The following is a 57,671-nucleotide window of genomic DNA, read 5'->3' as shown; positions in this document are numbered from 1 at the left end:
GGCCGGCGATCCCCGCGCTGCTCATCGTGGTGCTCGCGTACATCCTGATCCAGCAGGAGGCCGAGTACCTGCTGTGGACCGGCGGGATCACCGCGGTCGCCACGCTGTACTGGGTGCTGTACCTGCGCCCCCGGCCGCGTACCCGTTGGCTGGTCAGCATCCCGGAGGACGCGCAGCCCTGACGGAAGGCGGGACCCGTCGAACAGGGCGCGACCCCCACCGGACGGACAGGGCGATGGACGCCACCGGCGCGGCGCACCATGATGGGGGCCGGGCGCGGACCACGGCTCTGCGGACGAAGGAGAACCACCGGTCGGCCCGGGGGCGGCGCACGCGTTCCTGATCCGGTCCCGTCGCGCCCCGTCCGTCCGTTCCGCCGCCCAGAAAGGCGCTGCCGTGCCGGTCGTCCTCGTGCTGCTGCTCGCCGGGACGTGGCTGCTCTCCGGCTCCCTGGTCACCGGAACCGATCCGCTGATCGTCGCGGTGGGCCGCACCGCGGTCTGCTGCGCGGTGCTCACCGCCGTCGCCGCGACGCGTCCGGGCGGCCGGGCCGATCTGCGCCGGGCCGCCGCACGCCCCGGCACCGTATGGCTGCTGGGCCTCCTGGGCTTCGCCGGTTACGCGGCCGGGACCCTCCTCGCCATCGAGCGCATCGGAACCTCGCTCGCCAATCTGATCGTCGCGCTGATGCCCTGCGCCTCGGTGGCGGTGGGCGCGATGTTCTTCGGCGAGAGGTCCGGGGCGCGCAGGTCGGCCGGGGCGGTGCTGGCGTGCGCGGCGGCTGCCGGATACGCGGCACTCGGCGCCGACGTGGGAGACATCGACCGGGTGGGACTGCTGCTGGTGTCCGCCGCGACCGTGGCCTTCGCGGTGTACGGGTTCCTGTACCGGGAACGGCTGCCGGGGCTGCCGCCCCTCGCCGTGCTCCCCGTGCTGCTCGCAGCGGCCACCTGCCTGCTGCTGCCGATGTCCCTGCCCGCGCTGATCTCCCACCCGCCGTCACCTGCCGCCATCGGCGGCATCGTGCTGCTGGGCGCGGCTGTCTACGCCCCCGCCTATCTCGTGCAACACCGGCTCATCCTGGTGCGCGGCCCGGTCTTCACGGCCGCCGTCCAACTCGCCGTGCCGTTCACCGTGCGTCTCGGCGACTGGGCCCTGCACACCGCGCCCGCGCCGTCGGCCACCGAACTGCTCCTTCTCGCCGTGTGCTGTGCGGGCATCGCCCTCGTCACCGTCCGGCCGAACGGACGCCTGAGGACTGCCCAGTGAGAGGGGCGTCCGCCGACGGACGCCCCGAGGGGCGAACCGCCGACGGACAGGTGCGGCCCGGTGCCGGGTCCCGGGCCGCACACAGGTGCGTCTCGGCTCAGAAGTTCACGTCCGAGCAGGCGTAGAACGCGTTGCCGGTGTCGGCGATCGTCCAGACGCCGAGGATCAGGTGCTTGCCCGACTTCTGCGGCAGCACTCCGGAGTGACTCACCGTGGAACCCGGCAGACGTCCGCCGAACGGAACGGTCAGGAACGGCTGCGGGTCCAGGTCGGCCCGGGTGAGCGGCTTGGTCGGGTCGTATCCGTCCTTGGTGATGTAGTAGCGGAAGTCGGTCGTGGCGTGCCGCGCCTCGATCTGCCAGCGGAAGGTGTAGTTCTGTCCGGCGGTGACGTTGGTCGCGGGCCAGTTGCCGCCGCGCGGGTCGTCGAGTTCGGAGAAACGGCCGATGCCTCCGGCGCAGATCGTGCCGTCGACGGGGCCCCGGGCGGGGAAGCCCTTGGGTCCCTCGACGCTCGGCGGCTCCCACTGGACCTGGCCGCAGTTGCGCACGGTGCCGTTGCCGCAGAGCTGCTGACGGCTGATCGGGGCGTCGGTGTATCCGTGGCTCTGGGCGGTGCCGCCGGTGGTGAGGACGGAAGCTCCGACGATGCCGAGCCCGAGCAGTAACGAGGTGATCCTTCTGCGCATGCTTCGCTCCTGGGGAGGTGTGGGGGCGCTGCGGGACGAGTGGGGGAGCCGCACCTTCCTCCACTAGGTCTAGACCAAGTTCGAGACTAGCCAGGGCCGGTTGGTCATGTCCATACCATTGGCGGGAGTGCGGTGAGGGAACCGTCCGCCGTGTCCGTGCCCCGGAAGCCGTCGCGGAATGGACAGAAGGGACCGGAAGAGGGCGAGGTACCCGCGACGGACGCCGCGAGGAGGCCGAGGGGTTCCTCCCGGATCCTGAACGCGGAACTCGGACCGGACCTCGGACCGGACCCGGCACGGGAACGGCACCGGCACGCGCGGCGCGGAACCGCACCACTGTGCCCAACGGGCCCGGCCGAAGTCCGCCACGGCCCGGACGAGCCCCGCGTCGATCGACGACCGGCGATGTCATACCCCTGTGCGACGCTGATGGGATGCTTGAGACATTTGACACCGTCGACTGGGCGAACCTGCCTCACGCCTATGGACCCGCCACCGACGTGCCCGGCCAACTCCGTGCGCTCGGCTCGGCCGAACGGGGCGTCCGCGAAAAGGCCCTGGGCGAGCTGAACGCGAACATCGTCCACCAGGGCAGCCGATACCTGGCCACCGCTCCCGCGGTGCCCTTCCTCCTGGAACTCCTTGCCGATCCGTCGACGCCGATCGGGCCGGAGATTCTCGGTTTGCTCGCCCGACTGGCGATCGGTGACGACCATTCCCCGCTCGACGGATACGCGATCTCCGTCCTCCGGGAGGCGGCCGAGGGTGGGCCGGAGTTGCTGGCGGACGCCGCGGCGCAGGTGTCCATGGCGCAGGAGCCGCATCCGGCCCGACCGGAACCCAGTGCGGATACCGAGTGCGAGGACGAGGAGGAGGACGAGGAGGAGGACGAGGACGAGGAGGACGATCTGCTGCCGATCGAACGGTACGTGGAAGACCTTCCCCACGAGGAGCAGACACGGATCCACGCCTTCGTCGAACTCGCCGCGTACGACGCCGTGCGCGCCGGGCTGCCCCTTGTGCGGAGCCTGCTCGACGCCGAGGACGCCGCTGTCCGTACCGCGGCCGCCCACCTCCTTGCCTGGTTCCCGGAAGAAGCCGCCACGGCCCTTCCCGCACTGGAACGAATCGTCGGCGATCCCGACCCGGTCGTGGCCGCCACGGCCCTGGTCGCCGTCGGCCGGCTCGCCGAACCCGGCCCGGCGCGGGCGCCACGTCTGCTGGACGACGCGCTGGACGATCCCAGGGACCTGGTCCGCTGGGGGGCGGCCACGGCGCTGGCCCGGCTGAACGGACCGCGGGCGGACCGGGCGGTCGCCGACGCGCTCCGGGAGAGAGTGAGCCGGGACACGGAACGAGGCGAGGAGGTTCCGTTCTTCGACGGTGATGTCCGCGGATACGCGGCGCGGTCACTGTGTCTGTTGGGTGACGACCACATCGACGAGACCCTGACCACGCTGCTGGCCCGCCTGCCGGAGATCTCCGGTGGCGAGGCCCTGCACGTGGCCGGGGCGGCGCTGCGACTTGCCTTTCCCGAACGGCCGTTGTCCGCCGGGACACCTTTCGCGACGCTGCACGACCGTCAGCGGCGGCTGATCCGCGCACTTGCCGATTCGCCCGGCACCTGGCGGCTCGGCGGCAGGCCGTTCGGCAACTTCGCCGCGCTCATGCGGACTTACGGGCTGCCGACCGAGGTGGACGCCCTTGCCGCGTACGCGACCGGCGCCAGGACCGAGGGCTCGACGGGGTGAGGCGCGCGGCGGGCGGAGAGTCCGGCGCCCGCGCACCACGGACACGCCCGGGACCCGCCGCCCACGGTCCCGCGGGACCGTCCTGCCGCGTACCGCTCCCGAGGCGCGACCTGGCAGACTCCGGGACATGACACCGGACTTGACCCGACTGCGCGACCTGATCGAGGCGTCGCCGCAATTCCGTCGCGGGCCGGCCCCCGCGGCCTCGGACAAGGAGATCCGCGAGGCCGAGGCGCGGGTCGGACCGCTGCCGCCGTCGTACCGGTGGTGGCTGGCGGAGTTCGGTCGCGGCCGGGCGGGGGCCGCGGACCTGGCCGTCGTCGTGCCGAGCGGAAGCACGGACGGAGCCGGTGAGCCGGACGGCACGGACGGAGTGCTCGACACGTACGACATGTACGAGGCCATCACGGCCGAGTGGCGGCTGAGCGGGGACAGACTGTGCTTCGCGGTCGAACCCGACTGCGGTGACAGCTACTTCTTCGCCCTGGACCGGCGCGGGGAGGCGGGGGACGGCGAGTGTCCCGTGGTGCGCCGTGACGGATCGGACGGCGACGAGTACCCGGTGGCGGAGTCCTTCGCCGGTTTCCTGGCCGTGCGGGAGGCGTTGTCGCGCGGACTGGGAGACGGGCCGAATCCCACGATCGCGTGTCTGTGGCGGTCGACGCCGGGCGTGCTGTTCGACAACGGCGTGCTGGTGTACGGGCCGCACCGCATCGGGGAACGCAACGAGAGCTTCGAGGTCGCCCGGCACGCGCCCGACTGGGTGATGGTCGGGGAGGACGGCGCGGGGCAGGGACTCTTCATGCGGCATCACGGCCGGGACCGCACCGGCGTCCACCGCCTCGATCCGACGGTGATCGACGACGACATCGCCGCACAGGGCGATCTGCTGACGGACGACCTGCTCGGCTGGCTGCGCGCGGGTGCGCCGGGAGTCTGACCCGGAGGGCCGGTCGGCATGACGTCCGGCACGGGTTCGTCTTCGTCCCGCCGGACACGACCGTGGCCCCCGACGGGCAGATGCCCGAAGGGCGGGGCCGACCGGATTCGAACCGGCGTCTTCCCACATGCCGTGAAGGCGCGACGACCACTGCGCTACAGCCCCACCCGCGGGGATCCTATGCCGCATGGCCGGAGCCTGCCCAACCCGCACCGGGTGCGCGTGGACACCCGCGGGCGCGGAACAGCCGGAGGGCCGGGACGGGCCGCCCGCCCGGCCGCCGGGCGGAGGGCTCCCTCACGTCCGGCGACCCGGGGATCCCCAGTCCGTGGGCGTGGAGATAGCCTCTCCCGATGCGCATCGGGATCGTTGGCACCGAGAACAGCCACGTCGACCACATCGTCCGCCACCTCAACGTCCACCGGGCGGGCGGCGATGCCCGGGTCGTGGCGCTCAGCGGCGGTCGTGACGCACGCAACGACGCGCTCGCCGCCGTCGGCGGGATGACGGTCGTCGCCGCCCCCACGGACCTGCTCGGCCTGGTGGACGCCGTCGTCGTCGCGGACCGGTACGGCGCGCACCACCGGGACCACGCGCTCCCCTTCCTGGCCGCGGGGCTCCCGGTGTTCGTCGACAAGCCCTTGGCCTGCACCGTCGAGGACGCCCAGGTCATGATCGACACCGCGCTCGCCCATGACGCGCCGCTCACGTCGTTCTCCGCGCTCCGCTGGATACCCGACGCGGAAAGGCTGGTGGCCCGGTCCTCGACCAGCGGAAGGCCCCATGCGGTCGTCATGTCCGGGCCCGCCGACCCCGAGGGCGAGCACGGCGGAGTCTTCTTCTACGGTATTCATCCGGTCGACCTCGCGCTGCGGCTCGCCCCCGGTGAGATCGGCGACGTACGCACGGACACCACCGCTTCGACGGTCACCGCCTCCTTCACGGCGGGGGACACCCGTGTCGTCGTCAACCTCGTCCGTCCGACCGACACGCGACAGATCCCGTTCCACGGAATGGCACTCACCCGGGACACCATGGTCGAGCAGACCCTCACCCTCGACGCGAGGTACTGCGTGCCGGGTCTGGAAGTGTTCCTGGACATGGTCCGGACAGGAAGGCCGCCGATCGCGTACCCGGACCTGCTGCGTCCCATCGAGGTCCTGGAGTCCGTCGCCACCGACCTGCGTACCCGGCGGACGCCCGCCCCATGAGCGGACGGCTCCGGCCGCCCGGCCGGAGCCGCGTCCCCTCCTCCCCCTCCCTTCCGCGCTCATCCGGTCCGGCGGGCGGCCGTTCCTCCGGGGAACGCGAACCGCGCCGCGCCGGGGTACGTCCCCCGACCTCGCCTTCCGACAGGGCGTCGCCCCGAAGGCTGTCACCGGTCCGGTGCTTATGAGCCACGTCGGCCCCTGACCACCTCCGGTTCCCCGCCCCGGTCCCTCGGCAGCGGGGCCGCGGCCCGGCCCGGTCCCGTTCAGGTCCGTCACTCCGTCAAGTCCGTGACCGAAACGCGCGGTTACGTGGACTTGGCGTCGATTTCCCCGTCGGTACGACAGGGCTTTCGGGCTCGGCACGCCCTCCTCGGATTTCCCGTCGCTCCCCGGCGGGGCAGAACCGCGCACATCGAACTTTAAAAAATATGAAAGCCGAATAGGCAATCAATATTATTAATAACCCACTTGGGTGTGGCGCGAATTATTCACATTCCGCCCGACTGGTCCGTCTGGTTCATTGAAAAACGGACGAGCGATGGCCGCTCCGTGATCGGGCGGCGCCCTGATACGCGGCTTGATTCCGACGATTGGGAACGCCGCGGGAGGAAAAGAAGAGAGCGGGTTTGCTCGGCGTCCCTGCTCGGGGCGAGGCCCATGGAAAATCCCATATCTGTCTCCGTGCATGAATCGCCCGTGCGGGGCGAGCGGTGTTCTCCGCGTTCGCCCGCATGCCCGCGGGAAGGCGTCAGTTCCTCCTTCGGGCCCGCGCGTTCTCTGTACCGGATTCCTTCGTGAAGGTGCTACGGATGGAAAAGTTCGAACCGACGCCCGGTGGCGATCCGGAGCCGGGCCCACCCCCCGTGCAGGGGAAAGGTTCCCCCGCGGGTCCGGTGCGCGGTCTGCTCCGCGTGCTCGCGTACCCGGTCCTGCTGGTCGCCGCGGTCTCGGTGGCCGTGGTGGCGTTGTGTCTCGACTGGGCCCCGGACCATGTGAGCCCGCTCTTCCTGCTCGGCACCATCGCGTATCTCACCGTTCTCGAACGCCTGATTCCCTATCAGCGTTCATGGCATCCCGACCCCGGCGAATGGCGTTGGTACGGCGTCTACTTCCTGCTCACGATGGTGTCCAGCGCCCTGGCGCAATATCTGGTCACCGCGGCCGTGGCCGTGGTGAGCCCGGACGAACCCGCGCTGAATCTCTGGGTGGAGATCCCCGGTGCTCTGCTGACCGGTTCGCTGGCGAGCTACCTCGTGCACCGGCTGGGCCACACCAACCCGATATTGTGGCGCCTGCACGGCGTTCACCACGTGCCACAGAAAGTCAACGTCGCCAATAACGGCGTCAATCACGTCCTGGACATCGTCCTCTCCCAGGGGGTCGTCCAGCTTTCCCTGGCACTGATCGGCTTCTCGCGTGAATCCGTCCTCGTCGTGGGACTTTTCGTGGCCGCCCAGGGCTATTTCGTCCACGCGAACATCGATGTGCGGATCGGCCGGCTCAACCATGTGCTCGCCAGTCCCGAACAGCACCGCCTGCACCACAGCACCGATCTGTCCGAGGCGGGCCACTACGGCTCGGACCTGTCGATCTGGGACCACCTCTTTGACAGCTACACCTGGCGTCCCGGCCGGGAACCGGTCGCCGTCGGGCTCAGCGATCCCGCCTCGTTCCCGCCGACCGGTGCCGTCGCCACCACCCTTCTCCACCCCTGGCGCCGAGCCAAGAGGGCCGGGCCCGGTTCCGCCTGACCGGTTCCGCCCTTCCGGGAGGCCGTACGGCCCTCCCGCAACCATGCCGTGACACGGCGCCACGAATTGAGGAGTACGACCTTGCCCGACGTGAACAGTGCCTCCGTGAGCGACAAAGTAGCGATCATCGGCATGGGCTGCCGACTGCCCGGTGGCGCGTCGGACCACCGCGCGTACTGGCAGAACCTCATGGAGGGCAAGGACTGCATCACACCGACGCCGGCCGACCGGTACGACGTCACGACGCTCGGCAGCAAACACAAGGACACACCGGGACGGCTGATCGGCGGCCGGGGCGGGTACATCGACGGGTTCGACGAGTTCGACCCCGGCTTCTTCGGTATCAGCCCGCGCGAGGCCGACCACATGGACCCGCAGCAGCGCAAGCTGCTGGAGGTGGCGTGGGAGGCGCTGGAGGACGGCGGCCAACGGCCCTTCGAGCTCGCCGGAAGCAACACCGCCGTGTTCGTCGGCGCGTTCACGCTGGACTACAAGATCCTCCAGTTCTCCGATCTGGGATTCGAGTCGCTGGCCGCGCACACCGCCACCGGCACCATGATGACGATGGTCTCGAACCGCCTCTCGTACTGCTTCGACTTCCGGGGGCCGAGCCTGTCGATCGACACCGCGTGCAGTTCGTCCCTGGTGGCGGTGCACCTCGCCTGCCGGAGCCTGAACGACCGCGAGACCGACCTCGCGCTCGCCGGTGGCGTACTGCTGCACATGGCGCCCCAGTACACGATCGCCGAGACGAAGGGCGGCTTCCTGTCACCCGACGGACGCTCGCGCACGTTCGACGCCGGGGCCAACGGCTACGTGCGTGCGGAGGGCGTGGGCATGGTGGCCCTCAAGCGGCTCGACGACGCCCTGCGCGACGGTGATCCGATCCACGCGGTGATCTCGGCGACGGGGGTCAACCAGGACGGCCGTACCAACGGCATCACCGTGCCGAGCGCGGACGCCCAGGTGGCGCTCATCCAGCGCGTCTGCGCCGAGGCCGGCATCACCCCCGGCTCCCTCCAGTACGTCGAGGCGCACGGAACGTCGACACCGGTCGGTGACCCGATCGAGGCGAACGCGCTGAGCAGGGCGCTCTCCGTGGGCCGCAGACCGGATGCCCCGTGCTACGTCGGGTCGGTCAAGACCAACATCGGGCACACCGAGTCGGCGGCGGGCGTCGCCGGGCTGATCAAGACCGTGCTCTGCCTCAAGCACCGCCGCATCCCGCCCCACATCAATCTGGAGCGGATCAACACGGCCATCGACGCCGAGTCGGCCCCGTACCGCATCCCCACCGGGCCGACCGACTGGCCCCGGCACGAGGGCCCCGCCCGGGCCGGGGTGAACTCCTTCGGCTTCGGCGGCACCAACGCGCACGTCGTGCTGGAGGAGGCGCCCCGGCGGGAAGCACCGCGGACCGTCCCCGAACAGCGTGCCTGGAACGTCCTTCCGCTGAGCGCCAGGACCCCGGACACCCTGTTGGAAGTGGCGGAAGGCATCCGTCGCGAGCTCGTCGGGGCCAACGGACCGACGGCGCCGCTCCCCGACCTCGCCCACACGCTCGCCCGGCGCCGCCAGCATCTCGAATCGCGCCTCGGCATCGTGTACTCCTCACCGGCCGAACTGGACGAGGGACTCGCGGCCTTCCTCCGCGGCGACGCCCACCCCCGGGTCGTCCAGGGCAGACAGCTCGACACCGAACAGCGCGGCCTGGTCTGGGTGTTCACCGGAATGGGCCCGCAGTGGTGGGGCATGGGACGCCAACTGCTCCAGGAAGACGAAGTGTTCCGGGACGCCGTCACCCGCTGCGACCGGGCGATCCGCGAGTACGCCGACTGGTCGCTGATCGAGGAGATGACGGCCGACGAAAGCGCGTCGCGGATGGGCGAGACCTGGCTCGCCCAACCGGCCAACTTCGCCGTCCAGGTCGGACTCGCGGCCATGTGGCGCCACTACGGTGTACGACCCGACGCCGTGGTCGGGCACAGTACCGGCGAGATCGCCGCGTTCTACGAGGCCGGCGTCTACACCCTGGACGACGCCGCGAGGATCGCCGTGCACCGCAGCAGGCTCCAGCACCTGCTGACCGGGACCGGAACCATGCTCGCGGTGAGTCTGACGGAGGAGGAGGCGCAGAACCGGGTGGCCGCCCACGGGGACCGGGTGTCCGTGGCCGCGGTCAACAGCCCCTCGGCGGTCACGCTGGCCGGCGACCGGGACGCGCTCGCCGAACTGGCGGACGGACTGCGGTCCGAGCAGATCTTCGCCAAGTTCCTGCAGGTCGAGGTGCCGTACCACAGCGCGGGCATGGAGGCGATCAAGGATGAGCTGCTGGCCTCGCTGGACGGGCTCGCGCCGCGTCCGGCGACCATGCCGCTGTACCTGACCGGCCAGGACGGCATGGCGCACGGCGGCGAACTCGACGCGTCGTACTGGTGGCGCAACGTCCGCCACCGGGTCCGTTTCCGGTCGGCCGTCGAACGGCTCGCCGACGACGGATACGGCCTGTTCCTGGAGATCGGGCCGCACCCGGTGCTCGGCCACTCCATCCGCGAGTGCCTCGACGACCGCGGCACCACCGTGCGCACCCTCCCCTCGATCCGTCGCCGGGAGAACGAACCGGAACGCTTCGCCGCCTCGCTGGCGGAGCTGCACACCCTGGGCGTCCCCGTCGCGTGGAACACCTTGCACCCGGCGGGCACACCCGTGACCCTGCCCCGCTACCCGTGGAAGCGCGACCGGTACTGGACGGAGCCCGCCCCGGTGGCGCGGGTCCGCCTCGGCCGCGTCGACCATCCACTGCTGGGCCGGCGCACCACACACCCCGAACCGACCTGGCACGCCACGCTCGACACCGAGCGGCTGCCCTACCTCGACGACCACCGCATCCAGTCCACCGTCGTCTTCCCGGCGGCGGGGTACCTGGAGATGGCCATGCAGGCGGTCCGCTCCCTGACCGGCGGCACCCACGTCGTGCTCACGGACATCGAGCTCCGCAAGGCCCTCTTCCTGCCCGAGGGCGAGGCCCGGGCCGTACGCCTGACCCTCTCGTCGCAGAACGCGTCGTTCACCATCGCCTCGGCGGGGGAGGACGAGAACGACCGGCCGGTGCACGCGAGCGGAGTCGTTCGCTCCGGCCAGCCCCGCCCGGCCGGTTCCGCGGACGGCGTCGACGCCGTCCGGGCACGCGCCCGGCGCCGGCTGGACGGCGAGGAATGCTACGCGGAACTGGCGGCACGGGGATACCACTACGGTCCCGCGTTCCGCGCCATCGACGACGTCCGGATCGGCCCCGGAGAGGTCCTCGCCCGGCTCCGTCCCCCCGCGGTGATCGGCGACGACGCGGCCCGGCACCACATCCACCCCGTGCTGCTCGACGGCTGCTTCCAGGCCCTGCTGGCGACGCAGCTCCTCGACGGCGGCACGGGCGGGCAGACCTCCGGCATCCGGCTGCCCCTGTCGATCGAGGAGGTGCGCCTCGCCCCGGTCGGTGACCGGCCGATCTGGGCACACGCCACGGTGACCCGCGAGGACGCGGACGAACTCGTCGGGAACATCACCCTCTACACGGAGGGCGGCGAACCCCTCGGGACCGTCGTGGGCTTCCGCGCGGCCGACGTGGACAGGGCGTCCACGACGGTCGGACTCGGCACGATCGATTCCTGGCTCGCCGAGACCGCGTGGATCGACAGGCCCCTCGAACAGGACGTCGACGAGGGGGACCGTACCGGGACCCGCGTCGGCCACCCCACCGGGACCGGCTGGCTGGTGTTCGCCGACGACCGGGGCATCGGCGACGCCCTCGGCGTCCTGCTCGCCGCCCGCGGCGAGCGGTGCCACCTGGTACGTCCGGGCACCGGGTACCGAAGGAGCGACGACGGACGCGAGTTCACCGTCGCCCCGGGCTCAGCCGAGGACCTGGAACGACTCCTCGCCGACCTGGACGGGAGCGGGAACGACGACGGGGCGGACCGGACCGGAGGGCCGGGAGCGGACGGGCCGGGCGACGCGGCGGCAACCGCCGTCACCGTCGTGCACCTGTGGAACCTCGATCTGCCCCGTCTCGCCGAAACGACACGCGACGACCTCGCGCGGCACCGTGACACCGGAGCGTACGCGCTGATCGCGCTCGCACGGACCCTGCTGCGCCGCGGGGACGGCGGCCGACTGCACATCGTCACCCGCGGCGCGCAGCACGTCGAACCCGGTGAGACCGTCGAACCGCTGGGCGCTCCCGCCTGGGGCGTCGGCCGGGTACTCAGGCACCAGGAGCTGCTCGGCCACCCCGGAAAGCTGATCGACCTGGATTCCCGCCCGCGGGACGACGAGGGCGTCCTGACCGACGCCGCGGCACTGCTGCGCGAATTCCTCACCGACGACGAGGAAGAGATCGCGCTGCGCGGTTCCGGCCGCTTCACCAGCAGGGCACGGCGGGCCGAGGGGCTGACCCGCCCTCTCCCGCTCCGCCTGCGCGCGGACGCCAACTACCTGGTCACCGGGGCCTTCGGCGCACTCGGCAGGCTGCTGTGCCGGACCCTGGTGCGGCGCGGGGCGCGCAGCCTCGTCCTCATCGGACGCACCGCCCTCCCGGAACGCACCACGTGGCGCGAGCTCGACCCCGCCACCCCCGCCGGGCGCGCCGCCGCCTTCGTCAAGGAGCTGGAGGCACTCGGCGCCCGCGTCGTCCTGGCCCCGCTGGACATCACCGACGAGGCGGCGTTCACCCGGTGGCTCGACGCCCACCGGCGCACCGACCCGCTGCCGGTCCGCGGTGTGTTCCACCTGGCCGGGCAGGTCCGCGACACGCTCGTCCCCGACATGGACCACCCCACGTTCACCGCCGCCCACGACCCCAAGGCCGTCGGGGCCTACCTGCTGCACCGCCACCTGCGCGACGAACCGCTGGACCACTTCGTCCTCTTCGCCTCGATCGCCTCCCTGCTCACCACGGCCGGCCAGACCAACTACGCCGCCGGAAACGCGTTCCTGGACGCCCTGGCCCACCACCGCCGGGCACTCGGACTGCCTGGACTGAGCGTGGACTGGGGGCCATGGGCCACAGGCATGATCGAGGAACTGGGGCTCGTCGGCCACTACCTCCACAGCCGGGGGATGAGTTCTCTGGCGCCCGAGGTCGGCATGGCCGTCCTGGAGCGCGTCATCGGTCAGGACCGGGCGCAACTCCTCGTCGCGACCGTCGTCGACTGGCCGGTGTTCCTGGCCTGGTACGCCTCACCGCCCGCCCTGGTGACCGAACTGGCCGCGAGCGCCCGGGCGGACGCCGCCGAGCCGGGAGCGGGCGACGGTCTGCTCGACACCTTCCGCACCGCGGACGCCGCCGAACGCCTGGACCTGGTGGCCCGCAGGTTCACCGCGGTGGCCGCCTCGGTGCTCCGGACCGGCCCCGACGAGATCGATCCGCAGGCGGGCCTCAACGCGCTGGGCCTGGACTCCCTGCTGGCGATGGAACTCCGTGCCCGGCTCGGCTCCGAGCTGGGCGTGGCCCCGGCGGTGGTGGCACTGCTCAGCGGTACACCGGTCGCCGAACTCGTCGTCCAGCTCCACGACAGCCTCGCCGAATCGGTGGCGTCGGAAGCCCGGGGCGGGGACAAGACAGTGGTGGAGGTGTTCGAGGACGAGTTCCGCCATCCGCTGACACAGAACCAGAAGGCCCTGTGGTTCCTCAGGCAGCTCAACCCCGAGGGCTACGCGTACAACATCGGCGGCGCGGTCGAGGTCCGCGTCGCCCTCGACCCCGACCTCATGTTCGAGGCCGTCCGTCACCTCGTCGCCCGCCACCCCGCGCTGCGGACCAACTTCCTCACCGTGGACGGGGTGCCCGTGCAACAGGTCTCCCCGGACCGGAGCGCGGACCTCGCCCTGTTCGACGTGCGGGACCAGGCCTGGGAGGACATCCACCGCACGATCGTGGCCGAGTACCGCAAGCCCTACGACCTCGAACACGACCCGCTGTTCCGCTTCCGCCTCTTCAAACGCGGCGACGACCGCTGGGTGATCATGAAGGCGGTCCACCACATCATCTCCGACGCGATCTCGACGTTCACCTTCATCGAGGAACTCCTTGCCGTCTACGAGGGACTGCGCCAGGGCCGCGCGCCCTCGCTGCCGCCCGTCACCGCGCGCTACCTGGACTTCCTCAACGCGCAGAACCGCTTCCTGGCCGACCCCGCGGCGCAGCGCATGCTCGACTACTGGCGCTCGCACCTGCCCGACGAGGTACCGGTCCTGGAACTGCCCGTCGACAAACCCCGTCCCGCCGTCCAGACGCACAACGGGGCCTCGGAGTTCTTCGTCCTGGACGAGGATCTCACCGCCCGCGTGCACGCCCTGGCCCGTCGGCACGACGTGACCCCCTTCATGGTGCTGCTCGGCGCCTACTACGTACTGCTCCAGCGCTACTCCGGCCAGGACCACGTCATCGTGGGCAGCCCGGTGACCGGGCGGACCGAGCAGGACTTCGCGTCCGTGTACGGCTACTTCGTCAACCCGCTCCCGCTGCACGCGGACCTGTCCGGCGAGCCGACGGTCGCCGAACTGCTCCAACAGGTCCGCACGACCGTGCTGGGCGGCCTCGACAACCAGGAGTACCCCTTCGTCCTGCTGGTCGACCGGCTCGGCCTCCAGCACGACCCCAGCCGGTCCGCCGTGTTCCAGGCCATGTTCATCCTGCTCACGCACAAGGTCGCCACCGAGAAGTACGGGTACCGCCTGGAGTACATCGAACTGCCCGAGGAGGAAGGGCAGTTCGAGGTCACCCTGTCGGTCTACGAGGACGAGGCCGACCACCGGTTCCACTGCGTGCTCAAGTACAACACCGACCTGTTCGAGCCGGAGACCATGCGACGGATGGCGTCGCACTACACAACGCTGCTCGACAGCATGACCCGGACCGCGGCCGAGCACCCCGTCACCCGGCTGCGGATGCTGGACGCCCGGGAGCGCGAACTGCTGACCGCCGAGTGGAGCGGGGCCCGCCGCACGACTCCGTCCCCGGCGGCGACCGGGGACGGCCGCGTCCGCCCCGTGCACGAACTGATCGCCGAGGCCGCCGCCGCGCACCCCGACGCCGTCGCCGTCACCCTTCCGGCGGCACAGGGCAAGGCCGTTCGGCTGACGTACGCCGAACTGGAGCGCCGCTCCGACGAACTGGCACGACGCCTGCGAGAGCGCGGAGCGGGCGCCGGAGCCGTCGTGGCGCTCTGCCTCGACAAGACGCCCGACCTCGTCGTGGTGCTCCTCGCCGTGCTCAAGTCCGGGAGCGCCTACCTCCCGATCCCGCCCGACCACCCCACCGACCGCATCGCGCAGACCGTACGGACCGCGGCGGCCGTCCTGGTCATCGTCGAGGACGACGCCTCCCAGGACCGGCGGACGGGACTGCCTGCCCCGACGCTGACCCTGCGCGAGCTGTGCGAGACGGCGCCCGCACCGCAGGACCGGCGGCCGACCGCCGTCGGGCAGCCGGCCGACCTCGACGCCCCCGCCTACGTCATCCACACCTCCGGCTCGACCGGACTCCCCAAGGCCGTACAGGTCAGCCATCGCAACCTCGCCTCCGCGTACGCCGCATGGCTGCACGAGTACCGGCTCGACCACGACGTACGGGTACACCTCCAGATGGCCGCCCCCTCGTTCGACGTCTTCACCGGTGACCTGGTGCGCGCGCTGTGCTCCGGCGGCACCCTCGTACTCGTCGACCGGGACCTCCTCTTCGACACCGAGCGCCTCCACGCCACCATGCGGGAGGAACGCGTCGACTGCGCGGAATTCGTCCCCGCGGTGGTGCGCGGGCTCATGGACCACTGCGAACGCGAGGGCCGCCGACTGGACTTCATGCGTCTGCTGATCGTCGGATCCGACGCGTGGAAGGTGGCCGAGTACCGACGGCTGCGCGGCCTGTGCGGCCCGGACACCCGCGTGATCAACTCCTACGGCCTCACCGAGGCGACCATCGACAGCGCCTGCTTCGAAGGACCCGCCGACGACCTCGAACCCGGCCGTACCGTGCCCATCGGACGTCCTCTGGGCAACACCACGCTCCATGTCCTCGACCGGCACGGTGAACCGGTCCCGCCCGGTGTCCCCGGAGAACTGTGGATCGGCGGCGAAGGAGTCGCCCTCGGCTACGCGGGCGATCCGCGGCAGACGGCGGAACGCTTCGTGACCCGGCCCCTCGACCCGGGGCCGGACGCCCGCCCCGCACGTCTCTACCGCACCGGCGACGCCGCGCGCTGGGACGCGAACGGTGCCGTCCACCTGCTCGGGCGGGTGGACGGCCAGATCAAACTCCGCGGCCACCGGATCGAGATCGGCGAGATCGAGACGCACCTCGCCCAGTGGCCCCGACTGGCCCGGGCCGTGGTCACGGTGCGCCCCGACGCCGCGGGCGAGGACGCGCTCTGCGCGTACTGCGTACCGGTGCCGGGGGCGGAGATCGACCGGCGCGCACTGCGCCGGCACCTCGCGGAACTGCTGCCCGCCCACATGATCCCCGCGCACTTCGTCGTGCTGCCGGAACTGCCGCTCACCGGCAGCGGGAAGGTCGACATGACCGCGCTCCCCGAGCCCCGGTCCGACACCCTTGAAGAACCGGAGCAGGAGCTCGGCACGCCGTTCGAGGAGAGCATGGCCCGGCACTGGGGGGAACTGCTCGGGCTGGAACGGGTCGGCCCGGCGGACGAGTTCTTCGAGGCGGGCGGCAGCTCCATCAAGCTGATCGAACTGATCCACCGGCTGCGCCGGGAGTTCGGCGTCGGCATCCCGGTCAGCCTCCTGTACCGGGTCACGACCCTGCACGGCATGGCCACGACGGTGGAACGCCTCGTCACCGGCGGCGTCGCGGACGACCTGCCCTGCCTGACCTTCAACACCGATCAGCCGGATCCGCTGTTCTGCTTCCCGCCGGCCGGCGGGCACGGGCTGGTGTACCGGTCGTTCGCCCTCCGGCTCGACGGGTACCGTCTCATCGCCTTCAACTACATTCCCGGCGAGGACAAGGTCGCCCGCTACGCGGATCTCGTCGAGTCCACGCAGCCCGACGGCCCGTGCCGACTGCTCGGCTACTCCCTCGGCGGCAACCTCGCCTTCGAGGTCGCCAAGGAACTGGAGAGCCGCGGCCGGGACGTCGCCCATGTCATCGTCCTGGACTCGCACCGCATCCTGGAGCCGTACGTCCCCGGCCCGGAACACTTCGAGGTCTTCGAGGCGGAACTCGCCGAGCACGTCCTCAAGCACACCGGGTCGGAGATCGTCGCCCGCCAGACCCTCGACCACGCGGCGGAGTATCTGGCCTTCTGCGGTCGCACCGCGAACCCGGGCACGGTGGCCGCGACCGTCAGCGTCGTCACGGACGAGGAGAAGACCTCCCTCTACGCGGCCGACGCACGCGGCACCTGGCACGGCAGCTCGACCACGGCCACGGCCGTGCTCCGCGGCTCCGGAATCCACGCCGACATGCTCGACCCCAAGCACGTGGCCCGCAACGCCGAGCTGGTGTACGGCATCCTCCGGGAAGGCGACGCCGATGCCCGATGACGTGGACGACGACTGGGGCGCCGACCGGCGCGGGACCAACGACGGCCCCCGGGTCATCGTGATCGGCGCCGGGGTGGCCGGACTGTCCACCGGCTGCTACGCGCAGATGAACGGGATGCGCTCGCGCATCTTCGAGAAGCACGTCCTCCCCGGCGGCTGCTGCACAGCCTGGTCGCGCGACGGCTACATCTTCGACTACTGCATCGAGTGGCTGATCGGCACGGCCGCGGGCAACGAGGCACACCAGGTGTGGCGGGAACTGGGAGCACTCGACGGCAAGACCATCACCAACTTCGAGATGTTCAACCGCGTCGTCGACGAGACCGGCCGCTCGGTGGTCTTCTACAACGACCCGGACAGGCTGGAGCGGCACCTGCTCGGACTGTCGCCCGCCGACGCCCGGCTGATCCGCTCGTTCTGCCGCGACCTGCGGCGGTTCACCGCCATCGAGCTCTACCCGTTCCTCACCGCACCCGCCCTGCGGACCGTGCGCGAGAAGACGGCGACGCTGCGCACCGTGCTGCCGGCGTTCCGCCTGTTCTGGCGCACCGCGTCGACACCGATGCACGAGTTCGCCGACCGGTTCCAGGACCCGTTGCTGCGCCGCGCGTTCCGCAACATCTTCTTCCAGGACCCGGACGGCTTCCCCGTGCTGCCGTACCTGTTCAACATGGCCAGCGCCCACCACCACAACGCGGGCTTCCCCCAGGGGGGTTCGCTGGGCCTGGCCCGGTCGATCGAGGAGCGGTACACGTCGCTGGGCGGCGAGATCACCTACCGGGCACGCGTCGAACGCATCCTGGTCGAGGACGGACGGGCCGTCGGCATCGAACTGCGCAACGGCAAGCGGTACTACGCCGACCACATCGTCTCGGCCTGCGACGGACACACCACCATCCACGGCCTCCTCCAGGGCCGGTACACCGGACCCCGGATCGACAAGCTGTACAACGACCTGCTGCACCGCAGCGGCACCCTCTTCCCGGCCGTGGTCTCCGCCTTCGTCGGAATCCACGGAGACCTCGGCCACGACCGGGCCCACAGCACCACGTACCTGCTCACACCCGAGGATGCCGCGCGACTGCCCGGAGCGCTCCAGAGCAGCCTGGTGGTCCAGCTGCGTTCCGACTACGCGGACGGCTTCGCCCCGCCCGGCAGATCGGTGATCCACTGCACCTACTTCAGCGACTTCGCCCACTGGAAGGAACTGCGCGCCGCCGACCGCAAGGCGTACCGGGCACAGAAGCGTCAGATCGCCGACTTCGTCCGGGAGTTCCTGGAACGCCGTATGCCCGGCACGGCCGAACGCATCGAACTCGTCGACATCGCCACCCCCGCGACGACCCGGCGCTACACCGGCAACCACGACGGGTCCATCCTCGCCTGGAAGGCGTTCTCCGAGGCCGACGACGTCGCGACCGCGCTGGTCGGCAAGGACCGCATGCGCCTGCCCGGTCTGCGGGGCTTCTCCATGGCGGGGCAGTGGGTCGGGATGGGCGGCCTCATCCGCGCCGCGTCCACCGGCCGCTTCGCCGTCCAGTACCTCTGCGACGAACTGGGACGCGGGTTCACCGCGTCCGAGAGCCGGGGCACCGAGCCCTGGCACCCCGGGAAGCTGGGCCGACTGCCCCAGCTCGACCGGTGGTCCGCGCGGGGGGACACCCGCACATGAGAACCGAGGAGAGCACGTCCGTGTCGCGTTCCCGACGAGAGTCGATGATCATTATCGGCGCAGGGCTCGGCGGCCTGTCCACCGGCTGCTACGCCCGGATGAACGGCTACCGCACCCATGTCCTGGAGATGCACGAACTGCCGGGAGGCTGCTGCACGGCCTGGGACCGCGGCGACTTCACCCTGGACCCGTGCGTCAGCTGGCTGCTGGGCAGCGGCCCCGGCAACGAGATGCACCAGATCTGGTTGGAGCTGGGAGCTCTGCAGGGCAAGGAGGTCCGGCACTTCGACGTCTTCAACGTGGTGCGCGGCCGGTGCGGCCGATCCGTGTACTTCTACTCCGACCCCGACCGGCTCCAGGCACATCTGACGGACATCTCGCCCGCCGACTCGGCCCTGATCCGGAGCTTCTGCAAACAACTGCGGGCCTTCCGCAAGGCCCTGGCCGTCTACCCGTTCCTCAAACCGGTCGGACTGATGCCGGTACTGGAGCGCTGGCGCATGCTCGCCTCGTTCATTCCGTACTTCAACGCCGTGCGCACATCCATCGGCGTGCTGATGACCGACTACTCGGCGAAGTTCAGGGACCCCCTGCTGCGCGAGGCGTTCAACTTCATCCTGTACGAGAAGCATCCGGCCTTCCCGGTGCTGCCGTTCCACTTCCAGCTCGCCTCGCACGCCAATCTCTCCGCGGGCGTCCCCGAGGGCGGATCGCTCGGACTCGCCGAGTCCATCGAGCGCCGCTACCGCAAGCTCGGCGGCGACGTCACCTACAACGCCAAGGTCGACGAAGTACTTGTCGAGGACGACCGGGCGGTCGGGGTACGGCTGAGCAACGGGGAGGAAATGCGCGCCGACATCGTCGTCTCGGCCTGCGACGGCCGCACCACGATGATGGACCTGCTCGGCGGCCGCTACCTCAACGACGCCTACCGCAGGCTCTACACCCGCACGATCGGCGAACCCGGGATGGTGTTCCCCGGCTACTTCACGCTCTTCCTCGGCCTGCGCCGCGAATTCCCCGACGCCGACCCCTGCACGACCTATCTGCTCGACGAGGAACTGGCGGCCGAACTCACCGGAATCCGCCACCCCAGCGTCAACGTCCAGTTCCGCAACCGGCACTACCCGGAGCTCTCGCCCGATGGGACGAGCATCGCCTACGTCACCTACTTCTGTGACATCGCCCCCTGGCGGGCCCTGGACGAAGGACCGGAACAGGCGACCCGGCGCCGCGGCGGCCAGGAGCTCCACACCCTGCCGGTGCGCCACGGCCGCGGCTACTACGCCGCCAAGAAGCGGGCGCGCGAGGCACTCATCGCCTTCCTGGAGCGGCACCATCCGGGCATCACGGACGCGATCGCCGTGCGCGACGTGTCGAGCCCGCTCACCCAGGTCCGCTACACGGGCAACTACAACGGCACCGTCCTCGGCTGGCAGCCGTTCGTGGAGAGCGGGGAGACGCTGGAGACGCTCATCAAGAAGCACGGACCCGGCCTGCCGGGACTGCGCAACTTCTACCAGTCCGGCGTCTGGGCGACCACGGGCGGTCTGATCCGGGCCGCGGCGGCAGGCCGGCACGTCATGCAGTTCATCTGCCGGGACGACGGACTGGCGTTCACCGCCTCCGTCGACGAGAGCGGGCCGCCACCGACCCATCTCGTCGTCCCGGTGGGACCCCGGACGGAGATCCGGTCCGGCACGGCAGAACGTTCGTCCCTCGCGGACGGGAAGGGAATGTGATGAGGACCAGGAAGTGGGTCGTGCGCGAGCACATCGAGGGGGTGCCCGATGTCGAGAAGGTCTACGAGATGGTCGAGGAGGACCTCGACACGCGTCTCGCCCCCGACGAGATGCTGCTGAGGACGCGCTACGTCTCGGTGGACCCCTACCTGCAGGGAATCGCCCTGGACACCCCGCTCGGCGCGCACATGGGCGCCGACTCGATCATGGAGGTGCTGGACGCCGGGCCACTCGCCGCCCACCGGCCCGGTGACCTGGTGCAGGGCTTCGGGGGCTGGCGCACCCACCTCGTCAGCAACGGTGCGGCGACGCCCTGGCAGACCGGAACGTTCCCCATGGTCTTCCCCGCCTTCCGTCGCCTGGACCCCCACTGGTACGACGACGACCTGCCACTGCCCACCGCGCTGAGCGTCATGGGCGGTCCCGGCATGACGGCGTGGGGGACACTTACCAAGTTCATGTCGGTCCGCCCCGGTGACACCGTCGTCATCAGCGGTGCCTCCGGTGCGGTCGGCTCACTCGTCGGACAGCTCGCCAAGCTCGCCGGCGCCCGGGTGGTGGGTACGACCTCGACGGTCGAGAAGGCGGACTACCTGGACGAGCTGGGCTTCGACGCGGTCGTCGTCTACCGCCACGGGGACAGCTGGGAAGCGGTGCGCGAGGCGCTCGGCTGGGTCGCGCCCGACGGGGTCGACAAGTACTTCGACAACCTGGGAGGCACCGTCACGGACGCCGTCTTCTCCATGCTCAACGTGGGGAGTCAGGTGGCCGTGTGCTGGCAGTGGGCCACCCAGGTCGGCCGCGAGGCCACCGGGCCGCGGCTGCTGCCCTACATCATGTTCCCGCGCACCTGTGTGCGCGGCATCTTCTCGCTTGAGTGGTTCACGGAGGAGAACTGGCGCGCGCTCCACCACGAACTCGGCGGCAGGGTGCGGCGGGGCGAGATCCGTTTCGGGCACACCGTCCACCACGGTTTCGACTGCATCCCGGACGCCTACGGCAGCCTCTACCGCGGAACGGGGGCCAACCGAGGAAAGGTGCTGGTCGAGCTCTGAGCGTGAGGACGCGGCGCCGTGACGCCGCCGGCGGATCCGGCCGGCGGCCACCCGCGTCCCGAGCCCGCTCGTTTCCGCCATACCCGCGCATGTGGACATGTGGAGGACCTACGTGCCCCTTTCCGACGACAACGACGTGATCACCGCCGCGCAGCTTCCCCCACTGCACCGTTCGGACTTCGAGCCGTCCGGCCCGCCCAGGCCCGTCGAGCTGCCGGACGGCACCCGGGCCTGGCGGGTGAGCCGCTACCACGACGTGCGCAAGGTCCTGACCGACCCCCGGTTCGGACGTGCGCAGCTCCACGTACCGGACACCGTGCCCCTGACGGGCCAGTCCGGACTCGTGGCCAGTGCCGACCTCATGTTCAACCAGGACGGAGAGGACCATCTGCGCCTGCGCCGCACGCTGCGCCGCGCGTTCACCCCGAGGACCGTCGCCCGCTGGCGTCCCTGGATCGCCTCGATCGTGGAACAGCGCCTGGACGCACTCGCCGTCGGCACGGCCCCGGTGGATCTGGTGGCCGGGTACACCCTTCCGCTCCCGGTCGACGTGATCAGCCGGCTGATGGGGCTCGACGTCGCGGCGCGGGAGCGGCTGCGCCACTGGACCGAGTACGCCTTCTCCGACGGTTCCCATCCCGAGGAGGACATGGCACCGGCGCTGGCGGAGTTCGCCGCGTTCGGGGCGGCGCTCCTGGCCGAGCGGCGCAAGGACCCCGGTGACGACCTGACCAGCATGCTCGTGGGAGCCGCCGACGACGAGGGCGGCATTCCCGAGGGTCAGCTCGTCGATCTCGTGTGCGGGCTGGTGGTGGGCGGTCACGACAGCACCATGACGATGCTCGGCAACGCGCTGCTCTATCTGCTCGGTGAACGCCGGGAGTGCTGGCCCCGCATCGGGGCGGACGAGGAAGCCGCGGGGGCGGTCGCCGAGCGGTTGCTGCACCTCGTGCCGCTCGGTGACGACCGCGGGACCGCACGCCATGCCGCCGTGGACACCGAAGTGGGCGGCGTCACCATTCCGGCGGGTTCGATGGTGCTGGCGGACTGCGGCGCGGCCAATCGTGACCCCGAGGTGTTCGCGCCCCGGCCGTTCGACGACCTGTTCGCCCCGCTGGCGGCTCCCACCCTGTCGTTCGGCGCGGGCCCGCACTACTGCCTCGGCGCGTGGCTGGCGCGGCTCGAACTCCAGCTGTCGCTGCACCGGATCGCCGCACGTTTGCCCGGTCTTCGCCTCGCCCACCCCGTCGACGCGGTCGAGTGGCGCGAGGGGACCACGTCCCGCAGCCCTGAGCGGATTCCGGTCGCCTGGTAGGAGGACATCGTCCCACGACGCCGCGGCGCCCCGGGGGGCAGGCGCTCGGCGGCGTCCGGGCCGCTCAGCCCAGGTGTACCGGCAGCGACTCGACGCCGTAGACGATCGACAGCTTGCGGAAGGACAGATCCTGCGGTGGGATCGCCAGCTTCATTTGAGGGAACCGCCTGGTCAGAGCCGGATAGACGGCGCGCAGTTCCATGCGGGCGAGTTCGGCGCCGACGCAGCGGTGAATTCCGTGGCCGAAGGCGAGATGGCCGGTGGCGTTGCGGTGCGGGTCGAAGCGGCCGTCGTCCCCGACGTACGAGGCGTCCCGGTTGGCGCCGCTCAGCGAGCAGAGCACCATGTCCCCCTTGGGGATGACCGCTCCGGCTATCTCGATGTCCTCGCGTGCGAACCGGGGGAAGGCGAGCTGCACCGCGGTGGTGTAGCGCAGTATCTCCTCGACGAACGGCGCGGCCGCCGCGTCGTCCGTCCGGATCCGTTCGAAGACGTCCTCGTTCCGCAGCAGGACGAGAGAGCCCAGGGCGATGGTGCTGGCGGTCGTCTCGAACCCCCCGGTGAGCACACCGTCGGCGAGGCCGGCGAGTTCCTCGTCGTCGATGCTGTCGCCGTGCTCCTTCACGATCATGCCGAGCAGGCCGTCGCCCGGGGTGCGGCGCTGGGCCCTGACCACGTCCCTGAAGTACTCCAGCGATTCCGACATGGCACCGAACGGCGCGGTCGTTCCCGCGAAGAGGTCGAAGCGGTCCATGGCCAGCCGCTGGAAGTCGTCGCGGTCCCCGTAGGGCACCCCGAGCAACTCACAGATCGTGAGCGAGGGAATGGGCAGCGCGAATTCCTGGACCAGGTCGACCGGGCCCCGGCGGGCCCGCATCGCGTCGAGGCGCTCCTCGACGATGGCGTCGATGCGCGGAGTGAGCCGGCGCAGCCGGCGCATCGTGAACTCCGGTGTCAGGATGCGACGCAGCCGTGTGTGCACCGGGGGGTCGCTGAACCCGAGCCCGCCGGGGCTCTGTTCCGCCGCGACCCCGGCATTGCTGGCGAGGTGGGCGAAGTCGGTGCTGAACCCGTCGGCCGAACCGAGCACGGCCTTGGCTTCCTCGTGGCCGGTGACCACCCAGACATCCATTCCGAACGGCAGCGAGACCTTGGATATCGGCGCTGTCGCCCGGACGCCGGCCAGCTTGTCCACCGGGTCCAGACCGTCCCTGCGCAACAGCATCAGCAACTCGTCCGGCAGCAGCCTGATCGTGGAGGAGCCGATGCCGTACTTCTGGATTCTGGAAAGGTAAGTGCGCCCAAGCCGGGCAGTGATACGAGAACGGAACTTCGTCCTCAATGTTTTCTCCATGGGTCGTCGCGCGGTCCGCACCGGGGTGCGGAGCTGAGAAGGGTGTGCAGCGGGCTCGGATACGGACAAAGTCGGGCGCTGCGACGCCTCGCGCCGAGAGAATTATCGTATCCCTCGGGGCGCGAGCCGGAAGAGCGCTGGTAGCACACGGTAGCGTGAGCGGTCGAGGAGGTCGTTCGGCAGTCTTCGGCGCCGGACGGACTCCCCGGCGGTCCGCGTCCGATGCCCTCGACGAGAACGGTGCCACGCCGTTCGGCGGAGTTCACGGAGCCGGACAGTTCGGATGTGTTGGACGCGGAGAACTATCCTCGGCGACGTGATCGAGACAGAGCGACTCTCCCTGCGGCCCCTGCGAACCGCCGATGCCGATGCCTTCGTCGAACTCCACGCCGACCCCAGGGTCAGCCGGTTCGTCGGCACCTACTCCCGCCAACGGGCCCTGGAACGGCTGACCGTGGTGGAACGCCAGTGGGCGGAGCGGGGACACGGGCTGTGCGCGGTCCTGCTGAGATCGAGCGGTGAACTCATCGGCCGGAGCGGTCTGCAGTACTGGGAGCAGTTCGACGAGGTCGAGTTGGGGTGGACGTTCCGGGCGGAGCACTGGGGACACGGGTACGCCACCGAGGCGGCTCGGGCCTGCCTCGACTGGGGTTTCGCCACGCTTGCGCAGCACCGGTTCACGGCGTTCATCAGGCCCGGCAACGATCCGTCCGTGCGTGTGGCCGAGCGCCTCGGCTTCACACCGCGTCGGCAGGACACGGTCAACGGAAACGCCGTCACGGTGTACGCGATCGACCGGCCGGACTCGTTCCCGTCCCCGTGACACCGTCGCGGAGCCCCGGCGCCGCCCGGACCGGAGGCCATCGGCCATGAGGATCGACGGTGTCCGGCCGGGCGAGGGGGCATCCGGTCGCGCGACGGGCCCGGACCAGGGCGGGCCCGGGCGCGGCCCGTCTCAGCCGGGCAGCCGCCAGCGGCCCGCCCTCGCGGCGGAGACCAGTTCGTCCACCGTGGCGAACTTGACCCGCGGACGCCCGGCTTCCCGGCCGCGTGCCAGTTCCGCCCTGTCGATCGCGGCCGACCCGCGGGCATCGACCACACGGCGGACACGGCCGCGGGCGAGGCGGAGGAACGCTCCGGGGGTGCCCGTGGGCGCGGGCAGCGCACCGGCGACCGCGTCGGCGAGCAGCGAGCCGACGGTCTCCGCGGCGCAGGCCCGATTGGCCCCTATGCCGCCCGAGGGCCCCCGCTTGATCCAGCCCACGACGTACGTCCCGGGGCGCCCCGGGACACGCCCCCGTTCGTGCGGCACGGTGCCGGTCGCCTCGTCGAACGGAAGCCCGGCCACCGGCTTGCCGCGGTAGCCGATCGCCCGCAGCAACACCCCTGCCCGTACGTCCAGTTCACCGGAGTGATCCGTCACCCGCACGGCTCGTACGCAGTCGCCGCCGAGCACCTCCACGGGCGTCGAGTGGAACCGGAGGACGATGCGCCGTCCCGCATCCGGCATGCGCGACAGGTCGGCCGACCCGCGGGCCGCGGCGCGTAGCAGCGCGGCCTTCCCGCCGGTCTCCGCCCCGTCGATCGCCGCCCCCGTACGGGGATCGTGGTCGTCGACGACCAGATCCACACCCGGCAGGTGCGTGAGAGCGAGCAGTTCGGACGCGCTGTACGCCGCGTGCTCGGGACCGCGCCGGGCGAGCAGCACCACCTCGCGCACCTTCGACGCACGCAGCGCGGCGAGGGCGTGATCGGCGATGTCCGAACCCGCGAGGACCTCGGGGTCCGTCACGAGGAGGCGGGCGACGTCGAGGGCGACATTGCCGTTCCCGGCCACCACCACCCGCTCGGTGGACAGGTCGACGGTGTCCGGCGCGGCCTCCGGGTGCGCGTTGTACCAGGACACGAACGCGGTGGCCGAGATGCTGCCCGGCACGTCCTCGCCGGGGATGCCGAGTCGACGGTCGGCGCCCGCGCCGACGGCGTAGACGACGGCGTCGTGATGTGCGGCCAGTTCCTCCGCGGTGATGTCCCCGCCGATCTCGACACCCAGGCGCATCCGCACCCGGGGATGGGTGTGGAAGCGCGCGAAGGTGTCACCCACCTTCTTGGTCGCGGGGTGGTCGGGAGCCACGCCGTGGCGCACCAGCCCCCCGGCCACCGGCAGTCGGTCGACCAGTGTCACCTCGGCGTTGGTGTGCAGCAGCAGGTCCTCGGCGGTGTACATGCCCGCCGGGCCGGTTCCGACCACGGCCACCCGGATCGGTCCGAAGTCGGACGGCAGGGAGCGCGCGAACGACGGCGCGCCCCAGACGTGGAAGTTCGGCGCGGTGCCGCCGGAATCGGGATCGGACTCGGGTTCCGTGTCGGCGAAGTAGGCCGCGTTGATCGCGGCGTAGTCCTGTTGCGCCGCGGGCAGGCCGTCCACCGGGAAGATCGCGTCGACCGGGCAGGCGTCGGCGCAGGCGCCGCAGTCGATGCACGTTCTCGGGTCGACGTACAGCATCTCGGTGCTGCCGAACGCCCGCTCCTGCGGTGTCGGATGAATGCAGTTGACGGGGCACACGGCGACGCAGGCGGCATCGCTGCAGCAGGTCTGGGTGATCGCGTAGGTCATCTCGTCAGCTCGGGTCGGTCGGCGGGACTCGGGTCAGATCAGGTGGGCGCGCTTGTACAGGGCCAGGGCCGGCCTGGTCAGCAGCCGGGCGGAGGCGAGGAACTCCATGAGTCCCGAACAGCTCGACCGCATCAGGGACTTGTGGTGTTCGTTCGCCCTCGCCGCGGCCACCGCGCGCTCGGTGTCGAGCCCGGCGTTCGCGTAGACGTCCCGGTTCACCATGCTGGTGACGATGAAGTAGGAGGCGGTCGCGATCACGAACGCGTTGAGCTGCCGGCGCAGCGGCCCGGCGTTCCTCAGGCGCCTGCGCGTCTCGTCGCGGGCGAACTTCATGTGCCGCGACTCCTCCACCACGTGGATGTTGTTGATGGTGCGCACGAACGGCACCACCCGCTCGTCCCGCATCCAGTCGCGCTGCATGACGTCGAGTACCTCCTCCGCCACCAGGATCGCGGCATAGGCGGCCTCGCCGAACGCGAGCGTCTTGAACGCCCGTCCGAGCTCGACCACGGCGCGGCGCGGCCGGTACGGCGGAGCCCCCAGCTTCGCGGCCCCCCGGGCGAACATGATCGAGTGCCGGCACTCGTCGGCTATCTCCGTGAGGGCCCATTGGAACCGCGGGTCGGTGGCGTCGGTCGTGTAGATGTCGCGCAGCACCATCTGCTGGAGGATCATCTCGAACCAGATGCCGGTGCTGGCCACCGAAGCTGCTTCCTGCCGGGTCAGCTCCTTGCGCTGCGACTCGGTCAGCTCGTCCCAGTACGCCGTGCCGTAGAGCGTGCTCCACTCCGGGCTCGCACCGTGGAAGTCCTTGTCCAGGGGAGTGTCCCAGTCCACCTCCGTGACCGGGTCGTACGACAGTTTCGCCGCCGAGTCGAGCAGGCGGCGGCTGACATCGTGGTCCGCGGTCCGGTTGTGGTCCTCCGGCCGAACGGTGCTGCTTGCCATGGTGCGGCTCCTTGAATCGACAGATCGACCCGACGCCCGTCGGCCGGGGTTCCTTTCCGTGTCCGCTCGATGAGAACCCGCCCCGCCGCGCGCCGCCCCCGCTTGTTAGACGTGACGTCTAGCAAGCTGTTAGACGGAACGTATAGCAAGACTGCCGCACCGGCCTACCCCTTGCGGGGAATCGGCTTGACCGATCGTGGACGGCGCCCCGGATCGCCGCCGTCCGGGCCGTCGCGCAGAAGCACCCGTGGCGAAGGAGACGAGACGCGTGGCCGCCGCGGCGGCGGGACGGAGCGGTGCGGGCATCACGCCTTGCGGCCGATGACGGCGTACGCTCCCGCCCCCGCGGCCAGCAGCATGACGCAGGCCGAGAAGATCAGTCCCGCGTCGCGCAGTCCGAGCCAGGTGGCCAGGGCGCCGACCCCCACCACCGGCAGCGAGATTCCGGCGTAGGCGACGACGAAGAACGCGGAAATGGTGCCGCCGCGATGCCGTGCCGGGGCCGCCCCACCGACCAGGCCGAGTGCCGCGCGGAAGGCCAGCCCCTGGCCCGTGCCACCGCACAGTGCGCCCAGCACCAGAAGGGTCACGGACTCGGCGATCAGCGAAGCGGCCACCAGCGCGAGGCCGACGACGAGGATCGCGCAACCTGCGGGAAGCGCGTGGCGCGCCCCGATCCGCGGCGTCAGCGACTGACCGGCGATCGAGGCGAGGAAGACGGAGAACACCACGGCCCCGGAGACCGCCGGACTGCGCAGGTCGAGCGTCTGCGCGACGAAACTCGGCGCGACCGCCGTGAACAGCCCGAGCAGCGCGAATCCGGCGAAGGCGGCCACCGCCGCCGGGGCGAACACACCCCTGACCTCGGGAGGCACCGACAGTCCCCGCGGGGCCGACGGCGGCCGCTTCCTCGGTGCCGCCACGGTCTCCGGCAGGGCCCGGACGACCGCGCAGGCGGCGGCCACCAGCCCCAGATGCACCACGAAGGGCAGCGTCAACGGCCGGGACGTGTACTGCGCGAGGAACCCGGAGAGCAGCGGCCCGCAGCCCAGACCACCCATGTTCGCCGCGGTGGCGGCGAAACCGGCCCGCGCGCGCTGCCCCGGACCGGCCAGTTCCATGACGGCGGCCGTCGCCGCGCCGCTCAGCAGACCGGCCGCGCAGCCGGACAGCAGCCGTCCCGCGAAGAGCAGCGGCAGGCCGTTCTCCAGCAGGAAGCATCCCGCGCTCCCGGCCGACAGCACCAGCGCGCACATCAGGACCGGTCTGCGGCCGACCGTGTCCGAGTAGTTCCCCGCCGCCAGGAGCACGACGATGACCGCGACCGCGTAGACGGCGAAGACCGTCGTCGCCGTCAGCTCGGAGAACCCGATCTGTTGCTGGTAGAGGCCGTACAGCGGCGTGGGGAGAGTGGTTCCGGCCATGCCGACGGCGAACACGAACGCCGCCCACGGGTAACCCGGTCCCCGGGCCGCGCGTGCGGTGGCGCGGCTTCCGCGGGGCCCCGGAATTCTCAGCTCCAGAGCGCGTAGTACGTGACCTGGTGCGCGTGCGCCGGTGTGCCGTCGGTGTAGACGAGCCGCAGCCGGGTGAACTGCCGGAGCTCCGGATGCTTCTGCCAGTCCTTCGGCCGGTCGAGCCGTACCTCGACCGGATAGGTGTGGAACGTGCCCGCGGCGCAGTACGGCACGCAGTCGTTCACCGCGTCGAGTCCGCTGCCCACGGCGGATCGGGAACCCCAGTGGGTCCAACGCAGCGAGACGAGGCGGTTGTTGCCGTCCCCGCAGGCGATCAGGAAGTCGCCCGGGCGCACGCGTGCGTGCGCGAGGCAGTCGACGGCCACCGCGCGGGCCGACGAGGGCGACGTGGCTGTCGCCGTCCCGGCCGACGGAGCCGGTGAGGGCGTACGCGCGGAGGCGGACGTCGTCGCCGCGGCGACGAGGCCGGTGGCGGCGCACAGCATGACCGCGTTCCTCAGTCTTCTTCTCTGCATGCCGGCTCCCCAGCTGGTTCTCTCCGGACCCGCGTGGCCCCGGCCGTTCCTCTCCCGGTCCGCAGCCACGTGCGGGCCGGGAGCCGTCCGCAGCCGCAGCGGCCGTTTCCTCCGTCGACAGTACGACCGGGCCCGGGCGCGCACCACCCGAACAGTTTCACTGCGGGGAGCGGGGAGCGGGGAGCGGGTAGTGGGGGAGGGCGGAGGGCGGGGGCGGGGAGCGTGGCACGCCGGTTCCGCGGCGACGCCGGACCGGCCCGCCGCCCCCGAACGGGACCGTTTGAATGATCAAATCGGCGTCGGGTTAGCATATGAGCGCCGCCTAGCTCGAAAGATAAATCTGTGACTGTCAACGAGGACTCGTTCACCAACTGGAAGAACCGCGAGGAGATCGCGGAGTCGATGATCCCGATCATCGGGAAGCTGCACCGGGAGCGGGACGTCACCGTCCTGGTCCACAGCCGCTCCCTGGTGAACAAGTCGGTGGTCAGCATCCTCAAGACCCATCGATTCGCCCGTCAGATCGCCGGTGAGGAACTCTCGGTCACCGAGACACTCCCGTTCCTGACAGCACTCACCACCCTCGATCTCGGCCCTTCCCAGATCGACATCGGCATGCTCGCCGCGACGTACCGGACCGACGACCGAGGTCTGTCCGTGGCGGAGTTCACCGCCGAGGCCGTCGCCGGTGCCACGGGCGAGAACAAGATCGAGTGCCGTGAGCCGCGCGACGTCGTCCTCTACGGCTTCGGCCGCATCGGGCGCCTCGTCGCCCGACTGCTCATCGAGAAGACCGGTTCCGGGAACGGCCTGCGACTGCGGGCCATCGTCGTTCGCCGCGGTGGCGAGCAGGACATCGTCAAGCGTGCCTCGCTGCTTCGCCGCGACTCCATCCACGGCCAGTTCCACGGCACGATCACCGTCGACGAGGCGAAGAGCACGATCGTCGCCAACGGCAACGAGATCAAGGTGATCTACGCCAACGACCCGTCGGAGATCAACTACACGGCGTACGGCATCGACGGTGCCATCCTCATCGACAACACCGGCAAGTGGCGCGACCGCGAGGGGCTGTCGAAGCATCTGCGGCCCGGTATCGACAAGGTCGTCCTCACCGCTCCCGGCAAGGGCGACGTCCCCAACATCGTGCACGGCGTCAACCACGACGTGATCGAGCAGGACGAGCAGATCCTCTCCTGCGCGTCCTGCACCACCAACGCGATCGTCCCGCCGCTGAAGGCGATGGCGGACGAGTACGGCGTGCTGCGCGGACACGTGGAGACCGTCCACTCGTTCACCAACGACCAGAACCTGCTGGACAATTACCACAAGGCCGACCGCCGCGGGCGTTCGGCGCCGCTCAACATGGTCATCACCGAGACCGGTGCCGCCTCGGCCGTCGCCAAGGCGCTCCCCGACCTCGACGCGCCGATCACCGGCAGCTCGATCCGGGTTCCGGTGCCGGACGTCTCGATCGCGATCCTCAGCCTGCGCCTCGGCCGCGAGACCACCCGCGAAGAGGTTCTCGACTACCTCCGCAACGTGTCGCTGACCTCCCCGCTCAAGCGCCAGATCGACTTCATCACGGCGCCCGACGCGGTCTCCAGCGACTTCATCGGTTCGCGCCACGCCTCGATCGTCGACGCCGGAGCCACCAAGGTCGACGGCGACAACGCGATCCTCTACCTCTGGTACGACAACGAGTTCGGCTACTCCTGCCAGGTCATCCGGGTCGTCCAGCACGTCTCCGGGGTGGAGTACCCGACCTACCCGGCCCCGGCCGCCTGACGGGCGATTCCGGCTTCTGCCGTGCCCCCGCCCCGTCCGCCGTCCGGCGGGCGGGGCGTCCGTCGTGGACCGGCGGCGGGACCGGCGTCCGGCCCGGGGACGGCCCCCGGCGGGGCGCGTTCACGTTTCGACCGGCACCGGTCAAGGAACAACTCGGTGTCGGGGCACTCGCCCGCCGTCGTCACGAAGGAGCGCGCTCATGCCGGTCTCGCTCGGTCTCGGTCTTCCGCAGATGAAGCAGTACGACATAGGCCGTGACGTGGCCACCGTGGCGCGCGCCGCGGAGGAGGCCGGATACGCGAGCCTGTGGGTGTTCGAACGTGTGCTCTTTCCCGAGCCCGCGACCCAGGGACTGTACGGCGTCCCCGGGCTGCCGTGGCCGGACCGGTACCGCTGCGTCGCCGACCCGCTGATCACGCTCGCCCTGGCCGCCGCGGCCACCGACCGGGCGCGGCTCGGCACCAGCGTCCTGGTCGCACCGCTGCACGTGCCGTTCCAACTCGCCCGGTCGCTCGCCTCGCTGGACGTGGCGAGCGGCGGGCGGGTGGTCGCCGGCCTCGGCACCGGCTGGTCGCTGGACGAGTACGCGGCAGCCGCGGTCGCCCCCTTCGAACGGCGCGGCGCGGTCCTGGACGAACTGCTGGACGTGTGCGCGGCGGTCTGGGGCCCGGACCCCGTGGAGTACCGGGGGGAACTGACCACCGTCGTCCCGTCCGAGGTGGGCCCCAAGCCGGTCGGCCGCATCCCGGTTCTTCTGCCCGCGAACAGCCCGCGGGCCACCCGCCGGCTCGTCGACCGGGCGGACGGCTGGATGCCCGTGGCCGCCGGTGCCGCCGAGCTGGCCGAGCAGTGGCAGCGGGTGCGGGACCTGGCCGCCGAACGCGGCAGGGAACGCCCGGTCGACGTCTGTGCCCGTGCCAACGCCCGGTACACCGCCGAGCCGTTCCGGGGCGAGGGGCGACAACCGTTCCACGGCAATGCGGAGCAGATCGTCGAGGACCTGGTGGCACACGCCGAGACAGGTGTGTCCGAGTTCATTCTCGACCTCCAGAGCACGACGCGCGATGCCGCGGAACTCGTCGACGTGGCGATCGAGGTGTACGAGGCGGCGCGGGCGGCGGGCCTCTGACGGGCCACGCCGACCGCGTCCGGCCGGGCCGTCCGGCGGGGACGGTTCGTGGAACCCGGGCATTCCGGTGAGGAGGACGGCGAGGGCGACAGGGTGTCGGACACGGTGCCCGGCATCCTTGGAACCGGATCGACGAGACACCACGAAGCAGGAGAGGACCGATGGGCGAATCGATTGCGGATGTGCAGATTCCGGACAGTCGGCTGGCGCGTGAGGCGACCGAGCTCGTACGCGAAGCGGCGTCCCCGCTGCTGTTCGATCACTCCCGGAGAGTGTTCCTCTGGGGGGCGCTGCGTGGCCGCGAACAAGGGCTCCGGTACGACCCGGAGCTGCTGTACGTGGGCGCGATGTTCCACGATCTGGGGCTGACCGAGCGCTTCCGCCGGACCGACCAGCGGTTCGAGATCGACGGCGCCGACGAGGCACGGCGGTTCCTGCACGCGCACGGCGTCACCGGCGAGGCGGCCGACCGGGTCTGGACGGGAATCGCCCTGCACACCACGCCGGAGATCCCACTGCACATGGCTCCCGAAATCGCCCTGGTCACCCGGGGGGTTGAGCTGGATGTCCTGGGCATCGGCTACCACACGGTCTCCGACGAGCAGCGGGCGGCCGTCGTCGCGGCCCACCCCCGCCCGGATTTCAAGAACCGGATCCTCGCCGCGTTCACGGAGGGCATCGAGGACCGTCCCGCGACGACGTTCGGGAACGTCAAGGCAGATGTCCTGGCCCACTTCCTGCCCGGGTTCGTGCGCGGCGACTTCGTCGACGTCATCCGGGAGTCCGACTGGCCGGAATGACCTGACCGGGCGGGGGAGCGGCATCGCCGCACCCCCGCCCGGTCCCGTTCCCGCTCGTCGTCACCGCCCCGGCGGGACGGGAGCCGGAGCCGGTGTCACCCGGCGCTCAGGGCGCGGGCCTCGGCGACGATCAGCGCGGCGCGGGCGGCGGGCAGGCCGTTGCCGGACTGGCGCGCGGCCCAGTCGGCGAGCTGGGCGTAGTGGCCGTGGCCCAGCATCGTGGTCAGGGTGGCGACGCGGTTGATGTCGGCGCCGGAGGTCAGGATGAGGTGGGCCAGACCGGTCGGGGTGGCCCGGAGGGTGAAGGCCGAGGTGGTGGTGGCGGTGCCGCCCGGTCCGGTGACCTCGGCGCGGAGCGTGTGCGGGCCGGCGGCCAGCGAGGTGAGGTCGAGCGGCTTGCCGGGAGCGACGGAGGCGCCGTCCAGCGTGAGGGAGACCTTGTCGGCGCCGGTGGCCTGGACCGCGGCGACGGGGGTCTGCGAGCGGTCCAGCGACGCCGAGGCGGCGGGCGAGGTGATGGTCACGGTCGGCTCGGCCGGAGGCGTGGGACGCTCCTGCCGCTGGGCCGCGTTCCAGCCGGACAGCTCCGCCGGGCGGTTGGTGATGATGCCGTCGACCCCACCGGCCTCCAGGGCCTGCCAGCGGGTCGCGCTGTCCACCGTCCAGACCATGACCGCGACGCCCGCCCGGTGCAGGTCGGAAACAACGCCGGGCCGCTTGGACAGTGCGTCGTCCGACGGGTTGTAGGACGCCAGGTGGAGTTCCTCGGAGAGGGCCACCGGATCGGCGTCCAGAGATCCGCGCAGCAGGCCGAGCGGCAGTTCCGGCGCCAGCTCGTAGGTGTACTTCAGCGCGTCGACCTCGAAGCTCTGCACGAACACCCGGTCCGTCATGCCGTGCTCACGGATGGTTCTGACGATCGTGGCCACCTCGTCGCGGGTGTGGGCGCCCTTGATCTCCAGCAGCAGATCGCCGCCACGGGTCCGGAGATCGTCCAACTGCGCCGCCAGGGTGGGTATCCGGGTCCCGGCGTAGGCGGGCCCGAACCACGAGCCGGCGTCCAGGGCGTCCAGCTGCGCGGAGGTGAGGTCGCGGACGGCGCCCTTGCCGTCGGTGGTCCGGTCGACCTTGTCGTCGTGCAGGACGTACGGCACACCGTCCTTGCTCGGCTGGACGTCGTTCTCGATGTACTCGGCCCCGCCGCGCCGGGCGATCTCGTCGGAGACCAGGGTGTTCTCCGGCGCGGCCGAGGAGGCGCCGCGGTGCGCGATCACGGTCATCGGCGAGCCGGTGGGCCGGATCCAGCTCTCGGCGGGGAGCTCGGTGACCAACAGGTCGTCGAACGAGACGGTGGAGCCGTTGACGACGAGGGCCTCGACGCCGTCGGCGGAGCGGGCGACCCGGGTGGTGCGCATGGCCTCGCGGCCGTCGAAGAACCAGCGGGCCTTCGTGCCGTGCACCTCCACGGCGATGCGTACGTCGCGGCCGGTTCCGGCGGCCGAGGGGGCGGCCGCGGTGTCGGTGACGTTCCACGCGTCGGCCGAGGTGCGCTGGGCGAACTCCAGACCGTTGGAGGCCGTGGTGCCGCTGCGCATCGTGGCTATCGACCAGGGCACGGAGCCGTTGGCGGGTACGTCCAGGCCCATGGCCGTCCAGCGGGCCGCGTCCTTCACGGACTCGAAGCGCGCGGTCACCTCGAAACGGAAGTCGTCGAGGTGTTCTCCGAAGGTGATCCGGCTCTGCTGGTTGCCGTCGGCCGACGTGCCGTACAGCCTGCCGTTCTTGACCTCCCAGGTGCCCTCGGCGGGGCGGAAGCCGGCGGGCAGCGAGTTTCCGGAGAAGTCCTCGGAGACGACGACCCGGCTGTCGGCCGGACCGGAGCCGGACGACTTCGTTCCGGCGTCGGCGGTGCCGGCGGTGAGGCAGGGGATGATCACGGCGGACGCCATGAGCGCGGACGCGACGCGAATTGATCGATGAGACATGGCCAAAAACGTATGAGCCGAAGATCAACAGGCGTTGTCCGGTGGAGGAACACGAGCGGGCCGCCACGCGGACGTATGCCGAAGCGGGGCGTACCGTCGACGTCTCCTCATTCGTCGTTCGCGTCGTCGGGCACCCAGCGCAGCACGTCGCCGGGCTGACAGCCGAGCGTGCGGCAGATCGCGTCGAGTGTCGTGAACCGCACCGCCTTCGCGCGACCGTTCTTCAGCACGGCGATGTTGGCGGGCGTGATGCCGACGGCGGCGGCGAACTCGCCGACCGACAGGCCGCATCTGGCGAGCTGGACGTCGAGGTCGACGACGATCGCCATCAGATCACCTCGGCGATCTCGGCCTGCAGATCCGTCGCCTTGCGCAGGAGACCGCGCATGATGCCGACGAGCATCGCGAACGCCGTCCCCACGCAGACGCTCGCGATCGCGGCGCCCAGGGCGCCGAGGACCGCCATGCCGTCGTCGTCGGGGGAGGGGACGGAGGCCAGGGCCAGGTGGCCGGCGACGCCGAGCGCCAGCAGGGTCGCGACGATCGAGGATCCGATGACGGTGTCGACCCAGCGGAAGGCCAGAGGGGTGAAGACGGCGCCGCGTCGCGCCATGGAGAGCAGCATCCACACCGCGCCGAGCGCGACCTGGACGCAGGCGATGCCGACGACGGCGACGGCCACGTAGGGCACGGCGAACGGCGCGTACGGAGGGAAGCGGTCGACCTCGTCGGCCGCCGTCGTGGGAATGACCACCAGCTGGCCGAAGAGGCCGACGAGGACGGCGGCGACGATCCCGGCCCTGAGCATGGAGATGAAGAAGCGATTCATACATCGATTGTCGATCGAAATCTATCGAAAATCAATCGATCGTTTCTCGCGCGCGGGACCGGCGCCGATCAGGTTCTCGACGAGACGCGCAAGGCGTAGGGCGCGCGTGCGCAAGACGTCCGGACCACAACGCCGGTGTCCGGCCGTCCGGTACCGGGGGCGTCGCGTCGCGGTCTTCTCAGGCGGCGCGGGTGATGGTGACCTTGACGTGTTTCATGAGCGGCTGGTCGCTCTGGAGGCTGTAGTCGCCGATGGCGCACAGCACGTTCATCTCGGGCATGTAGCCGGCCGCGCAGCCGCGGGGAATTTCGTAGGGGACGGCGAGATAGCCGTTGAGGTGCCGGTGGCTGCCGTCCTTCGCGGTGCTGGTGATGTCGACAGGGTCGAACTCGCGGATGCCGCGCTCCCGCATGTCGTCGCGGTTCATGAGGACGAGGGTGCGCAGGTTCTCGATGCCCCGGTAGCGGTCGTTGTCGGAATAGACGGTCGTGTTCCACTGGTCGTGGGACCGCATGGTGCCCAGGGCCAGGGTGCCGGGGGCGGGGACGACGTCGGGGAGCGGGGCGGCGGAGAACTCGGCACGTCCCGACGGGGTGAGGAAGACCAGTTCGCGGGCGGGCTGCTTGATGCGGAATCCGAGTGGCAGGCGCACGCGGCGGTTGCAGTCCTCGAAGCCGTCGAGGACCCGGGCCATGGTGTCGCGGACGCGGTCGTAGTCCTCGACGTACCACTCCCACGGGGTGTCGCTGTCCGGCAGCGCCGCACGGGCGATGCCCGCGATGACGGCGGGCTCGGAGAGAAGGTGCGGCGAGGCGGGACGTTTCATGCCGACGGAGAGGTGGACCATGCTCATCGAGTCCTCGACCGAGGTGCTCTGGAGGCCGCTTCGCTGATGGTCCTTCTCCGTCCGGCCCAGGCACGGCAGGATGAGCGCCCGGCGGCCGTGGACGAGGTGACTGCGGTTCAGCTTGGTGCTCACCTGGACGGTGAGTTCGCAGTTGCGCAACGCCTCACAGGTGTACGGGGTGTCGGGCGCGGCGAGGGCGAAGTTGCCGCCCATGCCGACGAACACCTTCACCTCGCCGCGGTGCATGGCCTCGACGGTGCCCACCGTGTCCAGGCCGTGCTCGCGCGGCGGCTCGATCCCGCAGACCCCGGCCAGGCGGTCCAGGAACTCGGCGGAGGGCCGGTGGTCGATGCCGCACGTCCGGTTGCCCTGGACGTTGCTGTGTCCGCGCACCGGCGACGGCCCGGCTCCCTCGCGTCCCAGATTCCCCCGCAGCAGAAGGAGGTTGACGATCTCCCGGACCGTGTCGACGCCGTGTTCGTGCTGGCTGACGCCCAGGCACCAGCTGATGATGCTGCGATCGGCCTCGCGGTACGCGCGGGCCGCCTTCAGGATGTCCGCCCGGCCGACACCGGACTGCCGCTCGATCTGTTCCCACGAGGTCGCCCCGCACACCTCCCGGTAGGCGTCGAAGTACGCGGTGTGCCGGTCGATGAACTCCCGGTCCAGGGCCTTGGGATCGGTCTCGGCCCGGTCCAGGATCGCCTTCGCGATGCCGCGCACGAGCGCCATGTCGCCGCCGATGCGTACTTGCAGGTTCAGGGTGCTGGTCGGGGTCGCCCTGAACAGGGCCATGTCCGTGAAGTCGTGCGGCACGATGGTGCGGGTGGCGGCTGCCTCCACCAGCGGATTGATGTGCACGATCCGGGCGCCCCGACGGTGCGCCCCGGCCAGCGCGGTGAGCATCCTGGGCGCGTTGGAGGCCGCGTTGACCCCGATGACGAACAGCGCGTCGGCGGCCTCCCAGTCCTTGAGGTCGACCGTCCCCTTGCCCGTGCCCAAAGACGCGTACAGAGCCCTGCCACTCGCCTCGTGGCACATGTTGGAGCAGTCGGGCAGGTTGTTCGTGCCGAGCTCGCGGGCCATCAACTGGTAGAGGAAGGTCGCCTCGTTGCCGAGGCGCCCGGAGGTGTAGAACGACGCCTGGTCCGGACTGTCCAGCTCGCGCAGGGTACGGCCGACGAGCTCGAACGCCTCGTGCCAGCCGATCGGGACGTAGTGGTCCGACTCCGCGTCGTAGACCATCGGCTCGGTCAGCCGTCCCCGGTCCTCCAGGGCGAAGTCGCTCCAGCCGGACAGTTCCGTGACCGAGTGGGCGGCGAAGAACTCGCGGCCGACCCGTTTGCGGGTCATCTCCCAGGTGACGTGCTTGATGCCGTTCTCGCAGATGTCCAGGTGCAGGCCCTTGGTGTCGTCGGGCCAGGCGCACCCGGGGCAGTCGAAACCACCGTTCTCGTGGTTCATCCGCTTGATCGCACGCGGCCCGTCCACCGGGGCGCCCTCGCGCAGCAGTACCCGGCCGACGCTCCTTGCCGCGCCCCAGCCGGCGGCCGGGTGGCGGTACGGACGGAACGCCGGCTCCTTCTCGGGGGACGGTCCCACACGGGACTCCGCTCGTCCGCTGTCGTCGTCGGAGGCGTTCAAGGTCTTCACCCCTTCGTGACCCGGGCACGGGGCGGGCCGGTACCGGCCGGGTGCCGCTCGGGTCGTGCCGGTGGATCACACGACGTGGTGCGACGGTCCGGACACGCCTCAGTGCTCCTCGCCCGGGGAGCCTTCCTCGTCCGGGGCCGGACCGTCGTTCGGACCGGCCGCGACGACCGTGCAGTGGAGCGAGTCGTCCCGCACGTCGGCCACGATCGTGTCGCCGGGCTCGACGTCACCGCCGAGCAGGAGCGACGCGATGCGGTTGTCGAGTTCCGACTGGATCGTGCGGCGCAACGGGCGCGCGCCGAACTCCGGTTGGTGACCGTGGGCGATCAGCAGCTTCTTCGCGGCCTCCGTGACCTCCAGCTTCATGCCCTGGGCGTGCACCCGGTGCTTGCTCCGGTCCAGGAGGTGGTCCACGATCTGCGCCAGGTCGTCCTCGGTGAGGCCGTGGAAGATGATGATGTCGTCGATGCGGTTGAGGAACTCGGGAAGGAAACGAGCCCGCAGATCGTCCATCAACTCGTCCCTCAGATCGGAGACGTCGCCCTTGTGATCGAGAATGCGATGGGCGCCGATGTTGGACGTCATGATCACCACACAGTGCCGGAAGTCGACGGTGCGGCCCTGGGCGTCCGTCAGACGTCCGTCGTCGAGAATCTGCAGCAGTGTGTTGAAGACGTCCGGGTGCGCCTTCTCCACCTCGTCGAACAGCACCACGCTGTAGGGATGGCGCCGGACCTTCTCGGTGAGCTGACCGGCCTCCTCGTAACCGACGTATCCCGGAGGGGCGCCGACGAGCCGGGCGACCGTGTGCTTCTCCTGGAACTCGCTCATGTCGAAGCGGACCATGCGGTCCTCCGCACCGAACAGCAGCTCCGCGAGGGTCTTGGCGAGCTCGGTCTTGCCCACACCGGTGGGGCCGAGGAAGAGGAAGGAACCCACGGGGCGATTCGGGTCGCCCATACCGGCCCGGTTGCGGCGCACCGCCTGCGAGACGGCGGTGACCGCCTCGTCCTGGCCGACGATGCGCGCGTGCATCTCCTCCTCCAGCCGGAGCAGCTTCTCCTTCTCTCCGGCGGTGAGCTGGGAGACCGGGATACCGGTCCGGCGGGACACGACGTCGGCGATGTCGCGGGCGGTGACGGAGACGACTCCCTCACGCCGTTCCTCGATGCCCGCGAGTTCGCCCTCGATCCCGGCGATCTCCTTCTTCAGATCCGCCGCCCTGGCGAAGTCCTCGGCGGCGACCGCCTGATCCTGCTCCCGCCGCAGCTTCGCGATGCTGTCCTCGCGGCTGACGACCTCGGTGGAACGGGCGGCGCCGCGCAGGCGCACCCGGGCACCCGCCTGGTCCATCACGTCGATCGCCTTGTCGGGCAGGAACCGGTCGCTGATGTAGCGGTCGGAGAGTTCCGCCGCGGCGGAAAGCGCACCGTCGGCGAAGCGGACCTGGTGGTGCGCCTCGTACGCGTCGCGCAGCCCCTCCAGGATCTGGACCGTCTCCTCCACCGTCGGTTCCGGAACCAGCACCGGCTGGAAGCGGCGTTCGAGGGCGGCGTCCTTCTCCACGTGCTTGCGGTACTCGTCGATGGTCGTCGCGCCCACCACATGGAGCTCCCCGCGCGCGAGGGCGGGTTTGAGCATGTTGCCCGCGTCCATCGAGCCCTCACCCGTGGCACCCGCGCCGACGACCGTGTGCAGTTCGTCGATGAACAGGATGATCTCGCCCTCGGACTCCTGGACGTCCTCGATCACCTTCTTCAACCGCTCCTCGAACTGCCCCCGGTACTGCGCGCCCGCCACGAGTCCGGACAGGTCGAGGGAGATCACCCGCTTGCCCTTCAGCGTGTCGGGCACCTCGTCGGCCACGACGCGCTGGGCGAGTCCCTCCACGATCGCGGTCTTGCCGACCCCCGGCTCCCCGATGAGCACCGGGTTGTTCTTGGAGCGCCGGGACAGGATCTCGACGGTCTGCTCGATCTCCTCGGCACGTCCGACGACCGGATCGAGCTTTCCGGCCCTCGCCTCCTCCGTCAGGTCCCGCCCGAACTCGTCCAGGGTCGTGGCGGGCTGCTTCCCCTCGGCGGGCACCCCGTCCGCCCGGGCCGCCCGCGCCGTGAGTCCGGCCAGTCTGCTCACGTCCTGGCCCTCCGCGCGCAGCAGCCGGGAGGCACCCGAATCGGGGTCGTCCAGCAGGGCGCCGAGGATGTGCTCGGGACCGATGTAGGACACACCGGCCGCCTGGGAGCGGGCGTACGCGGCGGTGAGCGTGCGCTTGGCCGCCGGAGTGAGGCCCGGTTCCGAGGACGGCTCGCCCGACTCGCGGGGAAGGATCTTCGCGATGTCCGACGCGAGCGCGTCCGGGTCCACCGACGCCTGGGCGAGGAGCGTACGCGCCGGATCGACCTGCGTGGCAGCCCACAGCAGGTGTTCCGTGTCGAGATCGGACGTCCCGTCCTCCACCGCCCTTCGCCCGGCCAGATTGAGCAGTTCCAACGAGGACTCGGTCAGCAGCCGCCCGATCGGCACTCGTTGCACGGCCGGTGGCGAACTCGCCGGTGACATGCCGAAGAACCGGTTCAGCATCTCGCTGAACGGGTCGGACGAGCCGAAACCGAATGACGACATCGACATGGCAGCTCCTGGTGCGGCGGCGGTTTCCACAACCCAAACCCGATCCCCACCGCTCCGCAACCGGGAGGTGTGGCGCACGCCGCCGTGCCCGCGCGGTGCGCTGACCCCGCACGACGCGGACGGATCACCGGCTGCTCGCGCCCGGTGTTCTCGCCGCGCGCCCGGGGGCCCGTGGCGCCCGCCCCGGTGGTCGTGGTCCCGGAGTCCCCGCTGGAGCACGTCGTGGGGAACGGCCCGGCCCCGTGCCCCGGACCTGAGGACCGGGCACGGGGCCTTCGGGGAGGCGCGGAACCTCCCGGGGACTTCTGGGGACCCCCGGCGGATCAGACGCCGGCGACCGACTGGATCCAGGAGCGGTACGCCGTGACGTTCGTGTACGCCGTCGTGGTCTGGCGGTCGCTGGTGGAGGCGACGCCGACCTGGACGCCGTTCAGCGTCATCGGCCCGCCGGAGTCACCACCCGCGGTGATTCCGTTGCCGCGGCGGGCACAGATCGCCGAGCCGCCGTACGCGTCGGTGCAGCCGCTGGTCACGGTGACGTCGGCGACCTTCAGGTAGCGGGACTGGCAGTTGATCTCCGAGCCGCACTGCGAGGTGGCGCCCCAGCCCCACACCTGGACGTTCTGCCCGATCTGCACCGTGCCGGGCTGCCCGAGCCGGGAGTAGGTCCCCTGGACGGAGCGGTCGAGGCGCACCAGCGCCAGGTCGGCGCTGTGCGTGTAGGTCTGGATGCCGTTGGCGACGGTGCCGCCGCTGTACTGGTCCAGACTGCCGATGCGGAAGGAGAGTGCGCCGCCGGCGACGCAGTGCTTGGCCGTGAGGATCCACGTCGGCGCGATGATCGTGGCCGAACAGGTCTCCTGGCCGTTGGAGTACAGACGGGCGGCCCAGGGGGCGTTCTGGGCGTAGCCGCCGCCGATGATGGGCTGCACGGCCTTGGTCACCGGTGCCACCCGGGCAGGAGCCTTCTCGGCTGCCGAGGCGGTGGGGGAGAGCAGGGCGAGGACGGAGACCGCCACGGCCGAGACGGCGGGGACCAGCCTGGACATGCGCATGCTTCCTCGTTTCACGGGACACGCGGGGCGTGTACGGGGGGTTGACGGGCCTTACGGCCCGGGGAGCGGGAGAGGGGCGGGCCCGCGACGCGTCGCGACTCCGCCTTGGACCCGAAGCCGCATGACGCCGCTCACTGCTCCACCCCTGTCGCTCCCCGGGCCCCGTCAGATTCCCGGAGAACCGCGGTGGCCGGTACCTCACTCCTGGCCATGCCGCGACGTTATGTCCCCGCGCGTGGCGGGCGACCCGCTCCGCCGTGCCGCGGCGGGCCGCCGGGGCGGAACGGAGCACACCGCCCTTCGTCCCCACGCGGCCCGCCCGCCCGCAATCGCACGCACCATGCCGCGCCCGCTCGCCGGTCCAGGGCCACCCGACAGGCTCAGAGCACGCGACGCAGCCAGCCGTGCTTGTCCTCGGCACGCCCGTACTGGATGTCCAGCACGTGCTCGCGCAGCGCCACGGTCTGCTTGCCCGGGGTGCCGTTCCCGACGGTGAACTCGTAGCCGTTGCCCTTGAACCCCACGATCGGGGTGATGACGGCCGCCGTGCCCGCGGCGAACACCTCGGTGACGGAGCCGTCGGCGGCGCCCGCCCGCAACTCGTCCAGGGTGACCGACCGCTCCTGCGGGGCAAGGCCGAAGTCGTCGGCCAGGGCGAGGACGGTGTCGCGGGTGACGCCCTCCAGGATCGTGCCGAGCGCCGGGGTCACGAGGTGTCCGTCCGAGGTGACCAGGCACAGGTTCATCGTCCCGGACTCCTCCAGCTTGCCGCCGCCCGTGCTGTCCAGGTACATCACCTGGTCGCAGCCGTGCTCCTCGGCCTCGACCTGGGCGGCCAGGCTCGCGGCGTAGTTGCCGCCGCACTTGGCGGCGCCCGTGCCGCCGTCCGCCGCCCGGGTGAACTGCTCGCTCACCCACAGGGTGACCCCCTCGACCCCGGACGCGAAGTAGGGACCGGCGGGGCTCGCGATCACCGAGTAGACGACCTGGGCCGCGGGCCGCACGCCGAGGAACGCCTCCGAGGCGAACATGAACGGCCGCAGGTACAGGCTCTCCTCGCCGGCCGAGGCGGGAACCCACGCCTCGTCCGCGCGGACCAGTTCCTCCACACTCGTGAGGAAGTCCTCCTCCGGGAGGACCGGCAGGACCAGGCGCCTCGCGGAACGGGCGAAACGCCGCGCGTTGGCCTCGGGACGGAACAGCCAGACGCTGCCGTCGGCGTGACGGTACGCCTTCAGCCCCTCGAAGATCTCCTGCGCGTAGTGCAGCACGGCGGCGCTGGGGTGGAGGGAGAACGACCGCAGCGGGCCCACCTCGTGATCGTGCCAGCCGGCTTCCCGCGTCCACACGGCCGACGCCATGTGGTCGGTGAAGTAACGGCCGAAGCCCGGGGCGGCGAGAATCCTCTCGCGCTCGGCCGCGGGCGTGGGACTCGTCGTCCGGGACAGGGGGAAGCCAGTGCTCATAGCCAATTCCTTACGCCGAAGCGGTTCTTCAGCGGGTGCAGATGTCGCCCACCGGGTCGTGTTCCTATGTTAATGGTCGTTATTCCGGGGAGAGCCGGTGAGGCGGCTCGCCGATCCCGCCGACGACGGCGTGCAAGCCGCCGTCGGCGTGGACCACTTGGCCGGTCGTGCGTCGGGCCAGGTCGGACAGCAGGAACAGCACCGTGCCCACCACCTGACCCGGATCGGTGCGGTCCCAGCCCAGGGGCGCCCAGCGCTCGTAGTGGTCGGCCAGCGCGTCGAAGGTGCCGATCCCGCGCGCGGACAGCGTCTCCGTCGGACCCGCGGCGACCAGGTTCACCCGCACGCCCGCGGGCCCCAGATGCATCGCCAGGTAGCGGGCGACGGATTCCAGGGACGCCTTGTAGACGCCCATCCAGTCGTACCCGGGAAGCGCGCGGGCGCTGTCGACGGTGATGCCCACGACACTGCCGCCCCGCCCGCCCGCGGTCAGCAGGGGCGCGAGCGACGCCGCGAGACGCTGGAGCGAGTACGCCGAGACCTCGAAGCCGCGCAGCGCACTGGCGGCGGGCGTGTCGAGGAACGCGCCGCCGACGGCGTCGGGGGGCGCCTGCGCGATGCTGTGCAGCACACCGTCGAGCGCGCCCCACCGGCGCCGCAACTCCTCGGCGACCCCGGCGAAGCACGCGTCGTCCGTCACGTCGAGTTCCAGCACGTCGGGCGGGGACGGGAGCAGCGCCGCCGCCCTGCGGGTGATCCGCGCCGCCCGGCCGAACGAACTGAGGACGACCTCGGCGCCCTCCTCCTGGAGCGCGGCCGCGACGTGCCAGGCGATCGACTCCTGGTTCATCACGCCGGTGACGAGGTAGCGGCGGCCCTGGAAATCGAATCCGGTCATGGTGCTCCCAGCACGAGGACGGCGTTGTGTCCGCCGAAGCCGAGCGAGTCCGACAGCCCGATCGCCCCGTGGCGGCCCGGGGCGAGTGCGCGGGCGGTGCGCACGTGGTCGAGCGTGCCGAGCCGCTCGTCCGGCCGGACCAGTCCGTACGTCGGCGGGGCGAGCGCCTCGCGCAGCGCGGCGAGGGTGGCGATGGCCTCCACGGCGCCGCCCGCGCCGAACAGATGCCCGGTCGCCGCCTTGGTGGAGGACAGCGGAACGGATTCCAGGGCGTCGCCCAGGGCCAGCCGCAGCGAGCGGATCTCCGCCTCGTCGTTCAGCGGTGTCCCGGTTCCGTGGGCGTTGACGTAGCGGAGGTCCTCGGCCCCGACGCCCGCGTCGGCCAGCGCGCGCCGGATCGCCCGGGCCGCCGGGACACCGTCCGGCGACGGCGCGGTGACGTGGTGGGCGTCGGAGCTCGCGCCGTAGCCCCGCACGAGGCCGAGCACCTCGGCCCCACGGGCGCGGGCGCCCGCCAGACTCTCCAGGACCAGGATGCCCGCGCCCTCGCCCATCACGAAGCCGTCGCGGTCCGCGCCGAACGGGACGCACCGGCCCGTGGGGGAGAGGGCACCGGCCTGCGCGAAGGACTCGCGCACGAGCGGCACCGACGCGGCCTCGGCCCCGCCCACGACCGCCGCCGTGACCTCGCCGCGCCGGATGGCACCCAGCGCGAGCCCGATGGCCTGCGCCCCGGCGGCGCAGGCGCCCGCCGTCGCGAAGGACTCCCCGCGCAGCCCGTAGCGTGTACTCACGCTCGCCGCCGCGCTGTTGGCCATCATCAGCGGCACCGTCAACGGCGTCGCGTCCCCGGCCCGCGGCGCCTCCGGGACCCCGCCGAGGCCGGTGCCGACGACGCACATGATCTCGTCCGCCGGGCAGGGCAGCCCCTCGGTCCACCCCGCCCGGCCGAGCGCCTCGGCGGCCGCGACGAGGGCCAACTGCGCGAACCGGGCGTTGCGTCGCGTCTCCCGGCGGGTGAGGAAGTCCCCCGCGTCGAACGCCGCGCAGCGCCCGTCCCCGTCCGTCAGCCCGGTCTCGCCGGCGAGGAGCCGGGAGACCAGCACGTCCGCGCCGACACCGAGCGGGGTGACGGCGCCGACGCCGGTGACCGCGACCGGATCGGTCAAAGGCCGGCCTTCTCCGCGACGTCGGAGGCGAGTTGGCCCACGGTGACGTCGGCGAGCTCGGCGCGCGGGATGGTGACCCCGAAGGTGCGTTTGATGGTCGCCATCAGCTCGGCCGCGTCGAGGGAGTCGATGTCGAGGTCGTCGAACTTGGCGTCGGGCTCGATGGTCTCCTCCTCGACGCCGGAGTCGATGAGCTCGGTGCGGATGAGGTCCAGCACGGCCTCGGCGGTGACGGTGGTGGGCATGATCGCTCCTTGTGTGCTCGGTGGTTCAGCGGCTGAAGTTCGGGGACTGGCGTTGTGACCAGTACCACTGGCGCCAGTAGCTCTCGGCCATGTCCATCCAGGTCTCCAGGCGCTGCTCGCTGTCGAGGAACCAGTTGAGACTGACCATCAGCCAGCTGTAGACGGCCTGGCTGTCGCGGCAGCCGCCGCAGTCGCCGGAGGTGCAGCAGAACTGCAGCGTCTCGTAGTCCGCGCCGTAGACGGCGAATCCGTCGAGAACGGGGTTGCCGTTGTTCACCCGTTGCTCGTGCTCGGGCATGTCGACACTGATGCTCGGGCAGACGTCGTAGCCGAACCGTCCGCCCCAGTGGCCGCGTCCGGTGACCAGGGCCTCGATGAAGTACGGGTGGCTGACCACGGTGTCCGGATAGAGTTCCTTGACCCGCAGGGCCTCGGCGAGGGTGCGCTTCTCGTTCTCGATCCGCAGCGGGTGGTCGGAGCCGTGCTCGCTGTAGAAGTTGAACGTCACCTGGTTGCCGTTGTCGCGGATCGCCCGCACGGTCGGCTCGATGTACGGGAGCCCCTCCTCCGACAGGGCGAAGACGAAGGTGACGCGCGGATCCTCGCGGTAGTGCCCGAGACCCTTCTCGAACAGTCCCGTGAACGAGGAGCCGTTCGGACGGTGGGCGCGCAGGTCGTCGTCGAGCGGGCCGCCCCCGAACAGGCTGATGCCGATGGCGACGTTCTCGTAGCCGTCGCGCGGCAGCGGGCGCAGGCCGTTGGTGGAGATCGTGACGTACGGCAGCGTCTCCACGAACGGACGGACCCGGTCCAGGACGAGGGTGGGCTCGCCGCCGATGAGGGTGGCCTGGGTGACGCCGTCCGCCGCCAGCTTCTCGGCGAAGGCACGGATCCGTCCGGGGTCCGAGGTCTCCTTCACCGCGGTGTCGAAGCCTCCCTCGAAGTACCAGCAGCCCTTGCAGCGGATGTTGCAGGCGGTGGTGAGATGGACCTCGCAGCCCCGCACGCGGCGGCCCATGCCGCGCAGCGTCTTCAGACGGGAGGCCAGATCGGGCCGGTCGGCCAGCAGCCCGCGCAGCCGGGCCTTGGCCTCGGCGCGGGAGGGCGGACGCGGAGTGATGAGCACGGGTACGGCCATGATTGCCTCCGCGGCTTATTCGGGGACGCTCAGGCCCAGGTTGGTGATGCGAGGGGCGACCTTCTCGTGCCACAGCGCGATGGCCTCGCCATTGTTGGTCTTGCGCAGGCCGTAGCGCACGGCCTTCTGGGAGCGCTTGGTGTTGGCGCTGCCGAAGATGCCGACGAACATCGGCCACAGCCGGTCGAGCGCGGTCTGGAGCTGCTCGCGGCCCTCCTCGGTGACGGCGAGGTTGCGGCAGACCCGGGCACCGTGGGCGATGTGGATCTTCTCGTCCTGGATGATCGTGCGCACCGCCTCGGCCCACGGCTTGTAGCTGCTGTCGGCGAACTCGCGGAGCATCACCATCGCGGTCTCCTCGCCGATGTACGAGTAGACGCCGCGCTCGGCCCAGCTGGTACAGGTGTGCATGCGGTCGTCCGCGAACAGCATGCGCTCGGACAGCGGCTGCGTCTCCATGTAGGTGGTGTCGACGCCGATGTCGGCAAGGATGCGTTTGCCGATCTTGTAGTGGTCGTACTCCTCGGCGGCCCGCTCCGCGCACACCTGGCGCTCCTCCGAGGACGGCGCGAGCGGAAGGAACATCAGCGCGTAGTCGTCACCGCCGGACAGCTCGCCCTCGGTGTTGATGGTGATCTGACTGATCAGCATCTTCTGGTAGTCACGGGGCATCCGGTGGAACTCCTCCGGCGTGCGCACCACGACTTCTTCATCGTCCAGTACCGCGACCGTCATCGGTGATCTCAACCTTTCTGTCTCATGGGCGAACAGAGCAGGACGAGAGGCGGCGGAAGTGCCGCGCCCACCGACGGCACGGTTCACCCCCGGATGTGTGGCGCAGACCCCCCCAGGCCCACGGATCGACACATTGTCATACCGGAGACCGGCAACACCAGACTTCACCGGGCACCCGTTGTTTTTCGCCAACGATCTTGCCCCGCAACGGAGTTGGCATGAGCTGCCCCGCCCCGTCGATGTGCCCGGTCGGGCGCGAAGTCCCTCCTCGTCCCGCCGCGACCGGACGTCTCCCTGACGCAGCCGATCCCAAACTCTCCCGGAACAAGGCCTGTTCGGGCCATTGAGCTGTTAATCTCACCGGCGATGCCATCGACTTCGGACACCGCCACGACCACCGGCCCGTTGCGCCGGGCCATGGAGACGATCAAGTCGCTGCGCGCGGAGCTGGACGCCGCCCGCGGCGCACGGCGCATCGCCGTCGTGGGCACCGGACTGCGCGCGCCCGGCGGCATCGACGACCGCGAGACGTACTGGCGGGCACTGGCCGAGGGCCGCGACCTCACCGGAGAACTGCCCGCGCGGCGTCGCGGCGTGTTCGGCGCCGACTGGGACGGACTGCTCTCCCGCGGCGGATACCTGGACGACGTGTTCGGCTTCGACGCGAAGTTCTTCGGGATCTCCCCCCGCGAGGCGCGGAGCCTCGACCCGCAGCACCGCCTGCTGCTCCAGGTGGTCTGGGAAGCCTTCGAGGACGCGGCTATCCCGCCCGCGAGCGTCGCCGGATCCACCGGCGTCTTCGTCGGGATCACCGGGCAGGACTACCGCCAATGGGCGGAACCCGATCCGAACGCGTCCTGGCTGATCGGCAACGGGCACTGCTTCGCCGCGGGCCGGATCGCCTACACCCTCGGCCTCGGCGGGCCGACGATGGCCATCGACACGGCCTGCTCGTCCTCCCTGACCGCGGTGCACACGGCCTGCCGCGCCCTGACGGCCGGGGACTGCGACGTGGCGGTGGCCGGCGGTGTGAGCCTCGTCCTCGCACCCCGCTCGACGGCGGAGATCCAGCGCACCGACGCGCTGTCGCCGGACGGGCGCTGCCGCCCGTTCGACGCGCGGGCCAACGGATTCGTGCGGGGCGAGGGCTGCGGAGCGGTGGTACTGAAGCGCCTGGGCGACGCCGAGCGCGACGGGGACCGCGTCCTCGCCGTGATCGAGGGCACCGGCGTCAACCAGGACGGCCCGTCCGCCGGCTTCACCGCGCCGAACGGACCGGCGCAGACCCGGCTGATCGAATCCGTACTGGCCTCCACCGGGCTGACGGCCGACGACATCGGCTACCTGGAGGCGCACGGCACCGGAACCCCCCTGGGCGACCCCATCGAGCTGGAAGCCGCGGCCACCGCACTGAGCGGCGGTGGCCGGACCTGGTACGTGGGATCGGTGAAGGCGAACGTCGGGCACACCGAGTCCGCCGCCGGCGTGCTGGGACTGCTCAAGGCGCTGCTCTGCCTGGAGAAGCGGCAGATCCCCCGCCAGGCGCGGTTCGAGCGGCTCAACCCGCGAATCGACCTCGGCGACAGCGGCATGACGGTGCCGACCCGGACCGTCCCCTGGGACACGACGTCCTCGGGCCGGTGTGCCGCGGTCAGCTCCTTCGGCATGAGCGGCACCAACGCCCACGCCGTGCTGTCACCGGGCCCCGGCACCCCGCCGCACGGGGGAGCCCCGTCCGCCCCCGGCGGACTCCTCGTCTCCGCGCACACGGAACCGGCGCTGCGCGCCCTCGCGCTCCGCTACGCGGCGGCGCTGGCGGAGCCCATCGCCGAGACCGACTTCGCCGCCTTCGCGTACACCGCGACCCACGGGCGCACCCGCCTGCGCCGTGCCGCGTGGATCGGGGCGGACAGCGCGGCCCAGGCCCGCGAGGCCCTCATCGCACTGGGCAACGGCATCGACGACCCGCGGCTGCGGACGCTCGCCGGGACGGAGGCCGTCCCGGCGGACGCGACGGCGCGGCTCGTGCGCTCGCTGCCGTTCTACCCGTGGGAACAGGTCACCCACTCGATCCGCGCGCTCGGCGACGACTGAGAGCCTGCCGGACGGCCACGTCCTGGCACGTCCGCTTCCGGCGTTGCCGGAATGACCGGGCAGCTCCGCCACCGGGCCCTCCCGGCGCCCCGGAATCGCACGCGCCGTGTCGTGTCCGCCTTCCCGCCGAAGGCCATCCGACAGGTTCTGGGCGTCACGGATCGCGCCGTCTGCCCCCGGGAAAGGAGAAATGAAGGGTGGCCAGGGCGACCGCCCGGCCCGGCCCGTCCTCGACACGCGCCGTGAACACGGCAGTCCGGCGGCCGATGCGCACGGCCTCCACCCGGGCCCGCAACTCGCCCGGCTCCGCCGCCTCCAGGAAGCTGATGCTGCTGGACGTCAGCATGGCCGACGGCGTCCGGCCCCGGTAGGCGCTGAGGGCGATGTACGAGGCCACGTCGGCGAACATGAAGAGGGCCGGCCCCGAGACCGTGCCCCCCGGCCGAACCGGCAGACTCGACGCACCTGCCGTGAGGACCAGACCGTCGGGCGCGACCTCGACGACGTCGAACCCGTCCAGGCCCGGCAGGTACTCCGTCAGCAGCAGACGGGTCTCCTCGACGGTGAGGACCGGACGATCACCCATGCGCGGAGGTCTCCTCCGTGTCGAACAGCTCGGACAGCGCGGCGCCCAGCCGGGCCAGGCTGCCGTACTTCCACAGAAGCGTCGGGCTCAGCCGCAGCCCCAGTGACGCCTCCAGCCTGTTGCGCAGTTCCAGCGACATCAGCGAGTCCAGACCCAGCGATTTGAGCGGGACGTCCCGGGCCAGCACGTCCCGGTCGATGCGCAGGACGAGCGCGGCGTCGCGCCGCACCACGTCCTCGACCAGCTCCCTGCGCCGCTCCGGGGGCACGTTCCGCAGCCCCGTGTCGACCGCCGCCCGGTCCGCGCCCGTGAGCGACTGCCAACTCGTCTGCGCGGCGGTTGCCGGATAGGTCTCCCGCCACCGCTCGGGATCGAGGGCGGCATGGGCGACGACCGCCTCGTCCGTCTCGACGAACCGGCGCAGCGCCCGCCAGCACTCCTGGACACCGACACTTCCCAGGCCTCGGTCGGCGAGCCGGTCCCCGCGTCCGGACGACCGCGCCGCGAGCCCGACGCCCGCCACCGGACCCCACTGCACACTCAGCCCGGGCAGCCCGGCGCGGCGGCGCTCCATCGCGAGGGCGTCCAGCGCGCTGTTGGCCGCGGCGTACGCGGCCTGGCCGGCCGTGCCGACATAGGCGGCCGCCGACGAGAACAACACGAACAGGTCGAGGCCGTCGTCGGCGGTGAGTTCGTCCAGCACCCGCGCGCCGTTCACCTTCGGGCGCAGGACCCGCTCGATCCGGGCGGCGTCGAGACCGAGCAGTGTGGCGTCGTCGAGCACCCCCGCCGCGTGGAACACCCCGCGCAATGGCGGGAGTTGTGCGCGAATCTCGTCCAGCACGGCACGCATCCGCCGCTCGTCGGCGACATCGGCCGACCACACTCCCACCCGGACCCCGGTGGCGCGCAGCGCTTCGATCCGGCCGGGGTCGCCCGGCGCCGACCGCCCGAGCAGAGCGATCGCCCCGGCACCCGACGACGCGAGGAACCCGGCCAGCGACAGGCCCAGCGCACCCAGCCCGCCGGTGATCAGATAAGTGCCTCCCGCGCGCAGCCGCCCGTCGGGCAGCGGCTGCGGCCGGACCGTGCCGCAACGGGCCGGACCGGTGAGCACGATCTTGCCGATGTGCTCACCGCGCGCCATGGTGCGCACCGCGTCCTCGGCCTCGGTGAACTCCCGGGTGCGCACCGGAAGAGGACCGAGTTCGCCCGCCTCCACCCCCCGCCACACGGTCCCGAGCACCGAGGCGAACCGCTCGGGGCGGCGGCGCAGCAGCCCCGCGATGTCCACGGCCGTGACGGAGATCGACTTCCTGAACGCCCCGAGCCCGACGGAGGTCCCGGCGTGGATGTCCCGCTTGCCGACCTCCACGAACCGGCCGTCCTCGGCGAGCACCTCCATGCCGAGCGGGAGAGCGGCGCCCGACAGGGAGTTGAGGACGACGTCCACCCCCCGCCCGCCCGTGGCGGCGCGCACCTGCGCGGCCCAGTCGAGACGGCGCGAGTCGAAGACGTGGGTCACCCCCAGGTCCCGCAGGTGGCGGCGTTTCTCCTCGGTTCCGGCCGTGGCGATCACGGTCGCGCCCGCCCTCCGCGCGACCTGGAGCGCGGCGAGACCGAGGCCACCGGTGGCGGAATGGATGAGCACGGTCTCACCGGGCTCGGTCCGGGCCACGTCGACGAGCGCGTAGTGGGCGGTGACCAGCACCATCGGCAGGGCCGCCGCCTCGGCGGCACTCAGCGCGACCGGGACCGGCACCACGTGCCGCGCGTCGACGGTGACATGGCTGGCGAGCGCCCCGAAACCGCAGGCGACCACCCGGTCCCCGACACGGACCCCGGTCACCGAGGGACCGACGGCGGTCACCTCGCCCGCGCAGTCCAGCCCCAGCACCTCACGGTCCGCCGAACGGTCGGGGTAGACACCCATGGTCTTCATCACGTCGATGAAGTTGAGCGACGCCGCTTCGACGGCGACCTCCACCCTGCCCTCGCCCGGCGCCGACCGGTCCAGCGGCCACCTGCACAGGGAGTCGGGGCTGCCCGGCCGCGCGACCCCCAGCCGGAACGGCTGTGCGCCCCCACCGGTGCGCCACGGCGCGGGCGTGCGGGACGAGCCGCCCCGGACCCGCAGCCCGACGAGCCGTTCGCCCTCGCGCAGGACCACGCGGTCCTCGCCCGCCGACAACTCCTCCACCAGCTCCGCCGAGAACGTGTCGGTCTCGATGAGCCGTGCGCGCAACTGCGGGTACTCCGCCTGCACCACGGCCACGAAACCCTCGTACAGACCGGCCGAATCCGTACCGCCGCGGACCACCACCGACAACTGGACCGCGGGGTTCTCGTCGAGGCAGCGGCGTATCAGTTCCGTCAGCTCCACCAGCCCCGCCCACCCCTGTTCGGGTGCGACGAAGACCACCGTGCGCGCCCTGGCGAGGTCCTCAGGACCGAGCGCCTCCGGCAGCACGTCCGCGCGCGCCCCCTCCCGTCCGCAGACGACGACCGGGCCGCGCTCCTCCGGGGGCAGAGGCTGCCGCTCACGGGGCTCGAAGACCGTACGGAACACGTTCCGGCCGACCTCGTCCCGCTCCCCGGCACCCGGCAGGCCGGCCAGCACCACCCCTTCCAGCCGGCCGACGGGCTCGCGCTCCGCGTCGAACACCGTGAGGTCGAAACCGGCACCGCCCGCAGCGCGCCGCGCATGCACCCACAGTCGGGGCGAACCGGTCGCGGTCATCGACGCGCCACCCACCGCGACCGGTACCGACGGGCCCTCGCCCACGGCGAGAGCGGCCTGCAGAACGCCGTCCCACAGCACCGGGTGCAGCGCCCCCCGCATCTCCCCGGAACGGCTCCCGGGCGGCAGCTCCACCCGGACCAGGGCCTCGTCCTCGGCGACGTGCCCACCGGTCACCGACCGGAACGCGGGGCCGTAGGGCAGATTCCGCCGGGCGCAGCCCCGGTAGAAGTCGTCGGCGTCCAGCTCCTTCCCGGCAAGCAGGTGGTCCGGGAAGGGGACATGGGCCGCGGGAGCGTCCCAGGACACCACCGCACGGAAGTGCCGCGTCCATCCGCCCCCGCCGCCCCCTCCGGTCCCGTCGCCCTCGCCGCCCCCTCCGGCCCCGCCGCCCGAGAGAAGGGACACCACACCCGCCGGGCCCGCCCCCGGACGCCAGGTCACGGCGAGCTCGCGGGGGTCGTCGCCCAGCGTCAGCGCCGTCGGCAGACCGATGTCGCGCAGCGTCGGCGCTCCCTCGCCGCGCCCGGACAACGCGTGCTGCACCAGGGCGAGATGGCCGCCCGCGGGAAAGACGACGGCGTCGTGCACGCGGTGATCGGCGAGCCAGGGATGGGCCCGCACGGACATTCCGACGGTGCCCTCCCACACCCCCGTCGCCGTCGACGGCGCCAGGACCACCGTCGGCCGCCCGCCCGCGGGCGCCGCGCCGCGCCGGGGCGCCACCCAGTGCCGCTCGCGCCGGAACGGGTACGGCGGCACCACCACCGAGGGACGCCGTGCCGGACGCGGCCCCCAGGCGTTGAGACCGCAGACGTACGCCTCGCCGAACGCCCTCAGCAGGTCGCCGTGCGATCCCGCGCCGCGCCGCAACGTGCCCAGTACGACCGGCGGTTCACCGCGGTCCTCGCCGATCTGGCGGAGCGCGGTGCCCAGACCGGGGTGCGGGCTGACCTCGACGACGTGGGTCACACCGTCGTCGAGCAACAGCCCCACCGCCTCGGCGAAGCGCACCCGATGACGCAGATTGGCCGCCCAGTACCCGGCATCCATCTCCGTGCCGTCCAGCCGTCGCAGGTCCACGGTGGACAACAGCGGGATGTGCCCACGGCGAGCGGTCACGGACGCCAGCGCCTCGCGGATCTCCGGCACGATGGGGTCGATCTGCGGGCTGTGCGACCCATAGTCGACATCGACCAGGCGGCAGAACACGTCGTCGGCCGCGAGGATCTCCTGGAGCAGCAGCACCGAGTCCTCGTCGCCGGACAGCACACAGGACCGCGGCCCGTTGTGCACGGCAAGCTCGACCAGTCCCTCGAAGCCCTCCAGGGCCTTCGCCGCGTCCCGCGGACCGAGGTCGACGGCCAGCATCCGACCGCTTCCGGTGATCCGGCGGAGAATCGAGCTGCGCCTGCTCACCACCAGGGCGGCGTCCTCCAGGGAGAGCGCGCCGGCCACCGCCGCGGCCGCGATCTCGCCCTGGCTGTGCCCCACCACGACGTCCGCGACGACGCCCGCCTGCGCCCACGCAGCCGCGAGGGACACCGACATGGCCCACGAGGCGGGCTGCACCCGCTCCACCCCGGACGGGACCACCCGCCCCGTGACGAGATCGCGCACATCCCACGGAACGTGCCGCGACAGGGCCCGCGCGCACCGGTCCATGGTGTCGGTGAACGCCGCGTCGTGCCCGTACAGGCCCGCGCCCATGCCCGTCCACTGGGCGCCCTGCCCGGGGAAGACCAGGGCGATCCTCCCGGCCTCCCGGGCCCGCCCCGACACCGATTCGGTCAGCTCGGGACCGAGCAGTGCCCGCCGCTGGGGGAAGTGGTCCCGGTACCAGGCCAGGGCCCGGGCCGTCTCCCGGCCGCGGCCTCCGTCGGCCAGCAGCTTCCGTACATCCGCCTCACGCTGTTCCAGAGCCTCGGCCGAATGAGCGCTCAGCGGCAGCAGATACGGTTCGTCGGACTCGGACTCGGACTCGGACTCGGACCCGGACGGGCCGGGGGAGGGAGCGGGTGCGGTCGCTTCGGGCGGCCCGCTGAGGACGACATGCGCGTTCGTGCCGCCCCAGCCGAACGAGTTGACACCGATGTGGCTCCCGGGGGCCAGGGGCAGCGGCTCCCGGGCGACGGCCAGGTTCAGCCCGTCGAAGTCGATCGCCGGGTTGAGCTCCTCGGCGTGCAGACTCGGCGGGACGACACCGTGCTCCAGGGCCAGCACCGACTTGACGAGCCCGGCCAGCCCGGCGGCCGGTTCGAGGTGGCCGATGTTGGTCTTCACGGAGCCGATGTGCAGCCTGCGCCCGTCCACGGCCCGGCCCAGCACCGCGCCGAGCGCCTCCGCCTCCGCGGTGTCCCCGCGCGCGGTTCCGGTGCCGTGCGCCTCGACGTACGCGAGTCTCTCCAGCGGTACGGAGCCCGATCCGTACACCCGCCGCAGCAGATCCCGCTGCGCGGACGGGTTCGGAGTGACGAGGCTGTCCCCGCCGCCGTCGTTGTTCACCGCGCTGGCCACGACCACCGCACGGACCCGGTCACCGTCGCGCAGTGCCTTCCGCAAGGGTTTGAGGTACACGACGGCGACGCCCTCGCCCCGCACGAACCCGTCGGCCCCGGCACCGAAGGCATGGCAGCGGCCGGTCGGCGACAGACCGCCGAAGTGCGTGAGCCCCACGGTCACCTCGGGCGTCAGCATCAGGTTCGAACCGCCCACCAGCGCCGCGTCGACCTCGCCGTGCCGCAGCGCCTGACACGCCTGGTGCAGGGCGACCAGGGAGGAGGAACAACTGCTCTCGATGGTCAGACTGGGCCCGGTCAGGCCGAGGACGTAGGAGATACGGGACGAGACGATGTCGAGGGAGTTGCCGACGATGCTGTGCTGCGTCGCGCCCGCTCCCGCCTCCTTGCGCAACAGCTCGTAGTCGTGCCAGAGCCCGCCGACGTACACCCCGGTGCGCGATCCGCGCAGGGCCCCGGCCACTTCGCCGGCGTCCTCCAGGGCCCTCCAGACCGTCTCCAGCATCAACCGCTGCTGCGGGTCGAGGACTTCGGCCTCGCGGGGCGAGATCCCGAAGAACGCGGCGTCGAACCGGTCGACGCCCTCGATGAACCCCCCGACGGCCTGGATGTCACGCGTCGGATCGACCACGTCCGCGGGATCCCACCGTTCCGGCGGCACGGGTCCGATGGCGTCACCGCCGTTGATCAGCAGTTCCCACAGAGCGTCCGGATCCGGCGCCTGCGGAAACCGGCCCGCCATGCCGACGATCGCGACCAGATGAGACCCCACGCCGTGCAACAGCCCTCCCCGATGGACCTTGCCGTCCCAACGGCCCCCCATACTGATCGGCTTCGCAGCGCTTGTCGACCCCCGGGAGAGGCCACCACCGCGCCCTCGCGCAGGCCTCCCAGGTCATGAACCCGCGGCCGGTCGCCGAAGGTCGGGCACCCGCACCACCGCGGCACCGCAGGGCCGGCGGGGAGACGGGCGCCCCGCGGTATGTCGGGGCTCCGGCCGCGCGTCGGGCGGCGTCAGGCCGAGGAGCGGGGAAGCCCGACGGTGCGGAATTCCTCCATGACTTCGTAGCCGGCGCTCGTGTAGAGGTTCATCGCCACCTCGTTTCCGCCCCACACGGTGAACATCAGCGCGGAGTCGCCGCCGTCGAGCGTGGCCCGTTCGCCGACCGCCATGGCGGCCCGTCCGTACCCCTTGCCCCGGTGCCGCTCCTCGACGTGCAGCGAGTAGCCGTAGGTGACACCCGGGAGGTGACCGTGCTTCAACCAGCCGGTGCCCACCTGCTCGCCCGCCGCTTCGAGCACCAGGAGCGTCGTGTCCGGAGTCGTCAGCCCCTCGGGGAGGAGCTGCGCGAAATCGCGGTCGGACTTGCGCCGCGCCTCCTCGGGGCTCAGCGACCCGGCCCGGACGATGTCGCCGATGTAGGCGAGCTTCTCGGAGGCGAGCCACGCGGGATACTCCGCCTGCGTCATCGGCCGTGCGGTGAGGCCGTGGAGCGTCTTCGG

At 71.4% G+C, this 57,671-nt stretch carries 37 protein-coding genes and 1 tRNA gene (2 of these 38 only partly in view); 16 read left to right on the top strand and 22 right to left on the bottom strand.

Annotated features, from left to right (window positions below; genetic code table 11):
* Together ACF1CT_RS19755 and ACF1CT_RS19750 are read left to right on the top strand one after the other, a co-directional pair.
* On the top strand, nt 1-182 hold the 3' portion of the coding sequence (locus ACF1CT_RS19755; RefSeq protein WP_391785161.1) for an APC family permease. The gene continues 1,216 nt to the left of window position 1, outside the view; only the last 182 of its 1,398 coding nucleotides appear in the window; its start codon lies off the left edge, out of view; it ends in the stop codon at nt 180-182.
* A 214-nt stretch (nt 183-396) separates the two neighbouring features.
* Complete coding sequence (locus ACF1CT_RS19750) at nt 397-1,269, top strand: DMT family transporter (protein WP_391785160.1); 873 nt, start codon at nt 397-399, stop codon at nt 1,267-1,269.
* A 97-nt stretch (nt 1,270-1,366) separates the two neighbouring features.
* Here ACF1CT_RS19750 and ACF1CT_RS19745 read toward each other — a convergent pair whose 3' ends face one another.
* On the bottom strand, nt 1,367-1,957 hold the full coding sequence (locus ACF1CT_RS19745; RefSeq protein ID WP_391785159.1) for a lytic polysaccharide monooxygenase: 591 nt from the start codon (nt 1,955-1,957) through the stop codon (nt 1,367-1,369).
* A gap of 434 nt (nt 1,958-2,391) precedes the next feature.
* On the opposite strand from ACF1CT_RS19745, the gene ACF1CT_RS19740 reads away from it, so the two are divergent.
* Both ACF1CT_RS19740 and ACF1CT_RS19735 read left to right on the top strand, forming a co-directional pair.
* A complete protein-coding gene (locus ACF1CT_RS19740) occupies nt 2,392-3,708 on the top strand; it encodes a HEAT repeat domain-containing protein (protein WP_391785158.1) in 1,317 nt (438 codons plus the stop codon).
* A 127-nt stretch (nt 3,709-3,835) separates the two neighbouring features.
* Nucleotides 3,836-4,648, top strand: a complete 813-nt coding sequence (locus tag ACF1CT_RS19735) for an SMI1/KNR4 family protein (RefSeq protein WP_391785157.1) — start codon at nt 3,836-3,838, stop codon at nt 4,646-4,648.
* A 92-nt stretch (nt 4,649-4,740) separates the two neighbouring features.
* Here the strand turns inward: ACF1CT_RS19735 and ACF1CT_RS19730 are convergent.
* Nucleotides 4,741-4,813 (bottom strand) — tRNA-Ala (locus ACF1CT_RS19730).
* 188 nt (nt 4,814-5,001) lie between these two features.
* Between ACF1CT_RS19730 and ACF1CT_RS19725 the strand changes: the two genes are divergently transcribed.
* The 7 genes from ACF1CT_RS19725 to ACF1CT_RS19695 all read left to right on the top strand — a co-directional run bounded on the left by ACF1CT_RS19725 (nt 5,002) and on the right by ACF1CT_RS19695 (nt 22,949).
* Nucleotides 5,002-5,859, top strand: coding sequence for a Gfo/Idh/MocA family protein (locus tag ACF1CT_RS19725; protein ID WP_391785156.1), 858 nt, complete (start codon nt 5,002-5,004; stop codon nt 5,857-5,859).
* Nucleotides 5,860-6,761: 902 nt separating this feature from the next.
* Entirely contained in the window at nt 6,762-7,610 is an 849-nt protein-coding gene (locus ACF1CT_RS19720) for a sterol desaturase family protein (RefSeq protein ID WP_391785220.1), read from the top strand.
* 81 nt (nt 7,611-7,691) lie between these two features.
* A complete protein-coding gene (locus tag ACF1CT_RS19715; RefSeq protein ID WP_391785155.1) occupies nt 7,692-17,165 on the top strand; it encodes an amino acid adenylation domain-containing protein in 9,474 nt (3,157 codons plus the stop codon).
* Nucleotides 17,155-18,837, top strand: a complete 1,683-nt coding sequence (locus ACF1CT_RS19710) for a phytoene desaturase family protein (RefSeq protein WP_391785154.1) — start codon at nt 17,155-17,157, stop codon at nt 18,835-18,837. Before ACF1CT_RS19715 ends, ACF1CT_RS19710 begins: the two co-directional genes overlap by 11 nt.
* The gene (locus ACF1CT_RS19705) at nt 18,834-20,579 is read left to right on the top strand and encodes a phytoene desaturase family protein (RefSeq protein WP_391785153.1); all 1,746 of its coding nucleotides are present in this window, start codon (nt 18,834-18,836) and stop codon (nt 20,577-20,579) included. The genes ACF1CT_RS19710 and ACF1CT_RS19705 overlap by 4 nt, the downstream gene beginning before the upstream one ends.
* Entirely contained in the window at nt 20,579-21,634 is a 1,056-nt protein-coding gene (locus ACF1CT_RS19700; RefSeq protein ID WP_391785152.1) for an MDR family NADP-dependent oxidoreductase, read from the top strand. The genes ACF1CT_RS19705 and ACF1CT_RS19700 overlap by 1 nt, the downstream gene beginning before the upstream one ends.
* A gap of 112 nt (nt 21,635-21,746) precedes the next feature.
* Entirely contained in the window at nt 21,747-22,949 is a 1,203-nt protein-coding gene (locus ACF1CT_RS19695) for a cytochrome P450 (protein WP_391785151.1), read from the top strand.
* A gap of 64 nt (nt 22,950-23,013) precedes the next feature.
* Here ACF1CT_RS19695 and ACF1CT_RS19690 read toward each other — a convergent pair whose 3' ends face one another.
* Entirely contained in the window at nt 23,014-24,303 is a 1,290-nt protein-coding gene (locus ACF1CT_RS19690) for a cytochrome P450 (RefSeq protein ID WP_391785150.1), read from the bottom strand.
* Between the two features lie 316 nt (nt 24,304-24,619).
* On the opposite strand from ACF1CT_RS19690, the gene ACF1CT_RS19685 reads away from it, so the two are divergent.
* Nucleotides 24,620-25,126, top strand: a complete 507-nt coding sequence (locus ACF1CT_RS19685) for a GNAT family N-acetyltransferase (protein WP_391785149.1) — start codon at nt 24,620-24,622, stop codon at nt 25,124-25,126.
* A 132-nt stretch (nt 25,127-25,258) separates the two neighbouring features.
* Here the strand turns inward: ACF1CT_RS19685 and ACF1CT_RS19680 are convergent, their stop codons facing one another.
* The 4 genes from ACF1CT_RS19680 to ACF1CT_RS19665 form a co-directional block, all read right to left on the bottom strand.
* Complete coding sequence (locus tag ACF1CT_RS19680; protein WP_391785148.1) at nt 25,259-26,920, bottom strand: FAD-dependent oxidoreductase; 1,662 nt, start codon at nt 26,918-26,920, stop codon at nt 25,259-25,261.
* Between the two features lie 33 nt (nt 26,921-26,953).
* Entirely contained in the window at nt 26,954-27,868 is a 915-nt protein-coding gene (locus ACF1CT_RS19675) for a diiron oxygenase (RefSeq protein WP_391785147.1), read from the bottom strand.
* 305 nt (nt 27,869-28,173) lie between these two features.
* The gene (locus ACF1CT_RS19670; RefSeq protein WP_391785146.1) at nt 28,174-29,292 is read right to left on the bottom strand and encodes an MFS transporter; all 1,119 of its coding nucleotides are present in this window, start codon (nt 29,290-29,292) and stop codon (nt 28,174-28,176) included.
* 89 nt (nt 29,293-29,381) lie between these two features.
* On the bottom strand, nt 29,382-29,861 hold the full coding sequence (locus ACF1CT_RS19665) for a hypothetical protein (protein ID WP_391785145.1): 480 nt from the start codon (nt 29,859-29,861) through the stop codon (nt 29,382-29,384).
* Between the two features lie 342 nt (nt 29,862-30,203).
* On the opposite strand from ACF1CT_RS19665, the gene ACF1CT_RS19660 reads away from it, so the two are divergent.
* From ACF1CT_RS19660 to ACF1CT_RS19650, 3 genes are all read left to right on the top strand, one after another.
* The gene (locus ACF1CT_RS19660) at nt 30,204-31,649 is read left to right on the top strand and encodes a glyceraldehyde-3-phosphate dehydrogenase (RefSeq protein ID WP_391785144.1); all 1,446 of its coding nucleotides are present in this window, start codon (nt 30,204-30,206) and stop codon (nt 31,647-31,649) included.
* A gap of 199 nt (nt 31,650-31,848) precedes the next feature.
* A complete protein-coding gene (locus ACF1CT_RS19655; RefSeq protein ID WP_391785143.1) occupies nt 31,849-32,778 on the top strand; it encodes a TIGR03619 family F420-dependent LLM class oxidoreductase in 930 nt (309 codons plus the stop codon).
* Between the two features lie 161 nt (nt 32,779-32,939).
* On the top strand, nt 32,940-33,578 hold the full coding sequence (locus ACF1CT_RS19650; RefSeq protein ID WP_391785142.1) for an HD domain-containing protein: 639 nt from the start codon (nt 32,940-32,942) through the stop codon (nt 33,576-33,578).
* A 95-nt stretch (nt 33,579-33,673) separates the two neighbouring features.
* Here the strand turns inward: ACF1CT_RS19650 and ACF1CT_RS19645 are convergent, their stop codons facing one another.
* The 12 genes from ACF1CT_RS19645 to ACF1CT_RS19590 form a co-directional block, all read right to left on the bottom strand.
* The gene (locus ACF1CT_RS19645) at nt 33,674-35,563 is read right to left on the bottom strand and encodes a glycerophosphodiester phosphodiesterase family protein (protein ID WP_391785141.1); all 1,890 of its coding nucleotides are present in this window, start codon (nt 35,561-35,563) and stop codon (nt 33,674-33,676) included.
* 107 nt (nt 35,564-35,670) lie between these two features.
* The gene (locus ACF1CT_RS19640) at nt 35,671-35,892 is read right to left on the bottom strand and encodes a helix-turn-helix domain-containing protein (protein ID WP_391785140.1); all 222 of its coding nucleotides are present in this window, start codon (nt 35,890-35,892) and stop codon (nt 35,671-35,673) included.
* Nucleotides 35,892-36,392 carry a DUF2975 domain-containing protein gene (locus ACF1CT_RS19635; protein WP_391785139.1) on the bottom strand — a complete coding sequence of 167 codons (501 nt, stop codon included), beginning with the start codon at nt 36,390-36,392 and terminating at the stop codon, nt 35,892-35,894. The genes ACF1CT_RS19640 and ACF1CT_RS19635 overlap by 1 nt, the downstream gene beginning before the upstream one ends.
* Before the next feature lie 178 nt (nt 36,393-36,570).
* Nucleotides 36,571-38,883, bottom strand: coding sequence for an FdhF/YdeP family oxidoreductase (locus tag ACF1CT_RS19630; protein WP_391785138.1), 2,313 nt, complete (start codon nt 38,881-38,883; stop codon nt 36,571-36,573).
* A gap of 108 nt (nt 38,884-38,991) precedes the next feature.
* A complete protein-coding gene (locus tag ACF1CT_RS19625) occupies nt 38,992-41,523 on the bottom strand; it encodes an ATP-dependent Clp protease ATP-binding subunit (protein WP_391785137.1) in 2,532 nt (843 codons plus the stop codon).
* 323 nt (nt 41,524-41,846) lie between these two features.
* Entirely contained in the window at nt 41,847-42,578 is a 732-nt protein-coding gene (locus ACF1CT_RS19620) for a S1 family peptidase (protein ID WP_391785136.1), read from the bottom strand.
* 380 nt (nt 42,579-42,958) lie between these two features.
* Nucleotides 42,959-44,044 carry a branched-chain amino acid aminotransferase gene (locus ACF1CT_RS19615; RefSeq protein WP_391785135.1) on the bottom strand — a complete coding sequence of 362 codons (1,086 nt, stop codon included), beginning with the start codon at nt 44,042-44,044 and terminating at the stop codon, nt 42,959-42,961.
* A 79-nt stretch (nt 44,045-44,123) separates the two neighbouring features.
* A complete protein-coding gene (fabI, locus tag ACF1CT_RS19610) occupies nt 44,124-44,942 on the bottom strand; it encodes an enoyl-ACP reductase FabI (RefSeq protein WP_391785134.1) in 819 nt (272 codons plus the stop codon).
* A complete protein-coding gene (locus ACF1CT_RS19605; RefSeq protein ID WP_391785133.1) occupies nt 44,939-46,111 on the bottom strand; it encodes a beta-ketoacyl-[acyl-carrier-protein] synthase family protein in 1,173 nt (390 codons plus the stop codon). Before ACF1CT_RS19605 ends, fabI begins: the two co-directional genes overlap by 4 nt.
* Nucleotides 46,108-46,356: an acyl carrier protein gene (locus tag ACF1CT_RS19600; RefSeq protein ID WP_391785132.1), complete on the bottom strand. Its 249-nt coding sequence runs from the start codon at nt 46,354-46,356 to the stop codon at nt 46,108-46,110. Before ACF1CT_RS19600 ends, ACF1CT_RS19605 begins: the two co-directional genes overlap by 4 nt.
* Before the next feature lie 25 nt (nt 46,357-46,381).
* Nucleotides 46,382-47,494, bottom strand: a complete 1,113-nt coding sequence (locus ACF1CT_RS19595) for a 4Fe-4S cluster-binding domain-containing protein (protein ID WP_391785131.1) — start codon at nt 47,492-47,494, stop codon at nt 46,382-46,384.
* Between the two features lie 15 nt (nt 47,495-47,509).
* Complete coding sequence (locus tag ACF1CT_RS19590; RefSeq protein WP_391785130.1) at nt 47,510-48,229, bottom strand: Phenylacetic acid catabolic protein; 720 nt, start codon at nt 48,227-48,229, stop codon at nt 47,510-47,512.
* A 366-nt stretch (nt 48,230-48,595) separates the two neighbouring features.
* On the opposite strand from ACF1CT_RS19590, the gene ACF1CT_RS19585 reads away from it, so the two are divergent.
* Nucleotides 48,596-50,323 (top strand): polyketide synthase, encoded by a 1,728-nt coding sequence (locus ACF1CT_RS19585; RefSeq protein ID WP_391785129.1) that lies wholly within the window; start codon nt 48,596-48,598, stop codon nt 50,321-50,323.
* Nucleotides 50,324-50,477: 154 nt separating this feature from the next.
* Here ACF1CT_RS19585 and ACF1CT_RS19580 read toward each other — a convergent pair whose 3' ends face one another.
* The 3 genes from ACF1CT_RS19580 to ACF1CT_RS19570 all read right to left on the bottom strand — a co-directional run.
* On the bottom strand, nt 50,478-50,909 hold the full coding sequence (locus ACF1CT_RS19580; RefSeq protein WP_391785128.1) for a PaaI family thioesterase: 432 nt from the start codon (nt 50,907-50,909) through the stop codon (nt 50,478-50,480).
* On the bottom strand, nt 50,902-56,940 hold the full coding sequence (locus tag ACF1CT_RS19575) for an SDR family NAD(P)-dependent oxidoreductase (RefSeq protein WP_391785127.1): 6,039 nt from the start codon (nt 56,938-56,940) through the stop codon (nt 50,902-50,904). The genes ACF1CT_RS19580 and ACF1CT_RS19575 overlap by 8 nt, the downstream gene beginning before the upstream one ends.
* Nucleotides 56,941-57,182: 242 nt before the next feature.
* On the bottom strand, nt 57,183-57,671 hold the 3' portion of the coding sequence (locus ACF1CT_RS19570; protein ID WP_391785126.1) for a GNAT family N-acetyltransferase. Its footprint extends 429 nt past the window's final position; 489 of the gene's 918 nt are visible here — the last part of the coding sequence; the start codon falls outside the window, past its right edge — the gene reads right to left on this strand; the stop codon is at nt 57,183-57,185.

The sequence above is a fragment of the Streptomyces sp. NPDC014734 genome, assembly GCF_043083325.1.
Lineage (GTDB): Bacteria > Actinomycetota > Actinomycetes > Streptomycetales > Streptomycetaceae > Streptomyces.
This window is presented reverse-complemented; position numbering and strand designations above follow the sequence as displayed.

Excerpts from the sequence above, each read along its gene's own strand:
- ACF1CT_RS19745 (WP_391785159.1), bottom strand. The coding sequence starts at position 1,957 with ATGCGCAGAAGGATCACCTCGTTACTGCTCGGGCTCGGCATCGTCGGA.
- ACF1CT_RS19740 (WP_391785158.1), top strand. The coding sequence starts at position 2,392 with ATGCTTGAGACATTTGACACCGTCGACTGGGCGAACCTGCCTCACGCC.
- ACF1CT_RS19735 (WP_391785157.1), top strand. The coding sequence starts at position 3,836 with ATGACACCGGACTTGACCCGACTGCGCGACCTGATCGAGGCGTCGCCG.
- ACF1CT_RS19725 (WP_391785156.1), top strand. The coding sequence starts at position 5,002 with ATGCGCATCGGGATCGTTGGCACCGAGAACAGCCACGTCGACCACATC.
- ACF1CT_RS19710 (WP_391785154.1), top strand. The coding sequence starts at position 17,155 with ATGCCCGATGACGTGGACGACGACTGGGGCGCCGACCGGCGCGGGACC.
- ACF1CT_RS19705 (WP_391785153.1), top strand. The coding sequence starts at position 18,834 with ATGAGAACCGAGGAGAGCACGTCCGTGTCGCGTTCCCGACGAGAGTCG.
- ACF1CT_RS19700 (WP_391785152.1), top strand. The coding sequence starts at position 20,579 with ATGAGGACCAGGAAGTGGGTCGTGCGCGAGCACATCGAGGGGGTGCCC.
- ACF1CT_RS19690 (WP_391785150.1), bottom strand. The coding sequence starts at position 24,303 with ATGGAGAAAACATTGAGGACGAAGTTCCGTTCTCGTATCACTGCCCGG.
- ACF1CT_RS19680 (WP_391785148.1), bottom strand. The coding sequence starts at position 26,920 with ATGACCTACGCGATCACCCAGACCTGCTGCAGCGATGCCGCCTGCGTC.
- ACF1CT_RS19675 (WP_391785147.1), bottom strand. The coding sequence starts at position 27,868 with ATGGCAAGCAGCACCGTTCGGCCGGAGGACCACAACCGGACCGCGGAC.
- ACF1CT_RS19670 (WP_391785146.1), bottom strand. The coding sequence starts at position 29,292 with ATGGCCGGAACCACTCTCCCCACGCCGCTGTACGGCCTCTACCAGCAA.
- ACF1CT_RS19665 (WP_391785145.1), bottom strand. The coding sequence starts at position 29,861 with ATGCAGAGAAGAAGACTGAGGAACGCGGTCATGCTGTGCGCCGCCACC.
- ACF1CT_RS19655 (WP_391785143.1), top strand. The coding sequence starts at position 31,849 with ATGCCGGTCTCGCTCGGTCTCGGTCTTCCGCAGATGAAGCAGTACGAC.
- ACF1CT_RS19650 (WP_391785142.1), top strand. The coding sequence starts at position 32,940 with ATGGGCGAATCGATTGCGGATGTGCAGATTCCGGACAGTCGGCTGGCG.
- ACF1CT_RS19645 (WP_391785141.1), bottom strand. The coding sequence starts at position 35,563 with ATGTCTCATCGATCAATTCGCGTCGCGTCCGCGCTCATGGCGTCCGCC.
- ACF1CT_RS19640 (WP_391785140.1), bottom strand. The coding sequence starts at position 35,892 with ATGGCGATCGTCGTCGACCTCGACGTCCAGCTCGCCAGATGCGGCCTG.
- ACF1CT_RS19635 (WP_391785139.1), bottom strand. The coding sequence starts at position 36,392 with ATGAATCGCTTCTTCATCTCCATGCTCAGGGCCGGGATCGTCGCCGCC.
- ACF1CT_RS19625 (WP_391785137.1), bottom strand. The coding sequence starts at position 41,523 with ATGTCGATGTCGTCATTCGGTTTCGGCTCGTCCGACCCGTTCAGCGAG.
- ACF1CT_RS19620 (WP_391785136.1), bottom strand. The coding sequence starts at position 42,578 with ATGCGCATGTCCAGGCTGGTCCCCGCCGTCTCGGCCGTGGCGGTCTCC.
- ACF1CT_RS19615 (WP_391785135.1), bottom strand. The coding sequence starts at position 44,044 with ATGAGCACTGGCTTCCCCCTGTCCCGGACGACGAGTCCCACGCCCGCG.
- fabI (WP_391785134.1), bottom strand. The coding sequence starts at position 44,942 with ATGACCGGATTCGATTTCCAGGGCCGCCGCTACCTCGTCACCGGCGTG.
- ACF1CT_RS19600 (WP_391785132.1), bottom strand. The coding sequence starts at position 46,356 with ATGCCCACCACCGTCACCGCCGAGGCCGTGCTGGACCTCATCCGCACC.
- ACF1CT_RS19595 (WP_391785131.1), bottom strand. The coding sequence starts at position 47,494 with ATGGCCGTACCCGTGCTCATCACTCCGCGTCCGCCCTCCCGCGCCGAG.
- ACF1CT_RS19590 (WP_391785130.1), bottom strand. The coding sequence starts at position 48,229 with ATGACGGTCGCGGTACTGGACGATGAAGAAGTCGTGGTGCGCACGCCG.
- ACF1CT_RS19585 (WP_391785129.1), top strand. The coding sequence starts at position 48,596 with ATGCCATCGACTTCGGACACCGCCACGACCACCGGCCCGTTGCGCCGG.
- ACF1CT_RS19580 (WP_391785128.1), bottom strand. The coding sequence starts at position 50,909 with ATGGGTGATCGTCCGGTCCTCACCGTCGAGGAGACCCGTCTGCTGCTG.